We start from the raw sequence: 54,649 nt of genomic DNA on the forward strand, positions 1-54,649 counted from the left end.
ATGCCTCGATCAGACGCGCCGAGGCGTCGCCGACCTGGCCCAACGGTGTGGCTGCCAGCAGCAGTCGGCCATCTGTCACACCGCACAGCCTACGATCGCAAGCGTGACCGCCCCGCCCGTCGACCACGTGGCTACCCCACGCGCGGTGCCGGTGATCAGTCCCGCCCCGCTGATGCCGGTGCCGGACTTCGGCCCGCTGGACCGCATGCAGGGCTGGGTCATGACGGCCGTGATCACGGCACTGGCAGCCATCACTCGGTTCCTCAACCTCGGTTCGCCCACCGACGGCGGCACGCCGATCTTCGACGAGAAGCACTACGCGCCGCAGGCGTATCAGATTCTGGGCAACCACGGCGTCGAGGACAATCCCGGCTACGGCCTGGTGGTCCATCCGCCGGTCGGCAAGCTGCTCATGGCCGCAGGCGAGGCCATCTTCGGCTACAACGGGCTGGGCTGGCGGTTCAGCGGCGCGGTCTGCGGTGTCGTCATCGTGCTGCTCGTGGCGCGCATCGTGCGCCGCATGACGCGCTCCACACTCATCGGCGGCATCGCCGGGCTGCTGATCATCGCCGATGGCGTCAGCTTCGTGTCGGCACGGACCGCGCTGCTCGACGTGTTCCTGGTGGTCTTCGTGGTGGCGGCGTTCGGTGCGCTGATCGTCGACCGCGACCAGATGCGGGAGCGCATGCACATCGCGCTGCTGGAGGGCCGCATCGGCGAGACGGCATGGGGTCCGCGGCTGGGCGTGCGCTGGTGGCGCTTCGGTGCGGGCGTGCTGCTGGGCCTTGCCTTCGCGACCAAGTGGTCGGGGTTGTACTTCATCCTGTTCTTCGGCCTGATGACGCTGGCGTTCGATGTCGCGGCTCGACGCCAGTACCGGGTACCGCGGCCGTGGTTGGGGACGTTGCGCCGCGATCTCGGCCCGACGGTGTACGCGATGGGCCTCATCCCGCTGGGCGTGTACCTTGCGTCGTTCGCGGGATGGTTCGCCTCCGAGACCGGGGCCTATCGGCACGAGGAGGGCCGCACGATCGGTGACGACGGGTTGCTGCCCAACGCGATCCGGTCACTGTGGCACTACACGTACTCGGTGTACACCTTCCACTCCGGGCTGACCAACGCCGACGGCAACCACCATCCGTGGGAGTCCAAGCCGTGGACGTGGCCGATGTCGCTGCGGCCCGTGCTGTACGCGATCGATCAGGACAACATCGCGGGATGCGGCGCCCAGTCCTGCGTCAAGGCCGTCATGCTGGCAGGCACGCCGGCCATGTGGTTCATCGCAGTGCCGGTGCTGGGCTGGGCGATATGGCGGGCCTTCGTCAAGCGAGACTGGCGTTACGCCGCGGTCCTGGTGGGCTACTTCGCGGGTTTCCTGCCGTGGTTCGCCGACATCGACCGGCAGATGTACTTCTTCTACGCCGCGCCGATGGCCCCGTTCCTGGTGATGGCGATCGCGCTGATCCTCGGCGACATCCTGTACGCGCCAAGGCAAAATGCGGAGAGACACACCCTCGGCCTGTTCGTGGTGTGCTTCTACGTCGCGGCGGTCATCACAAACTTCGCCTGGATGTTCCCCATTCTCACCGGCCTGCCGATCTCCCAGGCGACGTGGCACATGCAGATCTGGTTACCGTCCTGGCGCTAGCCGCGGCGTGAAACTGCGCCCAGGGTCGTGATTTCGAGTTATCCACAGCCCTACTCGCAGTCTCACCGCGACGGCGGAGATTTGTCGCCCAGGCTGTCGAGTATGGCCGCATGCGGGAGATCTTCGTCGGCAGCGAGCGACTGGCGAGCGGACGCCTGACGAGGAGCCAGCTGCGCTGGAACTACGCCGCGATCTTCCCGGGCGCCTACCTGCCGAAGACCGCCGTCACCGATCTGCGATCGCGGATCGCCGGCGCGTGGTTGTGGTCGGGTCGCGACGGGATCATCGCCGGACGCGCGGCGGCGTCGTTGCACGGTGCGAAGTGGATCGACGATGTCACGCCGATCGAACTCATTGGGGGACGCGACCGCTCGCCGAACGGCATCATCATGCGCAACGAGAGGATCGACGCCGACGAGGTCGTCGAGATCGGCGGGATGCTGGTGACCTCACCCGCACGCACCGCACTCGACCTCGGCCGCCACCTTCCGCGCGATGACGCGGTTCGACATCTCGATGCTCTGGCGGGGGCCTGCAACGTCACCGCAGCCGAAGCGCTCTCGCTGACCTCCCGGCATCGTCGGGCGCGTGGACTCCGTCGCGCGGGAATCGCACTCGACCTGATGGACGCCGGCGGACAATCGCCAAGGGAGACCCGACTGCGACTGTGGTACATCGACGCCGGCTTTCCTCGACCCACCACGCAGATCCACGTCACCGATGGCTTCGCGAACGCGTTCCTCGACATGGGTTGGGAGGAGCCCATGGTCGGCGCCGACTACGACGGCGAAGAACACCGCAGTAGTCGCCCTCGCTACGTCCACGACATCGGCCGCAACGAACTCGTCAGGCGCCAGGGCTGGATCGACCTGCACGTCGTGGCCGAACACTCGCGGCGATTCGTCATCACGCGGACCGCAGATGCGTTCGCGCGACGCGGCCATCACGTGAAACTGCGCTGAGGGTCGCGCCTGCGCGCGGATCACGACCCTGGGCGCAGTCTCACGGCAGACGTGGGAGGGGGGTGGGCTAGAGCGGGTCGCGGGCGGCGGGGCACGCCATGCACCGCGGACCACCGCGGCCGGTGCCCAACTCCGAGGCGGCGATCGCCAGCACCTCGATACCCGAATCCGCCAGCCGCGCATTGGTCTCGGAGTTGCGCTCGTAGGCGACGACAACGCCGGGCGCCAGGGCCAACGTGTTGTTGCCGTCATCCCACTGCTCGCGCTCGGCGGTCACGGGATCGAGGCCGGTGTCGATGACGCGCAGCTCCTCGATGCCCATCGCCTCGGCAGCCGCCCTGACGAACGGCTGCGCGTCATCGATCCGCACGCCACCCGGGGCGCGGTGAATCGTGAACGCCGACAGGGAGTCGACGATGTTCGGGTACATCACCACGGTGTCGACGTCGACCATGGTGCAGACGGTGTCGAGGTGCATCTGGGCGCGTTCCTGGGCGATCGGCACCGCCAGCACGGTGTGCGCGAGATCGTCGTCGAACAGGCTGCGCGCCAGCGCCTCCGCACCCGCGGGCGTGGTGCGCTCCCCCACCCCGACGGCCACCACACCCTGCCCCAGCAGGAGGACGTCACCGCCCTCGACCGGCGCGGAGCGCGACTCATAGGCCCGGCGCACACCGAGGAATCGCGGATGGTGCGCGTACACCAGGTCGGTCAGCGAGGTCTCGCGGATGCGGGCGGGCAGGGCCAGCGAGGTGATCGCCACCCGCGGCCCGATCCAGAACGACGAGTCGCGGGTGAACAGCAGGTTGGGCAGCGGATCGATGACGAAGTCACCGCCGTGGTGCATGCGCCGCACGAGCGAGAGCTCACCGTGCGGCAGCTCGTTGAAGGTCATGCCGGCCATCAGCACGTGTGCAAGCGGGCCTGCCTCGAGCGAGCGCAGGTAGGCCGAGAGTTCCTGCGCCAGGGGCTGTCCCAGGCGACGCGCATCGACGGCCGCCGAGATGCCGTGCATGCGGGCCGCTCCACTGGACAGCGCCTCGGTCAGCAGGTCGCCCAGGAGCAGCACCTCGACGCCTCGGGCACGCAGCAGCGCGGTGAACGCGTCGTGTTCCTGCTGCGCCTTGGCCACCCACGGCAGGCCGTCGAAAAGCAGCCTGTCGTTGTTGCGCGGTGTCAGTCGCTGCAGTTCGGCACCCGGCCGGTGCACGATGACAGCGCGCAGCGTGCCGACCTCGGAATCGACGCCCAGCTGCGTTTCCGTCACGTCTAGCACCGTAACGCCAATCCACACCTCAACTATCGTTGAGGTCATGGAGACAATCGAACTGACACCGGGTGAGATGTCACACCGCAGCGGGGTGGCGGTCTCCGCGCTGCACTTCTACGAACGCGAGGGCCTGATCCACTGCAGGCGCACGTCGGGCAACCAGCGGCGTTACGCCCGCGAGACCCTGCGCCGCGTGGCGTTCATCCGGATGTCGCAGCGGCTCGGCATCCCGCTGGCCCGCATCCGCGAGGCCCTGGCGACGCTCCCGACGGACCGCGTCCCGACGAGCAAGGACTGGGCGCGCCTGTCCGCGACCTGGCGCGCCGATCTCGACGAGCGGATCCTGCACATGCAACGCCTGCGGGACAACCTCACCGGCTGCATCGGCTGCGGTTGCCTGAGCCTCAAGACATGCTCGCTGGCGAACCCGGGCGACGTCCTGGCCGCACAGGGTCCCGGGGCGGCCAACCTGTGAATTCGAACGCCTGTGCGATAGCATTCGGTCGTGTCCTTGTCGGTTCAGGGGTCTCTCTTCGACTGCGCCGAGCGGCGTAGCCTCGGCGACGGTGCGTGGATCGACGTCCGCGCCGGTTGGCTGGGCGACCACGACGAGCTCTTCGACGAGCTGATGGCGTCGATACCGTGGCGCGCCGAGCGTCGACAGATGTATGACCGCGTACTGGACGTCCCCCGTCTCGTCAGCTTCCACGACCTCACCGCCGAACCTCCCCCGCATCCGGGCCTCGCCAGGCTGCGCGTGCGTCTCAACGACATCTACGCGCGCGATATGGGCGAGCCCTTCACTACCGCCGGCATGTGCCTGTACCGCGACGAGACCGACAGCGTGGCGTGGCACGGTGACACCGTCGGCCGCAGCAGCACCGAGGACACCACGGTCGCCATCGTCAGCCTCGGCGCGACAAGGGTTTTCGCCATGCGGCCCCGCGCGGGTGGCCCCTCGCTTCGACTGCCCCAGGGGCACGGTGACCTGCTGGTCATGGGCGGCTCGTGTCAGCGCACGTGGGAGCACGCGGTGCCGAAGACCGCCCGGCCCAAAGGCCCCCGGATCAGCATCCAGTTCCGCGTACGCGACGTGCGCTAGGACCCGCGGATGGCGGCGACGGCCGACACCAACAGGTCGCGGGCCCGCTGAGTGTCCACCTGACCCACGGGCTTGTCGGGGAGCACCAGGGGGTTGGCGGTGACGATCACCAGGTACTGACCGAAGCCGGCAACGTAGTTGTAGAGCTCGCCCGCGGCGGGCTTGCCGTTCACCATCGTCTGCACGACGCGATGCGTGCCCAGGGTGTGGGCGTCGGAGATGGTCGGCGACTCGGCCACCTCGACGAGACCACGGGAGCCCTGCCCCGCGAAGGCGACCTTGTGGCAGCCCTCGCCCGGCTCGGGCAGCGGGATCTCCTCGGATGTCTCGAGGGCAATGGTGATGAACCGGTTTCCCGCACCCTCGGCCGTGACCGCGGCCATATTGCCCTTGAGACCCTCGGGTACCGCCAGACCCGTGGCGAACTTGGCGCAGTCGGCCGGATCGAATGTGACGCCCGGCGGAAGCGATTGCGGCGCAAGCAGACGCGGGTCAATGCCCGTCGGATCCACCTCTGTCACCTTGAACTCGGGGCCGAAGCTCGATGCCAGGTCGACGACCTTGGCGATATCGCCCGACGCCGCATCGGATCCGCTCGAGCATGCCGCGAGCAACACGACACTCATCAGGGCCACCCACGTCCTCGACATCGCCGCCAATCTACCCGCCGGAGGCCGGCGAACCGCGCAGCGCCGACACGGTCGAGGTCAGCAGCTCCGCGGCGAATCCCGGTCCGAGCGGCGCACCGGTGGACCCCGGGTCGGTGACGACGGTGACGTAGGTGATGACGTCGCCCAGATAGGCGGTGAAGGTGTCGGCGTGGGAATGGGTTTCGGTGCCACCCTCGACGACGGTGGCGGCCTCGGTGCGCAGGCCGAGCGTCGACGCGCCGTCGACGGCGGGCGCGTCGATTGTCTCGACCTTCGCGGTGGTGCGCCCCGTGACCACCGAGAACGTGCCGCACTGTTCGCGCAGCAACTCGTCCAGACCGCTGGCCACCGAGCCCGCCACGGCGTAGACGATGCCGCCCGGCCCCGACGCCGACCACCCACGGACGGTCGCCGCGTCCAGCGGCGGGTCGACCAGCGGGGTGCACTGCGGCGGCTCGACCGTCCACGGTTCGCCCAGACCCCAGAGCGCCACCGGAGCGGTGCGCCCGGCGAGGTCGCTGACCTCGTATCCCGGGGGCAGATCGCTGCGCGCCGCGCCGATCCTCGCCGGTTCGGCGACCGCGGCGTGCGCGGGGAGCCCCGTTGTTGCAGAGGACGGTTCGGGCGCAACGGATGAACCGCACGCCACGCAGAGGACTGCCGCCGAACAGAGGGCGGGTACGCGCACGTCGTCTTGATATCACAGCTACGCTGACCCGCACCGATGTCGGCTCAGGACACGCCGCCAGCGGAGACGCGAGGAGGATCTGAGCCACATGTGCACGCGAGTCTTGTGGAATACCAACCAGTTAGCAGTGCTATCAGGCCGAAGCATGGACTGGCCGGAGTCCACTGAGCCTCTGATCGTGGCGTTTCCGAGGGGCCGCGCCCGCGACGGCGGACTGCTGCTCACCGAGGTCGTGGTGCCCGACAACCCGCTGCGGTGGACGAGCACCCACGGCAGCCTCGTGACGACGGTCTACGGGCTCGGCACCGTCGACGGTCTCAACGAGCGTGGGCTGGCCGTCCACGCGCTGTACCTGAAGTCCACCGACGTCGGACAGCGCGACACCGCGCTGCCCGGTCTGCACACCGGCGTGTGGGCGCAGCACCTGCTCGATCAGGCCGCGACGGTGTCCGAGGCACTGGAGCTGATGGACGGCGTCCAGCTGGTGATGGTCGGCGCCAACGGTCACGACGCCACGCTGCACCTGGCCATCGAGGACGCCACCGGCGACAGTGCCATCCTCGAACTGGAGGCGGGCAAGCTCGTCGTGCACCACGGCCGCGAGTTCACGTTGATGACCAACGATCCCACCTACGACGAACAGCTCGCGCTGCTGTCCAAGCAGGACTTCTCCCACCCCAGCCGCGACATGCCGCTGCCCGGCAACGTCAATCCCGTCGACAGGTTTCAACGCGCCGCCTACTACAGCGCTCTGCTGCCTGAACCCACCAGCGAGCGTCAGGCCGTCGCGAGCGTGCTGGCCGTGATGCGCAACGTGTCGGTACCGTTCGGCGCGCCGTACGGCGAGTTCGGCGTCTACAACACCGAGTACCGCACCGTGTGCGATACGACGAACCGCCTCTATGTGTTCGAACTGAGCACCAGCCCAAGCACGATCTGGGTTCAGATCTCCGGGCTGGACCTGAGCGAGGGCGCCCCGACACTGGCGGTCGATCCCCACGACGAATCACTGTCAGGCGATGTCACGGGGCGGTTCACGGCCTACGACATCGGTTTCTGACACCGCGGGCTCGTTCTGCGTGCTTTTTCGGTTTGCTGACCGTAGGCTCAGGCTGTTTTTCCACGACAGGAGACTGCATATGCACACGTTCACCAAGGCCGGCGGTGCTGCGGTCGCCGCCGTCGCGTTGACCCTGACGCTCTCGGGCTGCGGATCGGACTCCAAGACGGAGGCCACGTCGTCGTCCCCGTCGTCGACCAGCGAGACCAGCGAGACCAGTGCTGCCGCGCCCACCTCGGCGGCACCGTCCACCGCCAACGAGACCATCGCCGACTACATCAAGAAGAGCGGCATCACCGAAACTCCTGTCAAGCGTGGAGATCCCGGTTCGCCGACCCTCGAGCTGCCGATTCCAGCGGGCTGGGAGGACGCCGGCCAGCGGACCCCGCCGTACGCGTGGAGCGCAATCCTGTTCACGGGCGACCCAGCGATGGCCACCGACCCGCCGACGATTGTCACGCTGATGTCGAAGCTGACCGGTGACGTCGACCCCGCACAGATCATCGAGTACGCGCCGGGCGAACTGAAGAACCTGCCCGGATTCGAGGGCGGCGACGGTAAGACCGGCACCCTGAGCGGATTCGACACCTACCAGATCGGCGGCACCTACGTCCGCGACGGCATAAAGCGCATGATCGCCCAGAAGACCATCGTGATCCCCGGAGCGGACGGCCTGTTCGTCGTCCAGCTCAACGCCGACGGCCTCGAGGACCAGATCAATCCGCTGATGACCGCCACTGCTGAGATCGACGAGAAGACCGTCATCACGCCATGACCGCGGCACAGCCACCGCGACCGCACCATCCCGAGAAGTACGCGGAGTCGCAGAGGAAGACGTAGTGAGCCTCTTCGACCACGCGGGTGGCCTGCATGTTGCGGTGGTACCGGACGCGGTTCGGCCGCGCCAGTCAGTCACCGCGACCGTCACCAATGACAGGCCCCTCGACAGGGTCGACTCGGTGCGGTTGGAGTGGGGTTATGACAACTTCTACCGGTACCACGGTGGTGAGCGCGATGCCGAGGACTGGGTCTGCGTCAGCCGCCTCGACGTTCCGGTGATCGCGGGCGAGTTCGCCGGAACGACATCGACTTTCACGGTGCCGTCGTGGGCGCCCGGATCGTCCGAACAGATCGCCCGGTGGTCGTGCCGGGTGGCGATCGAACGCGGTGGGCGTGATATCGGCACCCGCGGGGACTTCACGGTCTTGATCGGGGTCGAGGACGTCGACCCCGTGGAGGCGCTCGAGGCGCCGATGGAGCGGGTGTCGGGTGTCGCGGAGACCGATGTCGAGATCGTGCTGGCCGCATCGGTGTTCAGGGCAGGCGACACGGTGTCGGGTCACGTGGTTCTCACCCCTGCCGCCGACCTGCCCGACGGTGATCTCGCGGTGCACTGGCAGCGCCACCGCGAGTCTCATCCCCTGGTCCGCCAGCCCGGCCAGTTAAGTGCATTGGACGGGCCAATCATCAATCTGGGCAATGCAATTGCACTAAAGGCCGGATCCCCGCTGACGCTGCCGTTTCAACTCGCGCTGCCCGACGACGCATCCCCCACGGCCGACGCAGTGCATTCGTCGCTGTCGTGGTTCATCGCGGCGAGGATGCTTTACGCGGATTCCAGTGGCCACATTCCGGAAGAGGTACGCCGAGGAATCATCCTGGCGAACGCTTGACGCCGCAGCGTCACGCCCGCGAGATCGCCGACGCCTCAGCCACCTGCTCCGCCGTCGGCCGCACCCCGGTGTAGCGCTCGAACTGTTCGGCTGCCTGCAGAGCGATCACCTCGGCCCCGGTGATGACATGGGCGCCCGCCGCGCGGGCCGCGGCGATCAGCGGTGTCTCCGACGGGAGCACCACCACGTCAAACACCGTGTTCGCCTGGGCGATGGTCCATTCGTCGAAGGCCCGTTCGGTGGACTCCGGTCCGCCCGCCATCCCGATCGGCGTGACGTTGACGATGATCGCGGCAACACGGTCTGCCACCTCAGGGCTGTACTCGTAGCCGAGTCGCGCCGCCAGTTCGCGTCCCGCGTCGGCGTTGCGGGCGACGACGGTGCCGGTGTCGAAACCGTAGTCGTGGAAGGCCGCGCCAACGGCACTGGCCATTCCACCGCTGCCGCGGATCAGCACCGTCGACGACGGATCCAGCCGATGGTCGTCTATCAGGCGTTGCACGGCAAGGTAATCGGTGTTCGAGGCCACCAGGTGTCCGTCATCGTTGACGATCGTGTTGACCGAGTTGATGGCCCGCGCCGATGCCTCGACCTCGTCGACGAGGTCGATGACGTCCTCCTTGAACGGCATCGACACCGAGCATCCGCGGATCCCCAGTGCGCGCACCCCGCCGATCGCCGCCGCGATGTCGGTGGTGGTGAACGCCTTGTAGATGAAGTCGAGTCCCAGCACGTCGTACAGGTGGTTGTGGAATCGGGTGCCGATATTGCTCGGCCGTGCTGCCAGCGAGATGCACAGCCGCGTGTCCTTGTTCAACAGCGGTCTGTTGCCGGCCGCGCTCGCCATCAGCCCAACGCCCGCATAACTTGTCGCGCCAGGGATCTGATCTCGCGGTAGACCGTGGGCGGCAGGGACAACTCGCGCAGAGTGGGCACGTCGATCACCGTAGTCACCACCCCGAGGTCATCGCGATGCCACAGGGCGCCGTAGCGCTCCAGGATCGCGCGCATGGCGTAGTTGTCGGCCAGCACCCGGGCGGTGAACTGATGTACGCCGTCGCTGCGGGCCGCCACGGCCAGGGCGGCCATGAGGAATGTGCCGATCCCCCTGCCCTGATAGTCATCGCCGACGATGAAGGCCACCTCGGCCACGCTGGAGTCGGCCCCCTCCCGGACGAATCGCGCGTCGGCGACCACCGGTCCATCCGGCCCATCGGTCATCACCCAGACGAAGTGATCGACGTAGTCGACCTCGAACAGGTAACTCATCAGCGTCGGAGTCGGTTTCTGCATGCTCTGAAAGCGTCGGTACAGCGTCTCGCTGGAGAACTGCACCGGTCCATGCACCGTGCGCTCGTTATCGCCGGGCAGCACCGGCCGCAGGTACATCTGGCTCCTGTCGCGCAGCGTGACGGGAATCGGCTTGGCGTGGGCCGCCAGCCGTTGGCGCGCCGTGCGCACCAGGTGCGTCATCATGCACGGCACGTCGAGCATGGTCGCGAAGGCCTCGCGGCCCCCGATCCACCCACTGAGCGGTTCGGCGGCCTTCACCGTCGCCGAACGAGGCGTATCGCGCATCAGAGCGATCTCACCGACGATCAGACCGGGGCCGACAGTGCCGACGGTGGTCACGCCCTCGGCATCCGAATGCGAGACCTCGGCGTGGCCGGAGGCGATCAGCAGAAATGAGACGGCGTCCTCGCCCTGACGCATCAACACCTCGCCGGGCACGGCGGACAGCGGTCGCAGTTGAGCCGCCAGCGGCCCCAACGATTCAATCGGGCAGCCGGCGAAGAACCCCATGTCAGCCAGTTCGTCGGGGCTGACAGTGTCGGAAGCCGCCACGTCCCGAGGCTACGGCGGGTCCGTCGCTACCGGCAAGGAAGTGGCGAAACCCGTCAGCCGGGCAGGCCCTGCTCCTCAAGCGGCAACGGGGCCGGGCCCGTTATCGCGGGCGCCGCCGCGGGGATCGGCGCCTCGCTCGGCGCAGTGGTCGCGGTCACGGTCACCCCGGTGCTCATATCACCGGCAAAGGTCTCCGAGTTCGCAGATCCCTGTAGTACGCCGACGGTGATGGCGGCCGCCGCGACGGCGACACTGCCGACGATCACCGCGATTGATTTTGGTTCTCTTGCAGTCACGTTCACGTTTCGTATCTCCTGGTGTCCGGGATCCCTTGCGGGTGACATCCCACTCGGACCAACCCGGATCACGGCGCCCGTCATTCCCAGCCGCGAGAGAAATTTTGATCGCGGTCACCGATGTGAGACGCGAATCACCACCGGCACGACCACCCAGAACACCGCAAAGGCCGCCATCGCAACGCTGCCCGCGATGTAGGCGGTCTGATGGCCCGCCACCGCGTCGAAGACGATGACGGTCATCCCCACCAGCGCCGCGCCCAGAAGCAGCAGTCCCGCGTAGGCGAGGCGATGCGCCGCCGCCACCAGGGATGCGAGCCGGCGCTGCCGGAACAACACCCGATGCATTCCGACCGGCGCGACCAGCAGGACGGTGGCCGCCACCGCACAGCCCACACTGACCAGGTACACAATCCTCATGCCCTCGTCGAGCAGGTCGAATCGGGGCTGAAATGGAAGGGTCAGCATGAACCCGGTGAGCAACTGGACACCGGTCTGCACTACCCGAAGCTCCTGCAGGAGACTCGACCAGTTGCGGTCCAGTCGCTGGACTTCCGTCTCACCACGGGCATCGCGATCCCAGGCCTGATTGGCCCGCGGATGGTCGACGTCCATGACCAACCTCCGGACGGTTCTTCGTGTCTCAGTGATTCCGGAGTTTTGCGACCAGGCGGTCCTTCGTCAGATCCGAGTAGCCCGATAAGCCGAGTTCCCTCGCGCGCTTCTTGAGCTCGGGGACAGTCCAGTCGTCATACGATCCGGACTCGCCACCCTTGCGCCCGACGGCCGACTTACCGCGCGCGGCGGCGGCATTCGAGATGCGCGCGGACTTCTCCTTCGAGTTGCCCTGCTTGCGCAGTTCCTCGTACATGTCCTCGTTCTTGAGCGACGGATTGGGCATCGTCCTCACACCTCCATACCTCGGATTGGAGAGGGATTCCCGCTGCCGCCGTAGGCAAACAGCGGAATCCGTCGTGCGCCGGTACCAAACCGGGGTTCACCCAGAGGCGTCGGGTGCGGCTGAAAACGCGCTGATCAGGGACTATTAGAAGCCACTAAGGGCCATTGTCCCGCCACCGATTTCGCACTACGCTCAACTGGAGGTTGAGACCCCAGCCCCGCACACAACGACATCGGACCCGCAATTCACACTGCGGCAGTGGCCCACAGCGGGCCGACACTCTTGCACGTCATCGCGGATGGATTTCTGGACATGTCACTTGCACATCACCGTAGCCGGGGCACATCCCGGCGCCGCGGCACGCACTTCACCGCGCGGCCCATCGGTTCCTATATCTCGCTGCACACCGTCGAGGGCGAGATCGACGCCTCGAATGCGACCACCCTGTCGGACTTCGTCGAGCACAACCTCGGCGCGGCCAAGCGACTGATCCTCGATCTGCGCGGGCTGACCTTCTTCGGCACCGCTGGGTTCTCGGTCCTGCACCGAATCAACGTCTCGTGCTCGCAACGCGGTGTGAACCTCGTGGTGCTGCCGAGCGACGAGGTCAACCGGCTGCTGCGGATCTGTGACCCGGCCGGCGCACTACCCGTGGCGCGCTCACTGCAGGGCGCGATCCACACCGCGGTGCGGCCGCCCCGGACACATCTCAGACTCGTTGCGCACCAGACAACTACCGGCTAGAACGACCGTCAGCGCCCGGACCGCCTGATGCGGAACTCGGCGCGGTAGCGGCGGCGCTGCTCGGCATCCGCATGGGTCCTGAGCAGGCCTCTGTCATGCCGTCCGGAATGCATCATCAGCATCAGGCCCCCGCCGAGCAGAAGCGCTGCCGCGCCCGTCAGGATCAACGCCGGGCTCGCGTAGCCTCCGCCCGCAGCAACCAGCAGTGCGCCGACCGACGCGATGCCGACGATGACGAGGACGAGCCCCACAAGGGGCTCCCAGAAGTCGGTGGGATGCGGCCCACTTCTCGCCATGGCACCATCCTCAACTGGCTGGAGGCGGAGCCTCGGCGTGCGGATGTCCGGCGGCCCACCTCAGCTCCTGTTGCCGGACGCGTCGGTGCGTGACGAAGAGCCAGGCACCGCCCACGACGTAGGCGCAGACGGCGATGATCGCAGCGACCGAACCCGCGGTGGCGGCGCCAGAGGCGAAGGCCGCAAGTCCGAAGACCATCGCCATCACGCCGAGTGCCAAGATGACCAGACCAGGGGCGTTGGTGCCGTTCTTCATCGTCTCGCCCGCGTGCTGCCGCGTCGTCCTGGCGTGATCGATCGGATCCTTGGAATCATCACCCATGTCGGACTCCCTCCTGCGCACCCGTCGCGCGCGCACTCCGTCGGATACCCGGTGCCGATCACGTGAAACGCCGAGCGAGCGACGTCAGGCCGCGATGAGCTTGCGGGCCTTGTTGCGGCACTTCCTCGCCTGCTGGCGCGCGCGCTCGGCAGTGTTCTGATGATCTCCGAGTACAGATTGAATTCGCTTGTAGGCCTTGATCTTGCGAATACCGGGTGGTGTGGATGGTCGCGACGTCGACGAGATCCGTGCCGGTGGTCAGGCCGCGCAGTAACACGCTGAAACGCAGAACGACGCCGGGTTTCGGTGCGGAGGGTACGGGGGTAGCCATCTCCCACCGAATTCACCCGATCCCGGAGGCGACTCAATGGCCGCGTCATCCACCGCACGGAACGTCGGAGACACGTCACAGGACTCCTCCTCGCCAGAGGGTCATCGCCGGCGGACCATCCTGAACTGGGTGCTCGCCGCGTTGCTGATCCCCGGCGCGCTGGCCGTCGTCGGGTACGCCTACCTACAGGTGCTCGGTACGGCGAGATGCACCAGCAACACGTGCACCGAACTGGGACCGAACGAGACCACCTTCGGCCTGATCCTCTACGGCACGCCCGCGGTCGCGGTGCTCGCCGTGGCGGTCTCGGTGTTCACGGCCCGTCGCCGTTGGGGCATCGTCGTGCCGGCGTTCGGCTGGGCGCTGCTCGCCGCCGCGGCACTGGTGTTGGCCACGACCTTCTAGCGGCTGACAGATGCGACGGCTTGGCGGTGCTTGACCGTCTCCGAGCGCACGGTGGCGTCACCATCGTCGCCGGCCGCAAGTCCAACCCGCCGTACGCAGGGACTTCGGAAATTCAGTCGAAGGGGAACGACATGGTGACGGTGGTCCCCGCCGCGGTGCCATCGACCGACATTCCACCGCTCACCGCCCGCATCAGCGGAACCCCACGGCCACGCACTCGCGGGTTCGGATCGGGTGTCTTCCAGGAGCCGGAATCTGTTATCTCAATACAGATCTCGCGGCCGTTTACCTCTGCGCTCACCGACATCGGGCCTGCCGGCCTGCCGCGGTACCCGTGTTCGATGCTGTTGGTGCAGGCCTCGTTGACGACGAGGGTGATGTCGGCGGCGAGTTCCTCGGGGATGCTGACGGCCCGCAGCCAGTCGGCCAGGCGGGCACGGATGTCGGCCAACTGATCCGGTGTCGCCACCACCTCGAGCCGCAGCGCAGTGGGCGGCCGCCGATACACCACGATGGCCACGTCATCGTCGAATCCACCAGGGGGCGTCTGACTTCCGAGCATCGCGTCGGCGACGTCCTCCGCCGAGCAGCCGAGGGTGTCGACCAGGATGTCACCGGCACTGCGGATTCCGTCATCGATCACCAGGCCGCGGCGCTCGACGAGACCGTCGGTGTAGAGCATCAGCGTGGCACCGGGCTGCAGCCTCGTCGATGCCTGCGGACGGGTGATGGGATGCTGCACCGCCAATGGCACCGCACTTGCCTCGGTCAACATCTCGATGGCGGCGTCGGGTGCGGCCAGCAGTGCGGGCGGGTGCCCAGCGCTGCTGTAGGTCAGATCGCCCGTCGCCGTGTTGAGCGTGCCGACGAACACCGTGGTGAAGTAGGCACCGGGTATGACCATGGCCGCGGAGTCCAGTTCCTCGATCAGCCGGGCGGGTTCAGCGCCGTTGACCAACAGTGCGCGCGCCGAACTCCGGAGCTGGCCCATGACCGCGGCGGCGCCCAGCCCACTGCCCACGCAGTCCCCCACGATGATGCCGATCCGATCGTCACCGATCACCAGCACGTCGTACCAGTCGCCACCGACCTCCAGCGGCGACACCGCAGGTTCGTAGCGCACCGCGAATCCGACCGGCGGTCTGGTGGTCGGCATCATGGCGCGCTGCAGCGTCAGGGATGCCTCGCGGGCCGCCTCGAACTGACGCACGTGCTGCACGGCGAGGCTCAGATGGCCGACCAGCGCCGCGACCAGGAGCCTGTCCTCGTCGCTGGTCAGCCGTGGCTGCGCGTACTCCAGCCACAGCGCCGTGTCGTCCGCGCCGGACAACACCGTCATCATGCCCGTCGACAGCGGGCTTGCCTCCGACGCTCCGACCGGTTCGACCGACAACGGCGGCCACCGCCGGGCACCGTCGAACGCGACCTGCAGCGCGGCATCGAGGTCACGCCACGCGGTGCTGCGATCGGTGGCCTGGACGATGGGCTCCGCGCCGGCCCGCGTCCACCGCACCACCACGATGCGCGTCACGTCGATCGCGCGGCACTCGTCGAGCAGGATGTCGAGCACCTCGGTGACGCTGGTGGCCACGCCGATGTCCGTTGCGAAGCGGACCACCGCACTTCTGCGCGCCTCCGCCGCACGCGCTGCGGTGATATCGCGGATGGTCCCGACGTAGGCGCCACGGTCATCCCCGTCCGAGGTCACCGCGTTCATGCTCACCGCGGCCCACGTGATGCGCCCGTTGCGGTGCTGGATCGGGGTCTCGGACTGCAGGGTCCCCTCAGCGACGAGCTGACGAAGCCGCTGTGCGGCCACCTGTTCGTCGACCAGCCACGGGTAGGGCCAGCGGTAGGGCAGACCGTCGGCCCCGCACCCGGTGATGTTGGCGAAGGCCTCGTTGACCTCGGTGACGGTGCCGTCGCGCTCCACGACGAAGAACCCCTCCTGGAGCGAGTTCACCAGCGCGGTGCGGAACGCATCACGGTCGGCGAGGTCATCGGCCCGGGCACGCTGCTGCGCGTAGCGCTCGGCACCGTCCAGATAGCCGCCGGTCGCGACGTCGAAGGTGGCGAGCGTCTGGAGCAGAAACGGCAGCGCCGCAGCCGGGGACGCCGGCTGCTGCTCGACCACCCGGGAGTGTTCCTCGATGATCTCGAGCAGGCTGACCTTCTCCTTCAGCGCCCGTCGGCCCAGTTCGTGGCCAACGGCCAGGCTCGCCTCCTCACCATCGCTGAGATACCGCCGCAAGGCCCGCCCGTAGCTTTGGAAGAAGTCGCCACCCTGCATCAGAGAGTGCCTCGGTGCCTGGCAACGAGGACGAGCGCGTCATCGGTCACGCGGCAGTGTTCCCGCAGAATCCGTTCCGCAATCGTCTCGGCGGGTGCACCGAAGTCGACCGCGTCGAGATGGTCATCGGTGATGCCGTCGCTGGTCATCACCAGCAGGTGGCCCGGGCGCATCTCGACCGAATCTGACGAGTGGACGCGCAGCGACTCAGAACCCACAATTCCGCCGGCCAGAAGTGCCGAGGAGCTCGTCGCCAACCCGCTCGGTGCACGGGCGACGAGATTCGCGGCGACGTTTCCCACGCCCACCCACCTCACAGTGCTGGTCGTGAAGTCGATGCGGGCCAGAGTCATCGCCGCGCCACGGGTGCTCGCCAGCTCGCGGTGACAGTGCGTCACCATCGCCTCGAGGGACTCACCCCGGTGCTCGCCGACAACGGCGGCCGCGCGTCGTGCCGCCACCGCCGCGGCGGGGCCGTGACCGAGTCCGTCGATCACGCCGAAGACGGCGGCCCCCGAGCCGGCCGCGACGGCGATGGCCTGATCACCGGACGCGTCCTGCCCAGGCAGTGGGCGCGCGGCGACTGCCCACTCGATGGGTCCGATGCGTCCGCTGTCGTTCACCGCTCCGGCGTCCATTTCCACATCTCGATGACGGTGCCGCGGCCGGGCACCGAGTCCACGGTCAGCCTGTCCATCAGGCGTCGAGCACCGGGCAGCCCCAGCCCGAGGCCACGACCCGTCGAATAGCCCTCCTCCATGGCGCGATCGACGTCGTGGATTCCCGGGCCCTCGTCCTCGGCGCGCACCACCAGCGCACGGCGCCCGTCACGGACCTGCACGTCGATGCGGATGGCGCCTCTGCCTGCGTAACTCGTGATGTTGCGGGCTATCTCGGAGATGGCGGTGGCGATCATCGTGACGTCGGTCAGCGAGAAGCCGAGGTCCCGTGCGAGCTGGTTACCCGCCTGTCGCGCGGTGACGATGTCGTCCGAGTCGTTCACGTCGACGACGGTGACGGCGGGCTGTTCAGTCGTCAATGTCTCGGCCGATCACCGGTTCTCGACTCGATGCCAGTTGCCGGTGCAGCAGCGCCAGCCCCTCCTCGAGATCGAGCGCGGTGTGCATCCCGTCAAAGACGAGTCCGAGCTGCACCATCGCGAAGGCGACCTCGGGCTGTAGACCCACGATCACGGTGTCCGCGCCACGCAGTCGAGTCATGTGCGCGATGGTGCGCAACGACCGCGCCGCATAGGAGTCCATGACATCGATCGCCGTGACGTCCACGATGATGCCGCGCGCGCGGAACCGGCTGACCCGCTCCATCAGGTCCTGGCGCAGCCGCTCGGTATCGGAGTCGGTCAGGGCCGCCTGCACTGTCGCGATGAGGATGGCGCCCTGCTTGAGGATGGGTACTGGCATGAGATTCCGTGACCGTCTGGCGAGCTACTCGCCGGCGCGAGTGACCTCGTAGCCGAGAAGGCGTTCGGCCTCCTCGATACCACCCTGCAGATCGCCGACCGCGTTCATCTTCGACAGGTCCAGGCCGATCGTCACCAGGGTGAGCGCGATGTCAGAGGACAGGCCCGTGATGATGACGTTGGCGCCCATGAGACCCGACGCGTCGACCGTCTGCACCAGGTGGTTGGCCACCGTCGAGTCGATGGTCGGCACACCCGTGATGTCGATGACGACGACCTTGGCGCGGTTGGCGCGAATCGCCCGCAACAACTGTTCCGTGAGCTGGCGGGCGCGGGGGCTGTCGAGCACGCCGATGATCGGCAGAATCAGCAGTTGCTCGCGCACTTGGAGCACCGGGGTGGACAGCTCGCGGATGGCTTCCTGCTGCTGACGGATGATGCGCTCGCGCTCCTGAACGAAGCTGACACCCACGGTGTTTGCGATGCGGTTGGCGGCTGGCTCGTAGGCGTCGAGCACGCGGTTGAGCAGGTCGAAGTCGGTCTGGTACTTCTCGAACAGCGAGCGCGCGAGGACGTCGCGCAACAGCAGCACGATGCCGAGCACCTCGTCGGTCTCGACACCTCGGGGAATGATGCGCTCGGACAGGTCGCGGGCGTAGGCCTGCAGCGCCTCAACGCTGCCCGTCTCGAGCACCTCAACGTAGTTGTCGTAGACCGCGGTGGCCTCGCCGAAGAGTTCCTCGGGTGTCATCGCGGTCAGCAATTGCGCCTCGGTGATGCGGCGAGCCCACTCCTCGCGGAGCACGGTGCGGTTCTGCCTGAGGTGTTTGACCAGTTGAGGTAGCAAACCCTCACCGGATACCGCATCGATCGACAATTCCTCAGACATTCCGCTCTCCCACCGGGCCGTGCACGACTCTGCGCATCGCCGAATTCGACATTAGCCTGACGACACCCGGCGAGCCGAGGACTCGAATTATCTCAGCGGGTGTCGGCGGGCACTAGGCTCGCGCAGGGAATGGTGTTGTGATGCGCCACGGGAGAGGGAGGGATGGCCGTTGTCATCAGATGATGGGATCTCGACCTCTGTTGAGCGACGGGACGATGTCACCGTACTGACGGTCGACGGTGTGGTGGATCTCGCCACCGCGCCAGCCCTGGAGAACCTCTTGACTGAATTGCTCGACGACGGTCCTGGCGGCGTGGTCATCGATCTCACCGCCGTGACGTTCCTGGCGTCCGTCGGGCTGCGGATCCTTGCCGAGACGCACGAACGACTGGGCGGTTCGCGCAGATTCGCCGTGGTGGCCACCGGCCCGGTGACGGCACGGCCGATTCAACTGACCCGCCTCGACGAGTTCCTCGCCCTCTACCCGTCGGTCGAGGCCGCTCTGACAGGTCTGCGCGACGCTGCGCAGTAGGGACGCACTGGGTTACGGGAGCGCGTAGTCCATCGGCGGTCCGTTCAGGTTCGAAACCGAACGGTGAGCGACGGCCGTCGCGACGGGCGTGCCGTCCACCATGACGCCGACGATGGACACCTCGTCGTTGACAGCGAAAGCCGAACCGGCACTGTCGACCTGACCGCTGGTACCGGTGATCGCCGTGGTGTCGGCGTTGACGAGGTAGGTGCGGTCCCGGCCGTCCACGCCGCGTGCGGTCACCGAATCTGCCGATACGGCAACTATCGTGCCCTCCAGGCCGACGGTCTGCGGAGGCGGAGCGACGGAATCAGCGGCGTCACCCGCGTAGGACACCGTGGACCCGATGAAGTACACGACAGCCGCGGAGACCACCGCGGCGAACACGACGGCCGCTGAGATTGCCGCAATCGTGAAATTCGCCCCGCTGAGTCCCCGTTCCCGCACTCGGTGTCGTGAGGCCATGTCCTTCTCCGCTGGTTCGCGTCGTCCCGGTGACGACGTCTCTTCGTTGCATGTGTCAATACCCGGGTGACCGAGTGCGGAAACCCTAGTGATCCTCCGGCGGGTTGAACGCGCCGGGAATCTCGGTGCTGGCGGCCACCGACGGCGTCGCACCGACGCTGAACAGGCCGATGACGACGTCATCGTCGAGGTAGCGTGCCTGCAGGTGTAATCCGGGTGTGTGCGCCACGATGTCGGTGGTCTCGTCACCTGTGAGCGGATAGTCATCGACCCGATGGCGCCAGTGCGCCGCGATCAGCGTGGCCCCGCGCGGCAGTCGAGGACACTCTCGGGCCAGCACGGCGCGCAGCGAGGGGGCGTCAAGGTAGTAGCCCACCTCGGACAGCACGACCAGATCGACGTCGGCGGGCCAGGGCGCGTCGAGGGAGGACTGGAGCAGCGTGACGCCGTCGAACCGGTCACCATGAGACAGCCGCTCGCGGGCACTCTCCAGCGCCACCCTCGCGACGTCGGTGGCCGTCACCCGGTCACACCGTTGACTCAGCATCTCGGTGAGCACGCCCACTGAGCAGCCCGGCTCGAACGCGTGCCGGAAGCGCCGCCGCGGCAGCATCGCCATGGTGATCGCGTACTTGCGCGCCTCGTACCACCGTTCTGCGAGTTGCCAGGGGTCGGGCGACGCCGCATACATATCGTCGAAGTAGCTGTCGGAAAGCCGCCCTGTCACAGGAACACCATCTCGCCGACCGCCATAAGTCTCTGCACGACGAACGGCGGCAAGATGGGGTCACCACCGGGTTCGAACGGCGCGAGTTGTGTGCGAAAGACGTTGACGGCGTGTCGCTTCCGGACTGAACAGCCGCCGTCCACAACAGGGCGGCGCATCCGCTGCCACGGCACGTCGGCATCGTTCGGCTCGGCCCAGTGCCACATCCAGACCGGGTACTCCAGCAGTGTCGACGACGTGGCGGCGCACGCCGCCGCAGCGGACCGGCCGACTGCCTCGTGGTCGGGGTGGCCGTCACCCCGCCACGTTGCCGCACACCAGGATCCCGGCGCGGCGGCCGATAGGAACTCGGTCAGCACGTCGGTGAGAGCATCCTCGTGACGATCCAGTTCACCGTCCGGCAGACCCAACCAGATCGGGGGGTCCAGACCCAGCATCCTGGTCGCCAGTTCGGTCTCCGCACGGCGGTCGCGTTCCAACCAGCGCCGCTCCAGAGGAGACAGGCCGGGGTAGGCGCCGCCACCGTCGCTGGCGGCGACAACCGTGACGTCCACGCCGCGCATCCGCAGGGAAGCCGCGGTCGCGCCGAAACCCAGTGTCTCGTCATCGGGGTGGGGCGCGACGACGATCAACGCTGGGCACTCGTCGAGGTCCAGCGATTCGACGTCGCGACGCCACCCGAGCCACGCACTGCTCGGCGTGCCGCCCCCGGCGATGGACCGCTCGGCGAACCGGGCGCAGTTGCTGATCCGCGCCGTCGTCATCGCGCCGCCAACCGGCCCAGCGTTGCGAGGTCACGTTCGGCGTGGCTCTGGCGCACGTACATCGTCAGGTCCGCGACCCGTTGGGCATGCCGACCGTCCAGCGCCAGCGGTGCTGGGCCCAATGCCCGGCCAGTGCGGGTTATCGCCTCGTCCACAGCGTGTTCGACCACGGCGCGGACTCGGCGCGCGATCAGTTCGGCGCGAACTCCATTGGGCGAGGAGTCCACCACGCACGCGGCGGATACCAGCATGGCCTCGGCGGCGGCCAGTGCCGCGTCGATCGCACCCAGGTGCGCGTGGGCGTGAGCGTCGGCCGATGCGGGACTGTGCTCGTCGGCCACGGCGCGGTAGAGCGGGCCCGCGACGGCTCGCGCGCCACCCAGCCAGCAGGCCGCGACGCCGATGGCGCCGTACCAGAATCCGGGTCGGCTCAGGTACTCCCCCGGGCCGCCGACGGGAACCGCGGGCACGTCGGTGAACTGCACCGACCGGGTATCGCTGTCACGCATACCGGCGTTGCGCCAACTCGCCGCCATTGGTTGCACACCGTCGGAGCGAAGATCGACGGCGTACAGGCCACGGTGGTCGTCGTCGCGTCGGGCGGTGACCAGTGCGTGCGTGCACAACCCGGCTCCCGAACACCACGCCTTACTTCCATTGAGCATCACGCCGTCGTGAGCGTCGGAGGCGACCACCACACTGTCCGGTACCTCCGCAGCCCACACACCCCAGAGCTGGTCACGCTCGGGCGTCGGGCCGTCCAGTTCGGTCAGGATCGCCGCGGCGTCGGTGTGAGCCTCGGCCAATCGTCCTGCCACGACGTCGTTCTCGGTCATCGCGGCCAGCTTCCACCAGCGGGCGGCGGTCTGTCCCGACGCGGGTACCGGCAGGTCGAGGTGTCCCGCCTGGAGCCAGCGCCAGAGCAGTTCGACACTGCTGCCCTCCGGGCTCACACCTGGTCCTGCCGAGCGAGCTGCACCGAGCGCAGATGCGCCGCGAATCCCCTTGGCGCCCGACCGATCTGCCGCGCCGAGGTCACCACCGAGAGCCGTGCGTCACGGTCGATGCGGTAGCCGTGCTCCTCGAACCGCCTGACCAGGTCAACGTCCTCATCGTTGGGCAGGTTCGCGAAACCGCCCACACGCCAGTACGCCTCGGCCCGAAAGCCCATATTGGCTCCGTGCACATGTCCGTGGCCGTCGGGCCGCCGCTTGGCCCGGTAGGCGGCGAGATAGCGACGGATCGCCGCGGCAGGATAGCGCCGCCAATCGGCGACGCGGACCACACCAAGCACCATGTCGGCACCCGATGCCGTCTGGCGGATGAGCCAGTCCGGATCCACCACGCTGTCGGCGTCGGTGGTGGCGAACCAGACGGAGGACTGATCCGAGTCCATGCCGCATGTCGACCGGGCGTACGAGAAGCCCGCGGCACGGGCCGCACCGACGTTGCCCGCCTCGATCTCGACGAAGTGCACGTCTGAGCCGAAACGCCCCGACAGCTGCTTCGAATCGTCGGTGCAGGAGTCCAGCACCACCACCACGAGGACCGGGACCGGCAGACACGCCGCCGCGGTCACGACGGACTTCAGACACAGCGGTAGGTGCTGCACCTCATCATGCGCCGGAACGACGACGACAGCCTGCTGGTAGGTCATCTGTTGGAGAGGCACGGGTTGTATCTACCCCGCGAGAATGCTCCGAAAACCGCCCCCGATCAGTGGTTGCACGCGTCGGACTGAGCGGTCTGGCTGTCAACCGCCGGCGAACTGGCTGACGATGGCCTTGCAGAACGCCGGCAGGTCATCGGGTGATCTGCTCGACACCAGGTTTCCGTCGATCGCGACCTCCTCATCGACCGGATTCGCCCCCGCGTTGCGCAGGTCGGTGCGAATGCTCGGATACGACGTCAGGGTGCGGCCCTTGACGACACCGGCCTCCACCAGAGCCCACGGACCGTGGCAGATGACGCCGACGGGCTTGCCGGACTGCACGAAGTCGCGAACGAAGTCGACCGCGGAACTGTCGAGTCGAAGTTTGTCCGCGTTGACGGTGCCGCCGGGGATCAGCAGCGCGTCATACTCGTCCACGGCCGCATCACTGACCTTGCGGTCGACGTCGAACTCGCCCGCCGGCTCGAGGTCGTGGTCGCGGGCGCTGATCTGTCCGGTCTGCAGCGACAGCAGATCGGTCTGACCGCCGGCACCCTGCAGCGCGCTGCGCGGCTCCGCGAGTTCGCGACGCTCGACACCGTCGGTGGCGAGAATGGCAATCCGCTTGCCATCCAGGACATTGCTCACGGTGAACCCCTTCCATTTCGGGTGGACCTCACCCCTCCAGATGGAGCTTCCCGGCAATCAGCCCAATGAAACGCGTCAGCTTCTCGCGACGCGCGAATAACCACTGTCACAGGCAGTCCGCTGCCGACACCAGATCAGCTGACATGTTCCGCCGCATCATCGTGAGTGCGGCGTCGCCGAGTTCGGGAAAGATGGGCGCGACGGCATCGGTCGGTACCACCACGTCGAGGTGCCGGATGTATCCGTCGAGCGCCGAGTAGAGGATGCACTGCTCGGTGACCTGGCCAGTGAGGACGATGCGCTGTGCCCCTGTCCGGCCGAGCAGGTAGTCGAGCGGGGTTGCGTAGAAGGCGCTGTGGCGCACCTTGGTCAAGAACATGCACCCTTCGCCGGGCGCGATCGGCTCGACCAGATCGGCTCGTTCGCCGTGCAGCGCGGCCCGTACCAGGTCCCGCTTGTCGGCACCGAAGTCGCCGCGGTTGTCGTTGACGTAGACGAGGTCGACGTCGTCTCGCGATCGGGCGCGCGCGATGAGATCGGCGAGTGGGTCGATGATCTCGGCCACGTTCGCCGCGAGCTGCTCGGCGTCGGGGTGGTCGTAGGTGTTGAGCATGTCGATCACCAGCACCGCGGTTCTAGTCACCGAACCGGGATACCCACCGATTCCGCCGCCATGCGTGGCGTCGGCTAAGTGCGGAACCCCGAGGAGTCGGCCACGGATTCGGCAGTGCTCGTGATGAACTCGTCAATGAGGTCGACCACCTCGGTGGGCGCCTCGACATGCGCGAAATGGCCCACACCGGACAGCACTTCGACGCGGCAGTCCGGCCGTGCATCGAGCGCGGCGTACGCGTGATCGACCGGGATGATGGTGTCGTCCTCACCCCAGATGGCCAGAGTCGGCATCTCGGCGCGCAACTGCAGCCGGTTCAGCGCGCTGACCGCCTGGCCTCGATAGTCCACGACCGACCGCAGCGTACGCAGGAACGCCCCGCGCGTCGCGGGGTCGGAGAACGACGAGTACGCGTTCCAGATCTCGGCGCCCCGCGGTGACCGCAGCCCCATCGAGGTCAGCCAGCCACGCACCGAATTGCCCACGCGCAGCACGGGTCCGGGAGCAATGACGGGCATGACGAGTTCGGCGCCCGGCGCCGACAGCAGGCGCAGAATCAGGCCGACGTCCTGGCCGAGCCCACCGCTGCTGATCAGCACGAGCCGACTGCAGTACTCGGGATGCTGGTAGAGGAACTGCATCGCGATACCACCGCCCAGCGAGTGACCGACGACGGTCGCCGAGTCGACTCCGAGTTCGTCGAGCAGGTCGCGTAGACCCACGGCAAACGCCCCCAGCGAGTAGTCGGTCCTCGGCTTTGCCGACTGACCGTGCCCCAGCAGATCGGGCGCGATGACCCGATATCTCTTCGCCAGCTGCGGCAGGATCGCACGCCAGGTCTCCGAACTCCCGGCCATGCCGTGGATCAGGAGCAGCGCCTCGCCCTCGCCCTCGTCGTGGAAGGCAAACCGCTCACCATGGATGTCGACGAACTTTAGTTCTGTCACCGCGGTCTCCGATCCTTTCGGACTTCCAGCCTACCGACGGGTAACGTTTCGCAGGTGAAGTTGATCTCTCCCACGGACTCGATATTCCTCGTGGGTGAGTCACGTGAGCATCCCATGCACGTCGCCGGCCTGCAATTGTTCGAGCCACCCGCCGACGCGGGACCCGACTACTTGCGGGACCTCTACGAGGTGATGGTCAAGAGCGACGACATCCAGCCGACATTCCGTAAACACCCGGGCAGCTTGCTGGGCGGTATCTCCAACGTGGCGTGGGCGTTCGACGACGATATCGACATCGATTACCACGTGCGCAGATCGGCATTGCCACGCCCCGGTCGGGTACGAGACCTGCTGGAGATGACGTCGCGAATGCACAGCACGCTGCTCGATCGACACCGGCCGCTGTGGGAGGCACACCTCATCGAGGGTCTGGCCGACGGACGCTTCGCGGTCTACGTGAAGTTCCACCACTCGCTCATCGACGGCGTCTCCGCCCAGCGCCTGTTGATTCGCTCGCTCACACCGGACTCCGATGACCGCGACCCCCTGGTGCCGTGGACGATCGGGCCGAAGAAGCGCACCGCGGTCGAGCGGTCGAAGTCACCGTTGAAGTCGCTCCTCGACAACGCGGGTTCCCTGGCCCTGCTCGCTCCGTCGGGGCTGTCCCTGGCCAGGGCGGCGCTCCTCGAACAGCAACTGACGCTGCCATTCCGGGCACCCAGGACAATGTTCAACGTACCGATCGGCGGCGCCCGTCGGGTGGCTGCACAGTCGTGGCAGCTGGCACGGATTCGGGACATCACGTCCGCGACGGGTGCGACGGTCAACGACGTCGTACTGGCCATGTGCGCCGGCGCATTGCGCGCCTACCTCATCGACCATGCGGCGCTGCCGGACGCCCCGCTGATCGCGATGGTTCCGGTGAGCCTGCGAGCCGAGGACGAGCAGGACGCCGGGGGCAACATGGTCGGCACGATCCTGTGCAACCTCGCCACCGATATCGAGGACCCCGCGAAACGCCTCGAGGCGATCAACAGATCGATGCGCGAGAACAAGCAGGTGTTCGCCGAATTACCGCGTACCCAGGCTCTGGCGCTATCCGCATTCCTGATGTCCGGAATCGCACTCGGACTGGTGCCCGGCGTCGTCTCATCGACACCTCCACCGTTCAACGTCGTCATCTCCAACGTGCCCGGTGCGCGTGAGCCGATGTACTGGAACGGCGCCCGGCTCGACGGCAACTATCCTTTCTCCATCGCACTCAACGGTCAGGCGCTCAACATCTCACTCACAAACAACGCCGACAACCTCGACTTCGGTCTGGTCGGTTGTCGACGCAGCGTGCCGCACCTGCAGCATCTCCTGGGCCACCTCGATGACTCCCTGGCCCAGCTCGAGAAGGCTGTCGGCATTTGACCGCCCTCGCTACACGGGATCCGGTTCGATGAGTCACGGAATCTACGACCGCTGCCTGTGCGGACATCGCCACCCCGAACACACGATGTTCGGGAGGTGCCGTGGCTGCCTGAACTGCACCGACGATATCGTCGACGAGGATGACGACCATCCCTACCAGCAGTGCGACTGCCGTGCGTACGTCCTCGGTGAGCGCGGCGAGCCCTCAGCGCCAGCCGACGGGTCAGTACCGCCCGAAGACTATTGACACGTTGTTGCCGCCGAAGCCGAAACTGTTGCTGACGGCATACCGGTAGTCACCGTGGCTGGCCTCCCCCGCCACGACATCGAGGTCCATCCGCTCGTCGAGGTGGTGCAGGTTCAGTGTCGGCGGCACGATGCCGTCGCGCAGCGTGAGCACGGTCAGAGCGCACTCGACGGCGCCGGCAGCCCCGAACGAGTGCCCGAGCGCGGCCTTCGACGCGTACACCGCGGGGCGGTGCTCGCCGAACACCTTCTGCAGCGCGGTCGCCTCCGCGAGGTCACCGGACACCACACCTGCTGCGTGAGCGTTGACGTGGTCGATATCGGTCGGAGCGAGCCCCGCGAGCTCGATCGCCCGTTCCATCGCATACGCCTGCTGCTCGGCGCCGGGATCGGCGAAGAACGTGTCATAGCCGTCGGATGACATTCCGACACCCATGACGCGGGCCAGGATGCGGGCACCTCGTGCCTTGGCGTGCTCCTCGGTCTCCATGACGAGCATGGCGCCGGCCTCCGCGAAAACCGTGCCCGTCCGATCGCGGTCAAAAGGGCGGCACGCACCCTGCGGATCGTCGTTGTCGGTGGACAGCACGCCCTCTATCTGGGAGTACGCGGCGATCGGAACAGCCTCGATGTGTGACTCGACCCCACCGCAGATGACGATGTCGGCGTCGCCGAACAAGATGCTTCGCCACGCCTCCGCGACCGCGGCCGCGCCGGACGCATCGCCCCGCAGCGGTGTGGTGACACCAGCCTGGGCGCCGCGGTCCAACCCGACCGTCGCCGCAGGCCCGTTGGGCATGAACATCTGCACCACCAACGGCGAGACCGCCTTGAGCCCCTTGCTGCGCATCGCCTCGTAGGCGTGGATGACCTCCTCGGTGGTGCCCAGCCCGGTGCCGACAGAGACTCCGAGCCGTGTGGTGTCGACCTCGGGCGAGCCGCAGTCCTCCCACACGCGTCGGCTCAACACCAGCGCGTTCTTCTGCAGATAGGACAGACGCCGAAGCTCGACGCGGGACAACTCGGCGTCGAAGTCCTCCAGGAGCTTCCCGCCGATCTTGGCCGGCAGGTCCAGGCCCTCCAGATTGGGTGCCGACAGCGGGCCGATGCCGCTACGGCCTTCGACCAGCGCAGACCAAGTGCCCTCGGTGCTCGCTGCCAGCGACGTGGTGAGCGCGACACCGGTGATGACGACGTCGGGAAGTGGACTCTGCATGGTTATCCGCCTCTCTGATAGCCGACGCTAGAACGTCACCGCGCCAGATACCCCAAAACGCCAGGAAACATGCCGCCGTTTGCTCTGCAGAGGTAGCCACCGACGGATACTCCCAAAACTTGTTGCCACCGTTTTTATCGCCACCTCGGCGAAACTCAAAATGCCCACGCCTGCGCTGTCACGAAGGCCACACCGGCCACGAGGGAAATCACCTCGGGTGCGTGGGGCCCGTCACAGTCGGCAGCACGTCGTTTCACTGGGAGGCTGACGGGCATCCTCCTCTTGGTGACGGGCGTTCGGCGCCCGCCTGACGCGAGAGAGGACAGGTGTCGCTGTGCCACGCGGAACGGGACTGTACGACAACGCCGACGAACCGGACGAGGACGACCGCGGCCGGCCCATGCAGTCGGCCGATGACGTGGACACCGACAAGCCCACTCCCGACGTGATCGAGGCAGACGACGAGGACGAACCCAGCGGGTGACGATCCCGGTCGGTCGCCGTGGCGTCAGGATCGCAGGAATGCGAGCAGGTCGGCGTTGATCACGTCAGCCTGCACGGTGGGCATGCCGTGCGGGAATCCCTGGTAGGTCTTGAGAATTCCGTTCGGCAGCAGCTCGGCGGACTTCGGGCCGGCCGCGACGTAGGGCACGATCTGATCGTCCTCGCTGTGCATCACCAGCACTGGGATGGTGATCCTCTTGAGGTCCTCGGTGAAGTCGGTCTGGGAGAACGCGACAATGCCGTCGTAGTGCGCCTTGGCCCCGCCCATCATGCCCTGCCGCCACCAGTTGGCGATGACGGCTTCGACGGGCTCCACGCCCGGCCGGTTGAAACCGTAGAACGGCCCCGACGGCAGGTCGCGGTAGAACTTCGACCGGTTGGCCGCCAGTTGCGCCTGCAGGTCGTCGAAGACCGCTTTCGGCAGGCCCTCGGGATTGGCGTCGGTCTGCACCATCAACGGGGGCACCGCGCTGATGAGCGCTGCCTTCACGGCCCGGTCCTGGCCGTGGCGCGCGAGGTAGTGGGCCACCTCGCCGCCACCGGTGGAGTGCCCGACGTGGATCACGTCGTGCAGATCGAGATGTTCGACCACCGCTGCGAGATCGTCGGCGTAGTGGTCCATATCGTGGCCGTCACCGGTCTGGGTGGAGCGGCCGTGGCCGCGCCGGTCGTGGGCGATGACGCGGTAGCCCTGTGCCAGGAAGAACAGCATCTGATTGTCCCAGTCGTCGGCCGACAGCGGCCAACCATGGCTGAAGACGATGGGTTGCCCAGTCCCCCAGTCCTTGTAGAAGATCTCGGTACCGTCGGACGTGGTGATCGTTGGCATCATGACCTCTCTGTCTAGCGGAGTCTGCGAAACGATCGTCGCACGCTCAATGCCAGTGAGCACCGCAAAGACCAGCGACTACGGCTAGCCGGTAGTGACCATGCGCGGTAGCGGTAATGACACCGGCGAGACAACGCGGCGGGCGCGATGGGCCGCGGCACACTCGCCGCGACCCATCACACCCGCCGTGACAACTATTTGAGAACCGCCAGGGTGGTTTTGGCCGCGTCGAGTCCGCTCGAGTGGGCCTTGGCCACCGAGCTCATGATCGCACCCGCCCAGAAAACGGTGTCCTTCATCGGCTTGTAGATGACCTCGGGATGCCTTTCGCCAGTGGCGTACGCGCCGTAGGCGAACTTGTCGTTGCGCCAGTCGTAGTTCGAGGCGTTGATGTACCGCAGTCCCCTGTCGCCCGTCAGTTTGTGGACACCCTCAAGCGCCGCCGCGAACCGCTGTTCCTCAGGCAGAGCCAGCAATTCACGAGCCCGGTCACCGGTGTCCCACGCAACAATGAGCTGCCCGTCGTAACCAGGCATTCCCGTTGACTCGTCCCAGAACTGGCACGGACCCACGTCATGCTGGTTCACCATGTCAAAGCCCTCGGGCCGCACCGGGTGATCGAACTCGAGGATCGTCTTGAACGCCACCGTCTGCTGGATGCCGTCGATGGTCTTACGTCGGTCCGACTCCAACGGGGGATCGAATGTGATGTCATCGTGCTGCAGCACCCCGATGGGCACCGCAACAACGCACTTGGACGCCTCGAATGTCTCAGGACCGGCCTGTACCGTGACTCCGTTTTCGGAATACTGAATGGTGTTGACAACTGTGTTGTAGCGAATGTCGACACCCTCGGCAACAGCCGTGGGAATCTCATCGTATGGCGCCAGCAGCTTGAAGTCGCCTGCGTAACCGTCGGGTTCAATCTTGCCCGTCTTCGACACATCGAAGCAGGACGTGAGGGTTTCGACAATCTCGGCGGCCGGATACGCGTCGAACTGTTCGTGGTCGACTTGAATTCCCAGCAGGGCCAACGGGTAGTTGGTCTTGTCGATGCCGAGGCGCTGCAGATACTGTGTCGCTGTTTCAGAGCCCTTGGGCTCGGGCAGTGGCATCGCGATCTTGGGCGTTCCCTCGGGGAACTCGTAGAACTCTGGACTGTCCCATCTCACCCAGGGAGTACTCGGGGTGTACCGAGACATGTTCTGCACAAACTTGCGGTCTTTGATGCCCAACTTCTGTGCCCACGGCCAGGTGGCCGTGTCGGGTCCGCCGTGACACAGAGAGGCCCCGCGCTCGTGCGGGATGGTCATGATGGTGCGGTCGGTCCACATTCGCCCGCCGATCCGATCACGCGCCTCAAGAACTACGACGTTCTTGCCGGCATCCCTGAGTTCTCGCGCTGCGGCGACTCCCGCTGAGCCAGCGCCGATCACGATGACGTCGATGCCCGACTTGCCGTTGCCCGCAGAGTTGGTCTCCGGGGGGGAACCCTTGGCGCAGCCGACGATCCCCAGCGCGGCAAGGCCAACGGCACCGCCAAGAAAGGCCCGCCGCCTGAAGGCGGTCGTACTGAGATCAGGTTTAGTCATGGTGTTCTCCTTTGAACGATGGTGAGGATCCAACGAGTTCAGCGGTCATGGAGTGTGCGGGGAGCTCTTCGTTCGATAGCTCAAATTGTCAGCGTCACTTCACATCGGAGGATGACTGCGCTCGCTGCGAGAAGTAGACGGGAATCAGTGACATCAGAATCATCACCGTCGCAACAACATTCACCTGATTGACCTCGTTCGGGCGGGCCATCTGGTTCATGATCCACAGCGGCAGCGTTTCGACGCCGGGCGGTGCCGTGAAGATGGTCACCACGATCTCGTCGAATGACAGTGCAAACGCAAGCAATGCGCCGGCGATGAATGCGCTTCGAAACTGCGGGAAGGTGATCAGCCTGAAGGTCTGGCCGATACCCGCACCGAGATCCATCGAGGCCTCCTCGAAGTTCGGGTTCATACGGCGCAGACGCGCGATGACGTTGTTGAACACCATGACGATGCAGAACGTGGCGTGGGCGATGATCATGCCCCAGTACCCAACGTTGATGCCCATCGGCTTGAGGACAGAATGGAACGTGTTCGACAGCGCCACACCCGTGACGATGCCGGGCAGTGTGATCGGCAGCACCAGTAGCAGATTGACGGTGTTCTGACCGAAGAAGCGGAACCGCTGCAGGGCGAACGCAGCCAGTGTGCCCAGTACCAGCGCAATTCCGGTCGCCACGAGGGCGACAATCACCGAGTTGAGAAACGCCGCGTGCACCGCCGGATTGGTCAGGGCCGCGCCCCACCACTGCAGCGAGAACCCCGGGATGGGCCAACCGGCGACACGGCCCGCGTTGAAGGAGTTCATGACTATCACGAACAGCGGGATGTACATGAAGGCGAACACAACGGCGGCTATGGCAGCCAGCGCGATCTTCGTACCACGCCTGAGGCGAAGCATATCGGGCTCCTTTACAGGTTGTTCAGGGCGCCGGAGCGACGCACCGCGGCCAGGTAGAGCAGCACCATCACGATTGGCACTACTGAGAAGGCCGCCGCCAGTGGAGGATTGAGATTGATGTTCGACGCGATGATGCTGCCGATCATCTGAGTGGAGCCGCCCACGTACATCGCTGCGATGTAGTCGCCGAAGCTCAACGAGAACGTGAAGATGGATCCGGAGAACACTGCCGGGATGAGCAGCGGCGCGACAACCGTTCGGATAGTGGCGAAACCGTTGGCGCCCAGGTCCGCTGATGCGTCGAACAGGTTGTCAGGAATCTGCGAGACAGCCGAGTACACCGGAATGGCCATGTACGGGAACCAGAGGTAGACGAGGGTGAGGATCACCGTGACCGTGCCGAGCGCAGGACCAGTGATCCCCAGCGGCGACAGCGCCCAGTTGAAGAAGCCGTTCTCCGTCCAGACCAGGCGCATGCCGATGATCTTCACCAGGTATCCGGCCCACAGGGGCAGCGTGACCCCGATGGCGAGCAGCGCGCGATAGCCGGGGCGGGCAACCTTCGCGATGAAGACTGCCAGCGGGACTGCAAAGACAGCGCAGATCACGGTCACCGCGACGGCGATGCCGAGCGTGCGCAACGCGGTGGCCAGGTAGGCCGGCACCGTCACCAGGCTCACGAAGTTGTCCAACGTGAATCCCGGCCGCACACGCGAGGTGAACGGATCCGTGGTCCAGAACGCCGTGATCAGCAGCCCCACAAGCGACAGCAGGTAGACACCGACGAGCCAGATCATTGGCGCCGCCAGCAGGGCGGCAAGACGCCCCCGCGGGTGGCGGAACAGTGCGGTCGACACCGGTTTGGACCGGCGCACGAGTACGGTCTTGGTGCTCACGGCGACCCTCGCTGACTAAGTGAAACCAATTGAGTGAGAAGAAGATGCAGACCCGCAGAGCATGAGGATGCCCTGGTTGGGGCGGACCCTGATCCGCCCCAACCCGTTTAGCGGACTATCCCTTGACCGTCGGCCAGGCGGCCGTCCAGTCCTGATAGCTGGTGCACTTCACGTCCTTGCGGCCGTCAAGGCACGGCTCGATCGGAGTCGTCCAGAACCAGACCTTCGAGTAGTAGTCCTCGTCGGTGGCGCTGTAGTCGTCGCAGTGCGCCTTCGCCTCGGCGCTCAGATCACAGAACGCACCATTGGCCGGGGCCATCCCGAAGTTCATCGCAATCTGACCGTTCACCTGCGGTGAACTCGTGTAGTCCATCCACGCGTAGGCGCAGTTGGGGTTCTTGGCCTCTGCCGCGAGCATCCAGGCATCAGACCAACCCGTCGCGCCCTCCTTCGGCAGCACGGACTGGAACCTCTCGTCCTGGGTCGCCTTTCGCAACACCTCCCAGGAGGTGCCCACCACGGAGTTACCGCCAGTGAACGACGTGACATTGGTCGAAGGATTCCAGTACTCCGAGACCATCTTGTTCTGTTCCTTCAACAGATCGACCGCTGCGGCCAGCTGATCCTTGTCGAGCGCGTAGGGGTTCTTGATCCCCAGCTCGGGCTGGGTCGCCATGAGATAGACCGCTGCATCGGCAATGTAGATCGGACTGTCGTAAGCCGCGATCTTGCCGGCGTAGGGCGAGTCCTTCTCCCACACGACACTCCAGCTGTTGGGCTTTTCGGATACGACATCGGTGTTGTACTGCAAGATGTTTGCGCCACGACCGATCGGGATTCCGTACACGTTGCCGTTGAGGGTGTCGTAGAGCTGCCCCTTCATCCCCTCCACGATGTCATCGCCGAAGTTCGGGATCAGATCGGTGTTGAGCGGCTGTACATTGCCATCGACAATGAGTCGCAGGCTCGCATCGCCCGATGCGGACACGAGGTCGTACTCTCCCGTCCGCATGAGCTGCACCATCTCGTCGCTGGTCGCGGCGACCTTGCGGTTCACGGTGCAACCGGTCTCCGCGGTGAACTTGTCGGCCCATGCCGGTTCGACGAAGCCCGACCAGGCAACGATGTTCACCTGCTTCTCGTTGTCGCCAAGCGTTTCCATCTTCGGGATGTCGGGCACATCGATCTGTAGTCCGTCGGAACTCGCGCCTGTGCCGCCGGTCGAACAACCGGCCAGTGCCAGGCCAAGTGCCGCCGCGGCTGCTGGGATGGCGAGGTACTTTTTCATGTGGTCTTGCACTCCTTTTGGGTACGACGGATCCACGAAGACGTGGTCCTTGGATCAGACGATTCACCTGTGTCGAATCGGTGCTCTGTGTCCACCGGTGGTGTTGTGCGTCAGGCGGCCGTGGCGCTGCAGCCCTGTGTTTCGGGAATCGCGGTGGCATGGTCCTTCAGGAACTGCACGCTCACCGCATCGCCGCGGCTGACGCCGGTGGCAACCCGCGGCGCATGGCTGTTCTGTGTCTCGGCGGTCAGGCGCAGGCCGCCTTCAACCTCGATGAGGTAGCGAGTCTGTGGGCCCGCATAGACCTCTTCGAGCACCACCGCAGGCAGCGCCACGGTGTCGCTGTCGACCGCCGTGCCCGGCGCTGCCAGTTGCACGCGTTCGGGGCGCAGACTGTGCACGGCCGCCACTCCCAGCAGGTCACGTGAAAGAGCTTCGGGCAACAGATTTGTCACGCCGAGGAACTTCGCGACGAACACGGTCTGCGGGAACTCGTAGATCTCGCGAGGGCTTCCCACCTGCTCGATCCGGCCACCGTTGAACACAGCCACACGATCAGAGAGCGTCAGCGCCTCCTCCTGATCGTGCGTGACGAACACGAAGGTAATACCGGCGTCTCGCTGAATCTGCTTGAGTTCGAACTGCATCTGCTCGCGCAGCTGTTTGTCGAGAGCCCCCAATGGCTCGTCGAGAAGCAAGACCTTCGGCCGCAGGATCAACGCGCGGGCCAGTGCGATGCGCTGCCTTTGACCGCCGGAGAGCTGCGAGGGACGCCGCTCCGCCAGGTGACTCAGCTGCACCTGTTCGAGTGCTTCGCCCACCATCTTCGTGCGCAGATTGCGGTCGACCTTGCGGACCCTGAGCCCGTAGGCGACGTTCTCGGCGACGGACTGGTGCGGGAACAACGCGTAGTCCTGGAAGACGGTGTTGACCTCGCGGTCGAACGGCGCGGTGCGGGTCACATCTGCACCGTCCAACAGGATCTTGCCCGAGGTGACCTCTTCAAATCCGGCGATCATCCGCAGGACTGTGGTCTTGCCCGAGCCCGATGGCCCGAGCATCGAGAAGAACTCGCCCTGCCGAATGTCGATGTTGAGCTCGTTGACCGCGGTGAGATCGCCGAACATCTTGCTCACGCCCTGAACTGAGACTGCAGGTGCTACCGGCGCTCCCCCACCCCGAGAAGGCGACGTCTCCTGCTTGATGCCCTGCGACATGGTGCGTGGTCTCCCAGTTCTCTCGCCGATGCGCGTAGAACTATAACATCGGATATTAGATGTATATCACTCGAACGCATGCCAGGGAACGATTCGACGGCCCGCATGTCCGGCGGGGGCTCGCAACCCACATGGCAGACTTAAGGAAAGGAGACGGACAAGGGGGTGAGCGGTGAACGCGGTCGCGCCGCACCACCCGAGTCCGTCAAGTCGATTACGCACAGCGGCATTTGCGCCCATCGGCGAGGAGGGCCGTACCGCACTCGTCGAAACCCGGCTGGTGCAGGCGATCTCAGCCGGCGCCTTCGTCGAGGGAGAGCGCCTGCCAAGCGAGAATGAACTCGCGAATCTCTTCGGGGTCGCAGTCGTCACCGTGCGTGAGGCGTTGAGCGCTCTGCGGTATCGCGGGCTCATCGAAACGCGTCGCGGTCGAAATGGCGGCAGCTTCGTACGTCCCAGCCCTGGCGCCGTCGAGGCCGTCAACGCGCAGGTGCTCAAATCAATGCCGCGCGTCGCGCTTGCAGACCTTGGTCTGCACTATGAGGTCGTCTCGAGCGCCTGCGCGGAGTACGCGTGCCGCCGGGCCACCCCCGAAGAACTTGCAGTGGTGCACGAAGTCCTCACGCAGGCACGTGATTTACCACGCGAGCTGTGGCGGCGCAGAATCACCGATGTACAGCTCGAACTCGCCTCACTGAGTCAATCCGTGCGACTCACCACCGAGCATGTCCGGCTCCAGACGGAGTTCACCCCGTTGCTGGCGCTGCAGGACACTGACGTGGAAGCGCGTCACGCCACCCACGACGCCCTGGTCGAACAGATCGACGCGATACGCCGCCGCGACGTCGAGTTGGCCCGGCGCATTGTGCGCGAGAACGTACGGGACTCGGTGCGCTGGCTCGTGGCCTACCGCGCCAACCTCTAGCGCTCCCACCCGTTCGCTCAGCCCGCCTGGCACGGCCCGAAGGTCACGAACTCTCCGTGACGGCGGTGGCCGAGATCACAGGCAATGGGCATAGACTCTCACATCTCATTGGGAGGGCACGTGACAGTCACATCGGCAGACGTGTTGGATCGCGCGATTCAGCACATCGATGAGTTCTTCGACGGCGTCTTCGCGACCCTCGAGGAATGGCGGCCGAGACTTCAGCAGAAGCTGGGTGCCGCGATGCGGTTCGGCGCACTCGGTGGTACCCAACTCGCCAACCTGATCGAGGACGACGTCCGAAAGATCCTCAGCGGAGCATCACGACCCATCTACGGCGCGGGGTACTGCGCCAGCGGGGACATCGTGTCAACCGGCAACCCATTGGCCTGGTGGCAGGGACCCGATCGAGCACTGCTCGCGTCGTCCACGTTCGGACCGGGGCAGGCCGCAATCGACCTGGCCCGACTCGAGTGGTACCGCGTGCCGCACTCCAGCGGCCAGCAGCACGTCGCCGGTCCGTTTGTCGATTACCTCTGCTCGAACGAGATCACGGTCACCACGTCACTTCCCCTTGAACTCGACGGAGCGTTCTCGGGCGTCATGTGTGCCGACATACTCGTGTCCTCGCTCGAGGAAGTGCTTCTGCCCGGGCTGGCAGAGTTGCCGGGAGCCGTCGTGGTCAACAGCAGTGGCCGTGTCGCCGTCTCCACACTCGCGGACTACGAAACCGGAGACCGCTGGCCGGACTGGAACCCCGAGGCCGGTGAACACCACGACACCGGGGCGCACACGGCGAGGTCCAAACACCACCCGTTCGCCATCGTCATGCCGCACCCGTAGGGCCTCCTACAGGCGCGCGAAGCAGGGGTCCGCGTCCTCCTTGGGGATCGACGCGTTCTGACTGGAGAACTTCCCCACGACGCCGGTAGCGGTCACCTCGACACTGTCCGCGTGAATGCCGAGCGGGTAGTTGTCGTTGAGCTTCTTGGTGAGGTCATTCAGCGCTGACTGCACCGTGTCCTTCGGCAGCGGGCCATTGACGTCGAGAACCTGCAGATTGAGATCACCGTCGGCCACAACGGGTTTGGCCGTCACACTGTTGTCGCCGGCTTCGAGGATTATGGTGCCCGCGGCCGGGTCGGTGCGGGCACCCGTGATCAGACTGCCCACCCCGGGGAGATTCGCGGCCACCGTGTCCTTGATGCCTGCCGATTTCCAGGTGAGGGTGGCCTCCAACGATCCAATGGTGCCCTTGGAGTCGTCGGTCTCCTGCAGTCGCACGTCGGCCAGCGTCACGTCGGCCGTCATCCCGTCGGCGTCTTGCACCCGGTCTCCGGCGGTCTCGACGGAGATGTTCGTGTAGTGACCGGTGATGTGTTGCCACAGGAACGGCGGGTTCACGCCGAAGGAGATGGTGGCGCCGTCCTGGACGACGCACTTGGCGACCGCCACAAGGATGCTGTCCGCGCGGCTTCGCGCATAGAGTTCCCCGCCGGCCAGGCCACCCGTCAGGAGCGCGACGATGATGACCGCCACCAGGATGATCGACTGCCGGTTCCAGAACTGCGAGAACCTCTTCGGCTCTTCACCTTTGGATGGCGGAAGCGATGGAGTTGGCGGTGGCGGTGGAGCCTTTGACGGCGGCGGCTGCTGCATCACCCGCGGCGGAAGCGGTGGTGGTGGCACCGACCGCGGCGGAGGCGGCGGTGGTGGTGGCGCTGCCCGGCGTGGGGGCGGAGGTGGCGTTGCGCGCGGCGGCGGAGGTGGACCGCCGGGCGGCCGGTATCCCGGCGGCGGACCCCCAGCCGGCGGACGGCCCACGGGTGGCGGCGGTCTGCGCCGGATCTGCTCGGTCGGGGGTTCGGGCGGTGCGGGACGCGGAATCCGTCGCGTCGCAGGGTCAGGCGGCGGCTGAGTCCCCCTGTCGCGCCAACCAGGCTGGCCGGGGCCCCGCGGCGGCGTCGTCACCATTGCGATTCTGCCTGAAGAACATCACGGATCGCCGAAATCGCAGCTGACGACCCCCGAGCTATTCGGGCCAGGCCGAGTTCTTGACGAGGTCGACCATGTCGATCCGATGAAACCCCGGCACGAAGTGCTCGAGCACATCGGCGTTCATGGTGCCGAAGGTGGTCTCGGGCCGGTAGCCGAAGCCGTCGACGAACGCCTGCAGGATCCGGTTCTTGAAGTCCGGCCGCGGATGCACCGCGGTCACCGCGTCGATCTCACTGGCGCTGAGCGCGTCCAGGTGAAGGCCGACCACGTCGGTCTCCACCCCCGCGGTGGTCGCAGCGATCACCGGATCGAGCTTGTGGGGCACTTCCGGTGTGGTGTGCAGAGCAATCGCCGTCCAGACGATCTGGGCCTCCTGCTCAGAATGCCCACGCGAGATGAGGAACTCTCTCGCCGCGTCGGCGCCGTCCATCTCGAACCGCTGCGCGGTACCGCGGTAGGGCGCCACCAGCCCGGTGTCGTGGAACATGGCGGCGATGTAGAGCAGTTCGGGGTCGGGGGTCGCGCCCCGGCCGCGCGTCTGCAGACTTCCGAACAGAAACACTCGTCGCGAGTGATGGAAGATCAGCTCATTCGTGGTGTCCCGGATCAACCCGGTGGCCTCCCGAGCCAGAGCACTGTCTGGGATCCGCACTCCGGCAATGACTTCAGGGGTACTGGTCATGATGTTCCTCTCCTCTGTGCTGGGAGCGCCGATACAGCTCCCGGTTCCTCCAGCATCGGCCGCACGAGCGTGGAGCGGCAGCGTCCAGATGGACGCGAAACCCTCACATGTGGACATGGCCGCCACAACGGCGCAGATTGGCCACCATGGCACCAGGCCCTGTCCCCCATGCCGTCGTCGTACTGCTCTACGACGGCATCCAGTCGCTCGACGTGACCGGTCCAATCGACGCCCTCGCGGCGGCCAATGCCCTCGGCGCGCACTACCGGATCATCAACACCTCGCTCACCGGCCAGGACGTTGTCGCCAGCTCGGGGGTTCGGCTCGGCGTTGACGTGCCGGTGGACGCGCTGCCGCAGGCCATCGGCACCCTTCTGGTGCCCGGCGCACCGAACTGGCAGAGGAGTATCAGCGACCCCGCCCTCATCGACGCCGTCCGCACACTGGCGAAACGCAGCCGCCGGACGGTCTCCATCTGCGCCGGAGCGTTCCCCCTCGCCGCGACCGGATTGCTCGACGGGCGACGGGTCGCCACCCACTGGAAGCTCGCAAACCACCTCGCCGCCCGATTTCCCGAACTCACTGTGGACTCGGCCGCAATCTTCGTCACCGACGGTGACTACGTCACATCGGCAGGTGTCACCGCGGGCATCGACCTGAGCCTGTCGCTGATCGAGCATGACCACGGCGCGACACTGGCCCGCGAAGTCGCCAGGGAGCTGGTCGTCTTCATGGCCCGCCCCGGTGACCAATCACAGTTCAGCGTCCGTCTCGACGCGATGCCCACCGACAGCTCCATCGTGCGGAACGTCATGAACCTCATCACCAGCGATCCGAGTCACAACCACTCTCTGCGCTCGCTGTCCGAGGCCGCGGGGGTGAGCGCTCGCCACCTGTCCCGACTGTTCCTCGCCGAGACTGGCTACACGCCACAACGTTTCGTCGACCGGACCCGGCTCGAGGCGGCCTGCACCCTGCTCACCAGCGGTCACGACTCCCTCGATCACGTCGCGGAACGGACGGGGACCGGATCCGGCGAATCCCTGCGCCGACTGTTCAGGCGCGAACTGGGCATCACACCCGGCACGTACCGCAAGCGCTTCGAGACGGCGCGTCGGAGCGAGTCCCGGTAGCAGCGATCTCCGAGCCCGGTGCGCGGCATCGAGCCGCGCTACTTTGGAGACTGGAACGCACGACTTGTTTCAACCCCACGTCGCGCTGGCAATACTGCGACACGACAACCGGTCGAACGGCCAATACTTCGCGAAGGGGGCACATGTCCGAGGCGGCAGAGTCCGAACCCGACGATCAAGCCCGCGAACCCTCCGAACCCACCTTCGACGAACATCTGCACCCGGCGCGCCCGCGCTCGCTGCGGTTCCGCCCGCGTGTGCGCGCGCCGTTCAACCGGCGCTCCGTCGCCCAGGACGGGCCGGCGACCGCCGACAACCCGGCTTATGTGTCCTGGCTGCTCACGCAGTCGATGCTCGCCGACGCCAACGAGATCAGTCAGCAGTTCTCCGGCCAGGGTTCGATGTGGCAGAACCCGTACGCCACCCCGAGCCCCCGCCACGCGGTCGACACCGCCGCGGTCTGGTTCACCGCGTATCCGTTGTCGCTGATCACCCGTCCGAACGAGTCCTTCCTCAAGGCCATGGCCGATGAGGGCATGTGGAAGGCATTCGCCGAGATCGGCATCGAGGCCATCCACACCGGGCCGGTCAAGCGGGCCGGAGGTCTCTCCGGATGGGAGCAGACCCCCAGCGTCGATGGCCACTTCGACCGCATCAGCACCCAGATCGACCCGGCCTTCGGCACCGAGGACGAATTCCGCACCATGTGCGGCACCGCGAACTGGTACGGCGGCACCATCATCGACGACATCGTCCCAGGGCACACCGGCAAGGGCGCGGACTTCCGGCTGGCGGAGATGAAGTACGCCGACTACCCCGGCATCTATCACATGGTCGAGATCGACGAACGCGACTGGGAGAACCTGCCCGCTGTGCCGCCCGGGGCCGATTCGGTGAACATCGACGCCGAGACCGAGCAGTGGCTGGACAAGGCCGGTTACATCATCGGCCGGCTGCAGCGGGTGATCTTCTACGCCGAGGGCGTCAAGGAGACCAACTGGAGTGTCACCCGTTCGGTGCTGGGCACCGACGGTGTGCAGCGCCGATGGGTTTACCTGCACTACTTCAAGGACGGTCAGCCCTCGATCAACTGGCTGGACCCGTCCTTCGCGGGCATGCGCCTGGTCATCGGGGACGCCCTGCACTCGCTCACCGACCTGGGCACCGGTGGACTTCGACTGGACGCGAACGGATTCCTGGGCGCGGAGAAGACCGCCGCCGAGGACAGCACCGCATGGTCTGAGGGTCACCCGCTGTCGGAGGCCGCCAACCACCTGATCGCGAGCATGGTGCGGAAGGTCGGCGGCTTCACCTTCCAGGAGCTGAACCTCACCATCGACGACATACGGGACGTCGGCGCGGCCGGTGCGGACCTGTCCTATGACTTCATCAACCGACCTGCCTATCAACACGCGCTGGCCACCGCCGACACGGAGTTCCTCCGGCTGACGCTGCGCACCACGCTCGAACTCGGAGTCGACCCCGCCTCCCTGGTGCACGCGCTGCAGAACCACGACGAGCTGACCTACGAACTGGTGCACTGGTCGACCGGGCACCGGGATGACGTCTTCACCTACAAGGGCGAGGAGATCACCGGCGAGGCGCTCGGCGAGACGATCCGCGCCGACCTCACCCAGAAGCTCACGGGCGAGAACGGTCCCTACAACCTGGTGTTCACCACCAATGGAATCGCCTGCACCACCGCCACCGTCATCGCTGCCACCCTCGGCGTCACCGACCTGGACACCATCGACGATGTCGATCACATCAGGCGGGCTCACCTCCTGCTGGCGATGTTCAACGCCCTCCAGCCGGGTGTCTTCGCCCTGTCGGGATGGGACCTGTGCGGGATGCTGACGTTGCCACCCTCGAACATCCCGGAGTTACTGCGCGAGGGCGACACCCGCTGGATTCACCGATCGGCTCACGACCTGATGGGCGTCAACCCGTCGGCGACTCAATCGCTGGCCGGAATGCCCAGAGGCAGAAGCCTTTACGGTTCGATTCCAGAACAGATGGCCGACGACGCCAGTTTCCTGCGCCAGCTGCAGGCAATCCTGCGAGTTCGGTCCCACTACGGAATCGCCACCAGCCGCCAGATCGACATCCCCGAGGTGTCCCACCGGGGCATGCTGGTGCTGGTGCATCAACTGGCCGACGAGGGTCGGTATCAGCTGACTGTCCTGAACTTCGCCAATGAGGATGTCGCCGGCACCGTGCGGTCCGAGAAGCTGCCCCCCAGCGGGGTGGTGTCGGACATGTTCACCGGCAAGTCCTTTGCCACAGTGGATGATCTGCACAGCTTCACCGTCGAGATGCCGGCCCATCACGGCATGTCACTTCTCGTCGAGATGCCCGCTGAGGAGTCGGACGCCGCTGAGTCGAGCAGTCCCTAGAGCCCTGAAGCACTGCGGCGCAGACCCGTTGGCTGAAAGTGGGCCCCTCCGTCAATATGACGGAGGGGCCCACTTGCCGCAGAGCCGTTAGGGCTTGGCGGCCCGCTTGGCCTGCCGATTCTGCTTCTCGACGTCGGCCAACTGCTCCACCCGATTCGCCTGCGCACGCTTGCTCTCAGCCTCATCACGCTTGGCTTGGGCATCTTTGAGCTTGGAATCGGCTGCCGCGGTGACCTTCTGCTCGGCCGCACGGATCTTCGCCTGCTCGTTGCGCTTGATCTCCTCGGCCGCATTGGTGCGCCGGGCAGCCACTTCGTCCACCTGCCGCTTCGTCGCGGCGGTGCGTTCCCGCGCCTCCTCCGCTGCGGCACGCTTGCGCTGCTCCGCCTCGGCGCGAGCTTCCTCGACACCCTGCTTCTTGGCCTCGTGGGCCTGGTCCCGGTCCTCTATGACCTTCTCGCGACTGGCCGCCAGCTCGGCATCGGCCTTCGCCTTCTTCTGGGTCGCGGTCTCCTCGAGTTGTGCTGCGCGGCTGAGCGCGTCGCTTCGGTCGACGAGCGCTGAGCCACGCCTCTCCAACCTCGGATCTCCGAGGGCGCTGCCAACGGTCGCGTCGAGCACGCCGAGCGAGCGCTCGTAGAACAGTCGCGCAGGCGCTTCCGCCCCCATCCGCGACACCACTCGGTCCTCGATCAGTTCCAGCGGAGTCCGTACGAGTTGATACTGAAAGCGTAGAACTGCGATCGGTAGTTCGGTGATTCTCATTGATATCTCCTAGGGCTACGGGTTGCTCAGGGCAGGTCGGCGTCGTTGGTCAGGCGGTCGGCGCGTGCTCGGATCCGATCGGCTTCGGCCTGCTCGGCGGAAGCCTCCTGCACCGCGGCTTGGTGCTCGCCGACGGCATCCACGAACTCACCGCTGGCGGCACTGATCTCCTGGCGCTCCTCGGCCTTGGCCTGCTCAACACCGCGTCGGGCATCGATCTCAGCCTGGGTCATCCCACGGGCAGCTTCCTGCGCCCCGGCCTGCTCGACCGCACGCTTCTGCGCGTCCTGCTGACTCTTGATGGACTTCTCCGCGGCCGCCGTCTCGGCGTCCACCGCCATGCGCTCCTTGACGCCCTCCAGCCTGGCGTCCGCGGCCTGTGCTCGGGCCTGCTTGGCCTCGGCGTCGGCGACGGCCTCGACGGCGTTCGCCTCCTTACGCTCTTTGGCCTGGGTCTGCTCAAGCTGGCCCTCGGCGGTCAACGAGTCGTTTCGGGTCACGGCGCCGGCGAATTCCTTTACCTTGCCCTTGATCGAGTCGAAGAGTCCCTTGCGGGCTTCGTCAGCCTTGTCGTGCTCTGTCATGTCTCTCCTAGAGATCGTTGTGAGGTCTTAGGGCCGCGAAGTCACTGCTGATGGCCCTGAATTGGTCAGTCACGGACTCGCGGGCCAGCGTGCGGCCGACGGCAAGGCCCGACCCCGTTGCCACTGCACTGGGGATACACCGTTTCAACAACTTGAAACCTCGCATCGTGGCGGTTGCCTCGCGACTCGCGTCACACGGTCGTGTGCACCACGTGATTCAGGAGGGGGCGACACCGGTGTTTGCGCGGAAAACACCTGGGTATCAAGCCTGAACCGCATGCTTCCAGAAACCTGAGCATCGCCGGCGAATCACGAAGAAGGCGCCCTATCCGATACGTCGACCGATTCGGTCGGCACGTGCGCCGCCCACTGATCGAAGACCGACTAGCGCGACGCTGCCTCAAGCGCCGGTAGTCGACGAAGGAGAGTCATGTACCTGCACACTCAACAACTCATCAATGAGATCGCTGTCGACGAGCCCGATCCAGCCGCGGCCAATGCGCTGCAAGAGGGTCTTGGTGGCCAGTTCGGCGAGATGCGCACCATGATGCAGTACCTGTTCCAGAGCATGAACTTCCGGGGTGACGCGACGTCGAAGCCGTACAAGGACCTGCTCCAGGGCGTTGGGACCGAGGAGATCAGCCACGTGGAGCTCATCGGTACGACCATCGCGCGTCTGCTGGACGGGTCGCCGGAGTACAACGGCAAGAAGACGGACACGGTCGATCAGCCGGGAGCCAAGGGTGCAACACCTCTCAAGATCGCATTGGACACCAGCAACATTCACCACTACCTGGTCGGTGCCCAGGGCGCGCTACCAGTGGATGCCGCAGGCAATCCGTGGCTCGGGTCCTACGTCTACAACAGCGGGAACCTGGTGCTCGACCTGCTGTACAACCTGATGTTGGAGTCGACGGGACGGCTGCAGAAGTGCCGGATCTACCAGATGACCGACAACAAGGCAGCCCGTTCCACGATCGCCTACCTCATCGTTCGCGACCAGGCGCACGAGAACGCATTCGCCAAGGCACTTGAGAGCCTCGGCGTGAATTGGGGTGCGGCGCTGCCGATCCCCAAGACGAACGCCGCGAAGTTCCCTGAGGTCAAGAAGCTGCTCGATTTGGGACTGCAGAGCATTCAGTACACCTTCAGCTCCGACGACCAGAGCCAGGCGGCGAAGCTGTATCGAGGGGCGTCGCCGTCCAACGACGGCACCGAGCTGAGCACCGCGATCATGCCCGAGGGGTTCCCAATGACCATCGCACCGGAACGGCGCGAGGAGTTCGCTCCCGGTCTGGACAAAGAGCTGCTGGCACTCATCCAGGCGACCGCCGAGGTCGAGATCCAGTCCGCCGAGGATCTTTCCGACAAGTAGAGGCACGCGGAGTCGCGTGACCGCGTCGCTTCCACGGCGCCGCCCACACCTCACGACGAAGGGCGTGGGCCTCGCGACCCGCTGTCCTCGGCTGGTTGCGGCGATGGACTCCTCGCGACCGAAATCAGCAGCGAGATCGACAGGCCCGCACCGATCAGTACCAGCGTGCTGGCCCAGCCGCGGCGCCACCAGATCGCGGACTGGCACTGGTCGGTGTAGTCGCCTGCGCCTGCCGCGTGTGCATCAGCGGTGGCGGCCTGCTCGTAGTCAGCCGACAACGCCGACCCGCACGTGATCCGGAATCCCCACTTGTCGTAATCATCCAGTGCCGTCGGCAGATACAGCGCGAAGAGCCCCGTGACTAGGATCGCCACCGCCACCAGGGCGAGGACGACGCGGTCACGAAGGAGTGCAGCCCATTTCACCGGTCAGCTCATCCGACCGAGGATCGGCTCGGACTCGATGAGCCCTTCGTCGCTGGGCTCGATACCCTCACCGAAGACCCGCGCCGCCTGCCGCGCCCGCAACTCCTGGTGCGCCTCAGCGGGCCGATCCAAGCCGTACCGGGTCCGCGCCTCGGCCGGCGTCACGACCTCCGGGTTGACCGGTGCCACACCGAGTTTGATGGGTGCCACCACCGGGTGCGTCATCGGTGACAGAATCTTGAGCGCCATCAGCTCCGCACGGGGGCTGATGCGGATCGCGTGAAAGCTGGTCCACAGGATCGGCCGAACCAGCACATCGACGATGCTGGGCTGCCGCAGCCCGCTCATCTCCCGCATCCACCGTGGCATCGTCGCGATGGTGCCGGCCCGCAGCACTCGACTCACCAGCCACGCCGCGGGGCGCGCCGCCCGCGGCATGGGCGGCAGCATCACGTCGGCCTTGAGCAGATGGTCCATCGCCTGAACCGCGATGTCGCTGGCCTGCAACTGTGGTCGCATCGACTCGAAGTAGCGTCGCACCCCGTCGCGGGTACGCGGGACGTCATCCGGCGAGCACGTCTGCAGCTCGGCGGCGACCGCGCACTCCTCCCAGTACCGGGCCTCTTCCTGCGGCGAGAGCGGGCCGGGCCCGTACTTCTCGTAGGCGTAGAGAATCGAATGCCACGCGGTGAGGTGGATCCACAGCTGCGAGGCCGGGTCGTTCGCATCGTAGCGTCCGCCGCCGTAGGGCTCGGTGCCGATCGCCTTGGAGTGGATCTTGACCAGAACATCAGCGGCGGTGGCGGTTTCGCGTGAGCCTCCAAAAGCCACCATCGCGAAGTAGCGCAGCGTGCGGTCGTATCGAGTGCGCGGCCGCTTGTAGATATCGTGCGTCTTGTCGACCGCGGCGACCAGGTTGGGGTCGAGCTCCTCCACCACGACGGACCGCTGGAACCCCACGGTCAGCGACGTCGGGTAGCCCCACACCCTCCACGTCACCGAGTCCGGACCGAAGAATCCGTAGTCCTCGTGTGGCTGCGCCGCACTCCCCCGGGGCGGTTTAGCGGTACCTGTGATCGTCATCGATTACTCCCCTTGTCATCGGATGCTGTTGTCGGATGGATTACTTGGCGGCCTGAAGGGCGTGGCAGACCATGCGCCCGTACATCGCGCCGAGGTCATCGGCGGTCCAGGTGTTCGTGGTGTCGAGCAGTGTGCGCACCGCCGCCTCGCACGAGGAGATGAAGAACTCGATGAGCACGGGCAGCTTGGCGTCCAGGTCGGAGAAGCCCCACCAGGCGGTCAGGGCCGGGCCGATCCAGTGGGCGGCCTTGCTCGCCAACTCCGCGCGGACCCGTTTGAACCGGCCGAGAACCGCGGGATCGGGCCGGGCCGAGAAGACCACCCGCCACGAGTTGGGGTGGGCCGCGACGACATTCAACAGCGACACGAAACCACCGACGAAGACTGACTCCGGGTCGTCGCCGCGCGCCGAGCGCAGCGTCTCGACCAGTGCGTCACGCAGGTAGGCGGTCTCGCGCTCCAGCAGCGCGGTGATGATCTCGATCCGGTCGGCGAAGCAGGCGTAGATCACGGGCCGGGTGACGCCCAGCCGGTCGGCGATCGCACCGATCGTCACCTCGGCGACGCCCTGTTCGACCGTGATCTCCAACGCGGCGTCGAGCACCTGCGGACGGCGTCGTTCCGGGCCGAGATGTGCGGCCCGACCTCGCGGTTTCGCCTTCGCCAGCGTCGGCATGACACAAAGCTACCACCGGAAGCTTCACATGTGTAGGAATTTGCTACACATGTGTAGGTTCCCGCTGGTCACCGGCATCACCCCACGCCGAGACTGCGGGGAGATCGCGTTTCCAGTCGAAAGCGCGATCTCCCCGCAGTCTCGGCGTGCGTGGGTCGTGGTGTGAGCCGCTCAGGTGGCCGGTTCGTAGCGCAGCATGGTGACGTCGTGGTCGGGGTAGTCACAGAACACCGGCGCCACCCGCATGCCGACACTCAACTCCTCCGGTGCCACATTGACCATCTCGGTGGAGAACCTGGGCCCCTCATCCCATTCGACGACCGCCAGAAGCTGCGGGACGGCATCGACGAAGTGCGGGCCGACGGGGCGGCGGGCGATCGTGTACGAGTACAGCGTGCCCATACCGGATATCGTGCGCCACTCGAGGTCGTCGGCGAGCGTCCGTGGCGCGAGCACCCGCGGGTAGAAGACGTAGGTCTGCGCCGAGGGCGAGTACTGAATCGCTATCTCGTGACGTGCCAGCGCATCCCAGAAGGGGGCGCTGGTCGGCGTCTTGACCGGCATGGGCCGTTCGAAGCTGGGCATAGTCATGATGGCTCCGTTCAGTCGCCCTGCAGGATGAGGGTGGTCTGCTCGCTGAGGATGCCGCCGTTGCCCGAGACGAAGGCGCGGTCGCAGTCGGCCACCTGCGCGTCACCGGCACGGCCCATGATCTGACGGGTGGCGTCGCACACGTGGTGCATACCGCCAGCCAGCCCCGCCTGGCCGAAGCCGAGTTGACCACCGGCGGTGTTGAGCGGGAAGTCGCCCCGGAACGTGAGGTCGTGCTCGCTCACGAACTCCATGCCCTTGCCCTTCTCGCAGAATCCCGCGTCCTCGAGGCTGAGCAGCACCGTGATGGTGTAGCAGTCGTAGATCGACACCATGTCCATCTGGTCGCGGGTCAGGTCGGTCATCCCGAACGCGGTCTCGGCCGCCCGTCGTATCGGGGTGTCGAGAAGATCCTCGGCGTAGGTCGGCGTCTTGTAGGGCACGTGCTCGCCGAATCCCTTGATCCACACCGGGCGATTGCGCGCGCGCCGGGCGATATCGGCGTTGGCGACCACGACGGCGGCACCGCCGACACAGGGCATCACGATCTCCAGCATGTGCAGGGGGTCGGCGATGACGGGGCTCGCGAGCACGTCCTCGATGCTCAGCGGCTTGTCACGCCAGATCGCACCCTCGGTGTGGTTGGCGTTGACCCGCTGATCGACGACGATCTTGGCCATCGCCCGCTCGTCGTAGCCGTAGACCGATCCGTAGCGCTGGGCCACCTGCCCGTAGGGGCCGTTCTGGCCGAGGTTGCCGTAGGGGATCTCGAACTCGGCCTGCGGGGAACCGAATTGGTTGCTCGATGCGCCGAAGAACATGGCGTCCACGATCGGCTTCGGCTTCCTCTCCGACGTCGCGGTGATGTAGCGCGACGGCACGGTGCACAACACGACGTCACAGATGCCGAGTTCGATCGCGGCCGCCGCGCGCCACACCATTCCGGCGGCGCTGGCACCACCCAGGTCGACCATCTCCGCGAAATCCGCTCGGATCCCGAGGTATTCGGCCACCGTGGAGGGCACGAAGATCTCCGACTCCCCGAGGTGCGTGGTGACGATTCCGTTGACCCGCTCGGCCGAGACGCCCGCGTCGGCCAGGGCGGCGGCACTGAGCTGGGCCCACTGCTCGATCGTGAACGGCGCAGGCGCGGCGGACTGCATCCGCTCGGGCGGCAGCTCTACGTAGCCGACGATCGCGGCCTCACCACGTAAACCCATTACTACCCTCCGGCGTTCGAGTACTCACTTGTGGACGACCGTGATGCAGATTTCGGCGCATTCGCCGCGAGATCTGCACGACGGTTGTGCGGCCCGCTCATCATTTGCGGGGCAGCCCCATGATCATCTGGGCGATGATGTTGAGCTGAATCTCGTTGGTGCCACCGCCGAGAAGCTCGGCAGGCAGGCGCAGGTAGGGCTGCACAACGGCGGGATCGGAGTCCTCGATCATGGCCAGCGGACCGGTCAACTCCAGGATCGCCTTGTAGGTCTTGCGCAGCAGGATGTTCATGGCCACCTTGGCGATGCTGGAGGCTGTTCCAGCGGCCTGGCCGTCGAGCAGCCGGATGGTTTCGCGCACCCCCAATGCCTTGATCGCGTTGGTGTTGGCCTCGACATCCCCGATCGCGCGCAGGAGGTCCTGGCGGTCCACCTCGTCGGCGGAGGCGGCGAGTGCTCGCAGGGCACCCAAGCGGTCCCAGCTCACGTAACCCCCGATGGCGACCCGCTCCTGCGCCATGGTGGCGATCGCGAGATTCCACCCGTCGGTGGCCTCACCCAACAACATGTCGTCGGGGATGAAGACGTCGGTCAGGAAGACCTCGTTGAAGTCCGACTCGCCGCTGGCCTGCCTGATGGGCTGGATCTCGATGCCGTCGGCACGCATGTCGAGGATGAAGTACCCGATGCCACGGTGTTTGGCGGCCGCGGGGTCCGTGCGGGCCAGCAGTGCCCCGAAGTCGGCGACCTGCGCGCAGGACGTCCAGATCTTGTGCCCGTTGATGCGCCAGCCACCGTCGACCTTGGTCGCCCGGGTCGCAAGCGCCGCGAGGTCTGAGCCCGCACCGGGTTCACTGAACAGCTGGCACCACGCCAACTCCCCACGCTGTGTCGGTGGGATGAACCGCTCCTGCACATCGGGCGGGCCTGCGCTGATGATCGTGGGCAGAATCCACTCGGCGATACCCAGCGACGGCCGCACCAGGGCGGACCGCTTGTCGAACTCCTCGTTGATGATGATCTGCTGCAACGGATTCGCGTCGATTCCCCACGGCGACGGCCAGTGCGGCGCGATGAGACCCGCGTCGGCGATCAGATTGCGCTGGGGCCCGGTTTCGAAGTGCTCGTAGTCGCCCTGCCGGCCCGGCCCGTCATTGCGCAGGGCCAGTGCCTCATCCAGTGCGGCGGCCACCCGGTCGCGGAACTCCTTCTCGACATCGTCGAGGTTCAGGGAGGTGTCCCGCGCGTGGACGCCCGTGAGTTCACCCACCTGCCGAGCCCACCGGGCGACGGGGCCGATCGACGCGGCAAGGCTGGTGGTGCCACGCCAGTAGAGGTGCAGGTCGTGCTCCCAGGTGAAGCCGATCGCACCGAACATCGTGAGTGCATCGAGTACCAGCTCTGGTGCGGGCGACACGGCCATGACCGCGGCCCCCGCGGCAGCGAGCCGATGTTGGCTCAGCGGCTCATCGACGGCGCGCACCGCATCCCAGGCAGCCGACGTCGCCAGTTCGCTGTTGACCAGCAGGGTCGCCGCCTTGTGCTGGAGTGCCTGGAATGTGCCGATGAGCTTGCCGAACTGCTCGCGGTTCCTCAGGTGGTCTGACACCGCGTCGACCGCCCACTGGACCATGCCTGCGGTTGCGCAGGCGGTCAGACCGACGACAACGCATCGCACGCGCTCGACGTCGAGGCCGCGCAGTGCCGTCGACTCCGGCACGGGGTGGTCGCGGAGGTTCAGGACTCCGACGTCGGTGGTGAGGTCGGTTCCCCGCGCGGACGCCACGGTTGCGGTGTCAGTCGATGTGTCGACCACGAACCACACCAACGCATCATCGTCGGTTCGCGCGGCCACCAGGGCTCGCGCGGCCGAACAGACGCCGAGCGTCACACCCGAGGAGCCGGTGACCTGCCAGCCCTCCTTGGTCGCGGTGGCGCGGAAGGTGGCACGGTCGGGCAATACCACCGCCGCGGTGAGGCCACCTGCCAGCTCACCGAGAAGCGTTGCGGCTGTCCCGGTTTCGGCGAGCAGAGCAACGGCGCTGGCTGTGATCGTCGGCAGCAGGGGCCCGGGTAGCAGCGCTTTGCCCGCGGTCTCGATGACGCACGCGACGTCGGTGAGCCGGCCACCCTGCCCGCCGAAGCGTTCCGGGATGTGCACAGCGTGGAAGCCCTGGGCGACCAGATCGTCCCACCAGGTCGGAACCTCGCCCACGGCAAGGGTTTCGAGCGCGCTGCGGGTCTTGTCGACTGGCGCGTGGCGCGCCGCGAACCGGCCGACGGCATCGGCGAGCTGCGCCTGCTCTGCGGTGATGGCTATCGCCAACTGGCTTCGCCTTTCCTGATCCATACGAGACGAAACGTCTCGTCTTATGGCAGACTACGGGCAGGGTCCCACCCCTGTAAAGCGCACAGACCTCAGAGGAGCCGGGCGATGTCGAGCGAGTCGGCCACACCGCGGCGCCGCAACGAGAAGTCTCGGCTGGCGATCGTCACGGCCACCCGCGAACTCCTCGTTGAGCGCGGCTTCGACGGCCTGACCATTGAGGCGGTCGCCGCGCGCGCCGGGGTCGGCAAGCAGACGATCTACCGCTGGTGGCCCAGCCGCCCGGCACTGGTGGCCGATGTCCTGCTCTCGGATGCCGACAAGATCCTGCGGCCCGTCAAGCACACCGCGGACCTCAGTGCCGACCTCACCGCGTGGGCCCGCAACCTCGCGGCGACCCTCACCACCGAGCGCGGCGCGGCGATGCTGCGCATTCTGACCGCCGCCTCGCTGGAGCACGAGGACGTCGCGGCGCGGTTGCGCAGCGGGTTCAGCACGCCGCTTCAGGACTCGGTGAAGTCACGATTACTCGCCGCGCACATCGACGAGCCGACCGCGCAGGCCGCGGCCGACGCCATCGTCGGCGGCATCGTCTATCCGATCCTGAGTGAGGGACGCGCCTATTCGCGCGACCGTGCCGAGCTGACCACCCGCATGGTGGTCAACTCGCTGACCCCCGCCGTATAGCCCCCGTGGCGCTCGTTTGACGACGCCACCCACCGGTAATCCCGACACCATGATCGGACGGCTGCGCTCGATGGTGGTGGACTGCAAGAATCCGGAGGCGCTGGCGCAGTTCTACGCCAGCCTGGTCGGTGGCGAGCTGGACGTCTCCGACGCCAACTGGACCGTGCTGACCACTCCCCATGGCACCCGGCTGGCGTTTCAGCTCTCGCCAGAGCACCAGCCGCCGCGGTTCCCCGACCCCGCCGGGTCACAGCAGTTCCACCTGGACATCCAGGTCGACGACGTGGATACCGCCGAGCGAGACGTGCTGGCAGTCGGGGGCAACTCGCGTACCCGACGTCGGCAACGAGGGGCCTGGCGATGCCTTCCGCGTCTACCGCGACCCCGCCGGGCACACTTTCTGCCTCGTGTGGGGCATTCCACCCGAACCCGATCCGCCGGCCTAGGAGTTCGCCATGGATGACATCAGCAGCTTGATACTCGCCGACCACGCGTGGTTCCGCGAGCAGTTCGCACAGCTCGACGAGCTGCGGGCGCTGGCGTCGCCCAACAGAGATGCGCTCGAGAGGGTTTGGCGTCCTCTCGCCGACAAGCTGGATGTTCACGCATACGTCGAGGAGAAGATCTTCTACCCACAGCTTTTGAAGCGCGGCGCCGACGATCCGGAGGGTGAGACACTCGATGCGATAGGCGATCACAACGAAATTCGTGACGGTGTACGCGCAGCCGACGCAGCGAGCCTTGGGAGTACCAAGTGGTGGGACGCAGTCGATCGGACCCGCGAGGCGAACGACGACCACATGGGCGAGGAGGAACGCGAGGGTCTGTCAGACTTTCGCCGCCATGCGCCCATCGGGCTCCGTGAGGCGCTGGGCGAGCAGTACAGCGAGTTCATGGCGCGGCACCCCACGACGAAGGGCCTGCACATCGTCGACCGTGACCCGCAGGCCTATGTCTACAGATTCGAGGCGACACGTGCACCTCGGCCAGCTGACCACTCCCTGGGCATCGGCAGCCTGAAGGGCGAGTCGAATCGACCCGGATAGCCGCAGCCCATCAGGGGTTGGCCCACAATGGGTCAATCGACGGGCTACCCCACAAGGAGTCGCAGTGAGTATGGATGTCTCGACCGATAGCGCCGCTGTGCTGATCGAGCTTGAGGCGATCAAACAACTGAAGGCCCGCTACTGCCGCTACCTGGACACCAAGGACTGGACCGCCTGGCGGCAGCTCTTCGCCGATGACTTCATCAGCGACACCTCCGAGTCCGGCGGCAAGATCATCAACGGCGCCGACGAGTTCGTTGCGTTCACCCGGAAGGCCCTGCGCTCCCAGGCCACCGTGCATCAAGTGCATGCGCCCGAGATCGAACTGACCTCCCCGACGACCGCCCGCGGCGTGTGGGCGCTCGAGGACGTCGTCCGGTTCGGCCCTGGCGTGAACCTTCGCGGCTACGGCCACTACACCGAGACCTACGAGAAGGTCGGCGCCGAGTGGCTGATCGCGAGTTCCAAACTCACCCGGCTCCGCGAAGACGTGTTCAACGGGCTTGTCGCCGTGTATCTCTCGCCCCGGATCCACAGGGCCTTGAAGAAGGTCGCTCGCCGAGTCGTCAAGTAGACGCCTCGGTGTCGCGACGCACCCGCTGAGCCCGGCCATTTGCAGAGCGCAGAATCGTCGGCGAATTCGGTCAATTCACACTCGCCGGGAGGTCCGTTCGTCATCCTGATGGGACCGTTCCCCGCACTGGCCGGCGCCGGTATCCGCGACGACTGGGCGCACCAGGAGGAGACCCAGGATGTCCGCACCCAACAGGATCGACGTCCATCAACACATCGTGCCGCCGGGATACGCCGAATGGCTGAGGACCAAGGGCATCGCCGACGCGGGAGGCCGCGCCCTACCGAACTGGAGCGCCGAGTCAGCGCTGTCGATGATGGACGACATCGGCACGGCGACAGGCATCCTGTCGGTGTCCACACCCGGCACCGGCCCCGCCGCCGACGAGGGTGAAGCGGTGCGGATCGCCCGCGAGGTCAACGATTACAGTGCCGAGCTGGCCAAGGACCGACCCGACAGGTTCGGCTTCTTCGCGACCCCGCCAATGCCCTACCTCGGGCAGGCCGTCGCCGAGATCGCACGCGCACTGGACGACCTCGGCGCCGACGGTGTGGTGCTGCTCGCCAACACCAACGGCACCTACCTCGGCCAGCCCGGACAGGATGAGTTGTTCGCTGAACTGGACCGACGCGCCGCGGTGGTGTTCATCCACCCCGCCGAACTCCCCGGGCCCACCGTCCCCGGCATCGCCCCGTTCGCCGCGGACTTCCTGCTCGACACCACCCGTGCCGCGTACCTTCTGGTGCGCAACGAGGTCCGTCGCCGCTACCCCAACATCAGGTTCATCCTCAGCCACGCAGGCGGTTTCGTGCCCTACGCCGCGCACCGAATGGCCGTGGGAATGGTCGCCGACACTGGCCGCAGTCCGATGGACAGCCTCGAGGATTTCGCCGGGTTCTACTTCGACACCGCGCTG

64 protein-coding genes (2 of these 64 running past the window's edge) are annotated in these 54,649 nt (G+C 66.4%); 23 read left to right on the top strand and 41 right to left on the bottom strand.

Features of this window, described 5'->3' with window-relative positions; genetic code table 11:
• On the bottom strand, positions 1 to 79 hold the start of the coding sequence (gene rsmI / locus ABIA65_RS09950; protein WP_241403485.1) for a 16S rRNA (cytidine(1402)-2'-O)-methyltransferase. Its footprint begins 758 nt before the window's first position; 79 of the gene's 837 nt are visible here — the first part of the coding sequence; the start codon lies at positions 77 to 79; its stop codon lies off the left edge, out of view.
• A gap of 93 nt (positions 80 to 172) precedes the next feature.
• Here rsmI and ABIA65_RS09955 point away from each other — a divergent pair, with 93 nt between their 5' ends.
• The gene (locus tag ABIA65_RS09955) at positions 173 to 1,648 is read left to right on the top strand and encodes a dolichyl-phosphate-mannose--protein mannosyltransferase (RefSeq protein ID WP_354523752.1); all 1,476 of its coding nucleotides are present in this window, start codon (positions 173 to 175) and stop codon (positions 1,646 to 1,648) included.
• Positions 1,649 to 1,758: 110 nt separating this feature from the next.
• Positions 1,759 to 2,610: a hypothetical protein gene (locus tag ABIA65_RS09960; protein ID WP_354523421.1), complete on the top strand. Its 852-nt coding sequence runs from the start codon at positions 1,759 to 1,761 to the stop codon at positions 2,608 to 2,610.
• A 67-nt stretch (positions 2,611 to 2,677) separates the two neighbouring features.
• Here ABIA65_RS09960 and arcA read toward each other — a convergent pair whose 3' ends face one another.
• Complete coding sequence (arcA, locus tag ABIA65_RS09965) at positions 2,678 to 3,925, bottom strand: arginine deiminase (RefSeq protein WP_502919542.1); 1,248 nt, start codon at positions 3,923 to 3,925, stop codon at positions 2,678 to 2,680.
• Between arcA and soxR the strand changes: the two genes are divergently transcribed.
• The gene (gene soxR / locus ABIA65_RS09970) at positions 3,924 to 4,355 is read left to right on the top strand and encodes a redox-sensitive transcriptional activator SoxR (protein ID WP_354523423.1); all 432 of its coding nucleotides are present in this window, start codon (positions 3,924 to 3,926) and stop codon (positions 4,353 to 4,355) included. The two genes, arcA and soxR, sit on opposite strands and share 2 nt — an antisense overlap.
• A 30-nt stretch (positions 4,356 to 4,385) precedes the next feature.
• A complete protein-coding gene (locus tag ABIA65_RS09975; RefSeq protein ID WP_354523424.1) occupies positions 4,386 to 4,982 on the top strand; it encodes an alpha-ketoglutarate-dependent dioxygenase AlkB in 597 nt (198 codons plus the stop codon).
• Here the strand turns inward: ABIA65_RS09975 and ABIA65_RS09980 are convergent.
• Both ABIA65_RS09980 and ABIA65_RS09985 read right to left on the bottom strand, forming a co-directional pair.
• A complete protein-coding gene (locus ABIA65_RS09980) occupies positions 4,979 to 5,632 on the bottom strand; it encodes a DUF5642 family protein (protein WP_354523425.1) in 654 nt (217 codons plus the stop codon). The two genes, ABIA65_RS09975 and ABIA65_RS09980, sit on opposite strands and share 4 nt — an antisense overlap.
• A 10-nt stretch (positions 5,633 to 5,642) precedes the next feature.
• On the bottom strand, positions 5,643 to 6,320 hold the full coding sequence (locus ABIA65_RS09985) for a DUF5642 family protein (RefSeq protein ID WP_354523427.1): 678 nt from the start codon (positions 6,318 to 6,320) through the stop codon (positions 5,643 to 5,645).
• 88 nt (positions 6,321 to 6,408) lie between these two features.
• Between ABIA65_RS09985 and ABIA65_RS09990 the strand changes: the two genes are divergently transcribed.
• From ABIA65_RS09990 to ABIA65_RS10000, 3 genes are all read left to right on the top strand, one after another.
• Positions 6,409 to 7,380 carry a bile salt hydrolase gene (locus tag ABIA65_RS09990; RefSeq protein ID WP_354523428.1) on the top strand — a complete coding sequence of 324 codons (972 nt, stop codon included), beginning with the start codon at positions 6,409 to 6,411 and terminating at the stop codon, positions 7,378 to 7,380.
• A gap of 79 nt (positions 7,381 to 7,459) precedes the next feature.
• Positions 7,460 to 8,155: an envelope biogenesis lipoprotein LpqN gene (gene lpqN / locus ABIA65_RS09995; protein WP_241403476.1), complete on the top strand. Its 696-nt coding sequence runs from the start codon at positions 7,460 to 7,462 to the stop codon at positions 8,153 to 8,155.
• A 64-nt stretch (positions 8,156 to 8,219) separates the two neighbouring features.
• Entirely contained in the window at positions 8,220 to 9,053 is an 834-nt protein-coding gene (locus tag ABIA65_RS10000; protein WP_354523429.1) for a hypothetical protein, read from the top strand.
• A gap of 10 nt (positions 9,054 to 9,063) precedes the next feature.
• Here ABIA65_RS10000 and ABIA65_RS10005 read toward each other — a convergent pair whose 3' ends face one another.
• The 5 genes from ABIA65_RS10005 to ABIA65_RS10025 all read right to left on the bottom strand — a co-directional run bounded on the left by ABIA65_RS10005 (position 9,064) and on the right by ABIA65_RS10025 (position 12,095).
• On the bottom strand, positions 9,064 to 9,900 hold the full coding sequence (locus ABIA65_RS10005) for a shikimate 5-dehydrogenase (protein WP_354523430.1): 837 nt from the start codon (positions 9,898 to 9,900) through the stop codon (positions 9,064 to 9,066).
• On the bottom strand, positions 9,900 to 10,898 hold the full coding sequence (pat, locus tag ABIA65_RS10010; protein ID WP_371746976.1) for an acetyltransferase Pat: 999 nt from the start codon (positions 10,896 to 10,898) through the stop codon (positions 9,900 to 9,902). The genes ABIA65_RS10005 and pat overlap by 1 nt, the downstream gene beginning before the upstream one ends.
• A gap of 53 nt (positions 10,899 to 10,951) precedes the next feature.
• Positions 10,952 to 11,194: a hypothetical protein gene (locus tag ABIA65_RS10015; protein WP_354523431.1), complete on the bottom strand. Its 243-nt coding sequence runs from the start codon at positions 11,192 to 11,194 to the stop codon at positions 10,952 to 10,954.
• 114 nt (positions 11,195 to 11,308) lie between these two features.
• On the bottom strand, positions 11,309 to 11,809 hold the full coding sequence (locus tag ABIA65_RS10020) for a DUF6328 family protein (protein ID WP_241403472.1): 501 nt from the start codon (positions 11,807 to 11,809) through the stop codon (positions 11,309 to 11,311).
• A 28-nt stretch (positions 11,810 to 11,837) separates the two neighbouring features.
• Positions 11,838 to 12,095, bottom strand: a complete 258-nt coding sequence (locus ABIA65_RS10025) for a DUF7218 family protein (RefSeq protein WP_241403471.1) — start codon at positions 12,093 to 12,095, stop codon at positions 11,838 to 11,840.
• A gap of 312 nt (positions 12,096 to 12,407) precedes the next feature.
• On the opposite strand from ABIA65_RS10025, the gene ABIA65_RS10030 reads away from it, so the two are divergent.
• Positions 12,408 to 12,839, top strand: a complete 432-nt coding sequence (locus ABIA65_RS10030) for an STAS domain-containing protein (RefSeq protein WP_241403470.1) — start codon at positions 12,408 to 12,410, stop codon at positions 12,837 to 12,839.
• An 8-nt stretch (positions 12,840 to 12,847) separates the two neighbouring features.
• Here ABIA65_RS10030 and ABIA65_RS10035 read toward each other — a convergent pair whose 3' ends face one another.
• Complete coding sequence (locus tag ABIA65_RS10035; RefSeq protein WP_241403469.1) at positions 12,848 to 13,135, bottom strand: hypothetical protein; 288 nt, start codon at positions 13,133 to 13,135, stop codon at positions 12,848 to 12,850.
• A gap of 10 nt (positions 13,136 to 13,145) precedes the next feature.
• Positions 13,146 to 13,457, bottom strand: coding sequence for a protein UsfY (gene usfY, locus ABIA65_RS10040; RefSeq protein ID WP_241403468.1), 312 nt, complete (start codon positions 13,455 to 13,457; stop codon positions 13,146 to 13,148).
• A 367-nt stretch (positions 13,458 to 13,824) separates the two neighbouring features.
• Here usfY and ABIA65_RS10045 point away from each other — a divergent pair, with 367 nt between their 5' ends.
• Positions 13,825 to 14,193: a hypothetical protein gene (locus tag ABIA65_RS10045; protein WP_354523432.1), complete on the top strand. Its 369-nt coding sequence runs from the start codon at positions 13,825 to 13,827 to the stop codon at positions 14,191 to 14,193.
• Between the two features lie 112 nt (positions 14,194 to 14,305).
• On the opposite strand, the gene ABIA65_RS10050 is transcribed toward ABIA65_RS10045, so the two are convergent.
• The 5 genes from ABIA65_RS10050 to ABIA65_RS10070 are packed head-to-tail and all read right to left on the bottom strand — an operon-like array spanning position 14,306 to position 18,792.
• Positions 14,306 to 16,483: a SpoIIE family protein phosphatase gene (locus tag ABIA65_RS10050; RefSeq protein WP_241403466.1), complete on the bottom strand. Its 2,178-nt coding sequence runs from the start codon at positions 16,481 to 16,483 to the stop codon at positions 14,306 to 14,308.
• Positions 16,483 to 17,106: a SpoIIE family protein phosphatase gene (locus ABIA65_RS10055; protein WP_354523753.1), complete on the bottom strand. Its 624-nt coding sequence runs from the start codon at positions 17,104 to 17,106 to the stop codon at positions 16,483 to 16,485. Before ABIA65_RS10055 ends, ABIA65_RS10050 begins: the two co-directional genes overlap by 1 nt.
• Entirely contained in the window at positions 17,103 to 17,486 is a 384-nt protein-coding gene (locus ABIA65_RS10060; RefSeq protein ID WP_371746975.1) for an anti-sigma regulatory factor, read from the bottom strand. Before ABIA65_RS10060 ends, ABIA65_RS10055 begins: the two co-directional genes overlap by 4 nt.
• 25 nt (positions 17,487 to 17,511) lie before the next feature.
• Entirely contained in the window at positions 17,512 to 17,904 is a 393-nt protein-coding gene (locus ABIA65_RS10065; protein WP_241403464.1) for an STAS domain-containing protein, read from the bottom strand.
• Between the two features lie 24 nt (positions 17,905 to 17,928).
• Complete coding sequence (locus tag ABIA65_RS10070; RefSeq protein WP_241403463.1) at positions 17,929 to 18,792, bottom strand: STAS domain-containing protein; 864 nt, start codon at positions 18,790 to 18,792, stop codon at positions 17,929 to 17,931.
• Between the two features lie 169 nt (positions 18,793 to 18,961).
• On the opposite strand from ABIA65_RS10070, the gene ABIA65_RS10075 reads away from it, so the two are divergent.
• Positions 18,962 to 19,324: an STAS domain-containing protein gene (locus ABIA65_RS10075; protein ID WP_241403462.1), complete on the top strand. Its 363-nt coding sequence runs from the start codon at positions 18,962 to 18,964 to the stop codon at positions 19,322 to 19,324.
• A 12-nt stretch (positions 19,325 to 19,336) separates the two neighbouring features.
• On the opposite strand, the gene ABIA65_RS10080 is transcribed toward ABIA65_RS10075, so the two are convergent.
• From ABIA65_RS10080 to ABIA65_RS10115, 8 genes are all read right to left on the bottom strand, one after another.
• Positions 19,337 to 19,789 carry a hypothetical protein gene (locus ABIA65_RS10080; protein WP_241403461.1) on the bottom strand — a complete coding sequence of 151 codons (453 nt, stop codon included), beginning with the start codon at positions 19,787 to 19,789 and terminating at the stop codon, positions 19,337 to 19,339.
• 85 nt (positions 19,790 to 19,874) lie between these two features.
• Positions 19,875 to 20,516, bottom strand: coding sequence for an SAM-dependent methyltransferase (locus tag ABIA65_RS10085; RefSeq protein ID WP_354523433.1), 642 nt, complete (start codon positions 20,514 to 20,516; stop codon positions 19,875 to 19,877).
• Positions 20,513 to 21,280, bottom strand: coding sequence for a PIG-L deacetylase family protein (locus tag ABIA65_RS10090; protein ID WP_354523434.1), 768 nt, complete (start codon positions 21,278 to 21,280; stop codon positions 20,513 to 20,515). The genes ABIA65_RS10085 and ABIA65_RS10090 overlap by 4 nt, the downstream gene beginning before the upstream one ends.
• Positions 21,277 to 22,233, bottom strand: a complete 957-nt coding sequence (locus tag ABIA65_RS10095; protein WP_241403458.1) for an acyl-CoA dehydrogenase family protein — start codon at positions 22,231 to 22,233, stop codon at positions 21,277 to 21,279. Before ABIA65_RS10095 ends, ABIA65_RS10090 begins: the two co-directional genes overlap by 4 nt.
• Positions 22,230 to 22,937 (bottom strand): glycosyltransferase family 2 protein, encoded by a 708-nt coding sequence (locus tag ABIA65_RS10100; protein ID WP_354523754.1) that lies wholly within the window; start codon positions 22,935 to 22,937, stop codon positions 22,230 to 22,232. The genes ABIA65_RS10095 and ABIA65_RS10100 overlap by 4 nt, the downstream gene beginning before the upstream one ends.
• Positions 22,938 to 23,033: 96 nt before the next feature.
• A complete protein-coding gene (locus tag ABIA65_RS10105) occupies positions 23,034 to 23,579 on the bottom strand; it encodes a type 1 glutamine amidotransferase domain-containing protein (protein ID WP_241403457.1) in 546 nt (181 codons plus the stop codon).
• 106 nt (positions 23,580 to 23,685) lie between these two features.
• Positions 23,686 to 24,222 carry a cysteine hydrolase family protein gene (locus tag ABIA65_RS10110; protein ID WP_241403456.1) on the bottom strand — a complete coding sequence of 179 codons (537 nt, stop codon included), beginning with the start codon at positions 24,220 to 24,222 and terminating at the stop codon, positions 23,686 to 23,688.
• Between the two features lie 44 nt (positions 24,223 to 24,266).
• Positions 24,267 to 25,139 carry an alpha/beta fold hydrolase gene (locus ABIA65_RS10115; RefSeq protein WP_241403455.1) on the bottom strand — a complete coding sequence of 291 codons (873 nt, stop codon included), beginning with the start codon at positions 25,137 to 25,139 and terminating at the stop codon, positions 24,267 to 24,269.
• A 54-nt stretch (positions 25,140 to 25,193) separates the two neighbouring features.
• Between ABIA65_RS10115 and ABIA65_RS10120 the strand changes: the two genes are divergently transcribed.
• Positions 25,194 to 26,555: a WS/DGAT/MGAT family O-acyltransferase gene (locus tag ABIA65_RS10120; RefSeq protein WP_241403454.1), complete on the top strand. Its 1,362-nt coding sequence runs from the start codon at positions 25,194 to 25,196 to the stop codon at positions 26,553 to 26,555.
• 223 nt (positions 26,556 to 26,778) lie between these two features.
• On the opposite strand, the gene ABIA65_RS10125 is transcribed toward ABIA65_RS10120, so the two are convergent.
• Positions 26,779 to 28,017, bottom strand: coding sequence for a KasA/KasB family beta-ketoacyl-ACP synthase (locus tag ABIA65_RS10125; protein WP_241403453.1), 1,239 nt, complete (start codon positions 28,015 to 28,017; stop codon positions 26,779 to 26,781).
• A 334-nt stretch (positions 28,018 to 28,351) separates the two neighbouring features.
• Here ABIA65_RS10125 and ABIA65_RS10130 point away from each other — a divergent pair, with 334 nt between their 5' ends.
• The gene (locus tag ABIA65_RS10130) at positions 28,352 to 28,501 is read left to right on the top strand and encodes a hypothetical protein (RefSeq protein WP_241403452.1); all 150 of its coding nucleotides are present in this window, start codon (positions 28,352 to 28,354) and stop codon (positions 28,499 to 28,501) included.
• 24 nt (positions 28,502 to 28,525) lie between these two features.
• Here the strand turns inward: ABIA65_RS10130 and ABIA65_RS10135 are convergent, their stop codons facing one another.
• The 6 genes from ABIA65_RS10135 to ABIA65_RS10160 all read right to left on the bottom strand — a co-directional run bounded on the left by ABIA65_RS10135 (position 28,526) and on the right by ABIA65_RS10160 (position 35,157).
• Entirely contained in the window at positions 28,526 to 29,350 is an 825-nt protein-coding gene (locus ABIA65_RS10135; protein WP_241403451.1) for an alpha/beta fold hydrolase, read from the bottom strand.
• Between the two features lie 194 nt (positions 29,351 to 29,544).
• A complete protein-coding gene (locus ABIA65_RS10140) occupies positions 29,545 to 30,942 on the bottom strand; it encodes a flavin monoamine oxidase family protein (RefSeq protein WP_241403450.1) in 1,398 nt (465 codons plus the stop codon).
• Between the two features lie 94 nt (positions 30,943 to 31,036).
• A complete protein-coding gene (locus ABIA65_RS10145; protein ID WP_241403449.1) occupies positions 31,037 to 31,846 on the bottom strand; it encodes an ABC transporter permease in 810 nt (269 codons plus the stop codon).
• A gap of 11 nt (positions 31,847 to 31,857) precedes the next feature.
• Positions 31,858 to 32,742 carry an ABC transporter permease gene (locus ABIA65_RS10150; protein WP_241403448.1) on the bottom strand — a complete coding sequence of 295 codons (885 nt, stop codon included), beginning with the start codon at positions 32,740 to 32,742 and terminating at the stop codon, positions 31,858 to 31,860.
• Positions 32,743 to 32,857: 115 nt separating this feature from the next.
• The gene (locus ABIA65_RS10155) at positions 32,858 to 34,030 is read right to left on the bottom strand and encodes an extracellular solute-binding protein (protein WP_354523435.1); all 1,173 of its coding nucleotides are present in this window, start codon (positions 34,028 to 34,030) and stop codon (positions 32,858 to 32,860) included.
• 110 nt (positions 34,031 to 34,140) lie between these two features.
• Positions 34,141 to 35,157 (bottom strand): ABC transporter ATP-binding protein, encoded by a 1,017-nt coding sequence (locus ABIA65_RS10160; RefSeq protein WP_354523755.1) that lies wholly within the window; start codon positions 35,155 to 35,157, stop codon positions 34,141 to 34,143.
• A 262-nt stretch (positions 35,158 to 35,419) separates the two neighbouring features.
• Here ABIA65_RS10160 and ABIA65_RS10165 point away from each other — a divergent pair, with 262 nt between their 5' ends.
• Positions 35,420 to 36,172 carry a FadR/GntR family transcriptional regulator gene (locus tag ABIA65_RS10165; protein WP_241403446.1) on the top strand — a complete coding sequence of 251 codons (753 nt, stop codon included), beginning with the start codon at positions 35,420 to 35,422 and terminating at the stop codon, positions 36,170 to 36,172.
• 120 nt (positions 36,173 to 36,292) lie between these two features.
• Entirely contained in the window at positions 36,293 to 37,015 is a 723-nt protein-coding gene (locus tag ABIA65_RS10170; protein ID WP_241403445.1) for a PDC sensor domain-containing protein, read from the top strand.
• Between the two features lie 6 nt (positions 37,016 to 37,021).
• On the opposite strand, the gene ABIA65_RS10175 is transcribed toward ABIA65_RS10170, so the two are convergent.
• On the bottom strand, positions 37,022 to 37,711 hold the full coding sequence (locus tag ABIA65_RS10175) for an LmeA family phospholipid-binding protein (protein WP_354523436.1): 690 nt from the start codon (positions 37,709 to 37,711) through the stop codon (positions 37,022 to 37,024).
• A gap of 59 nt (positions 37,712 to 37,770) precedes the next feature.
• Here ABIA65_RS10175 and ABIA65_RS10180 point away from each other — a divergent pair, with 59 nt between their 5' ends.
• Positions 37,771 to 38,193, top strand: coding sequence for a hypothetical protein (locus tag ABIA65_RS10180; RefSeq protein WP_354523437.1), 423 nt, complete (start codon positions 37,771 to 37,773; stop codon positions 38,191 to 38,193).
• An 11-nt stretch (positions 38,194 to 38,204) separates the two neighbouring features.
• Here the strand turns inward: ABIA65_RS10180 and ABIA65_RS10185 are convergent, their stop codons facing one another.
• On the bottom strand, positions 38,205 to 38,852 hold the full coding sequence (locus ABIA65_RS10185) for an HD domain-containing protein (protein WP_354523438.1): 648 nt from the start codon (positions 38,850 to 38,852) through the stop codon (positions 38,205 to 38,207).
• Between the two features lie 146 nt (positions 38,853 to 38,998).
• Here ABIA65_RS10185 and ABIA65_RS10190 point away from each other — a divergent pair, with 146 nt between their 5' ends.
• The gene (locus ABIA65_RS10190; RefSeq protein ID WP_354523439.1) at positions 38,999 to 39,985 is read left to right on the top strand and encodes a GlxA family transcriptional regulator; all 987 of its coding nucleotides are present in this window, start codon (positions 38,999 to 39,001) and stop codon (positions 39,983 to 39,985) included.
• Positions 39,986 to 40,128: 143 nt separating this feature from the next.
• On the top strand, positions 40,129 to 42,381 hold the full coding sequence (treS, locus tag ABIA65_RS10195; protein ID WP_241403441.1) for a maltose alpha-D-glucosyltransferase: 2,253 nt from the start codon (positions 40,129 to 40,131) through the stop codon (positions 42,379 to 42,381).
• Between the two features lie 87 nt (positions 42,382 to 42,468).
• Here treS and ABIA65_RS10200 read toward each other — a convergent pair whose 3' ends face one another.
• Both ABIA65_RS10200 and ABIA65_RS10205 read right to left on the bottom strand, forming a co-directional pair.
• Positions 42,469 to 43,146 (bottom strand): IF2 family translation initiation factor, encoded by a 678-nt coding sequence (locus ABIA65_RS10200; protein ID WP_354523440.1) that lies wholly within the window; start codon positions 43,144 to 43,146, stop codon positions 42,469 to 42,471.
• 26 nt (positions 43,147 to 43,172) lie between these two features.
• On the bottom strand, positions 43,173 to 43,730 hold the full coding sequence (locus tag ABIA65_RS10205) for a CsbD family protein (protein ID WP_241403439.1): 558 nt from the start codon (positions 43,728 to 43,730) through the stop codon (positions 43,173 to 43,175).
• A 430-nt stretch (positions 43,731 to 44,160) separates the two neighbouring features.
• Between ABIA65_RS10205 and ABIA65_RS10210 the strand changes: the two genes are divergently transcribed.
• Positions 44,161 to 45,105 carry a manganese catalase family protein gene (locus ABIA65_RS10210; RefSeq protein WP_241403438.1) on the top strand — a complete coding sequence of 315 codons (945 nt, stop codon included), beginning with the start codon at positions 44,161 to 44,163 and terminating at the stop codon, positions 45,103 to 45,105.
• 50 nt (positions 45,106 to 45,155) lie between these two features.
• Here ABIA65_RS10210 and ABIA65_RS10215 read toward each other — a convergent pair whose 3' ends face one another.
• From ABIA65_RS10215 to ABIA65_RS10240, 6 genes are all read right to left on the bottom strand, one after another.
• Positions 45,156 to 45,530, bottom strand: a complete 375-nt coding sequence (locus ABIA65_RS10215) for a hypothetical protein (protein WP_241403437.1) — start codon at positions 45,528 to 45,530, stop codon at positions 45,156 to 45,158.
• A gap of 3 nt (positions 45,531 to 45,533) precedes the next feature.
• The gene (locus tag ABIA65_RS10220; protein WP_354523441.1) at positions 45,534 to 46,613 is read right to left on the bottom strand and encodes an oxygenase MpaB family protein; all 1,080 of its coding nucleotides are present in this window, start codon (positions 46,611 to 46,613) and stop codon (positions 45,534 to 45,536) included.
• A 40-nt stretch (positions 46,614 to 46,653) separates the two neighbouring features.
• Positions 46,654 to 47,289 (bottom strand): TetR/AcrR family transcriptional regulator, encoded by a 636-nt coding sequence (locus tag ABIA65_RS10225; RefSeq protein ID WP_354523442.1) that lies wholly within the window; start codon positions 47,287 to 47,289, stop codon positions 46,654 to 46,656.
• A 171-nt stretch (positions 47,290 to 47,460) separates the two neighbouring features.
• Positions 47,461 to 47,874: a Zn-ribbon domain-containing OB-fold protein gene (locus tag ABIA65_RS10230; RefSeq protein WP_354523756.1), complete on the bottom strand. Its 414-nt coding sequence runs from the start codon at positions 47,872 to 47,874 to the stop codon at positions 47,461 to 47,463.
• 17 nt (positions 47,875 to 47,891) lie between these two features.
• The gene (locus ABIA65_RS10235; protein WP_241403433.1) at positions 47,892 to 49,100 is read right to left on the bottom strand and encodes a thiolase family protein; all 1,209 of its coding nucleotides are present in this window, start codon (positions 49,098 to 49,100) and stop codon (positions 47,892 to 47,894) included.
• Positions 49,101 to 49,200: 100 nt separating this feature from the next.
• Positions 49,201 to 51,426, bottom strand: coding sequence for an acyl-CoA dehydrogenase family protein (locus tag ABIA65_RS10240; protein ID WP_354523443.1), 2,226 nt, complete (start codon positions 51,424 to 51,426; stop codon positions 49,201 to 49,203).
• A gap of 108 nt (positions 51,427 to 51,534) precedes the next feature.
• On the opposite strand from ABIA65_RS10240, the gene ABIA65_RS10245 reads away from it, so the two are divergent.
• The 5 genes from ABIA65_RS10245 to ABIA65_RS10265 all read left to right on the top strand — a co-directional run.
• Entirely contained in the window at positions 51,535 to 52,113 is a 579-nt protein-coding gene (locus ABIA65_RS10245) for a TetR/AcrR family transcriptional regulator (RefSeq protein WP_354523444.1), read from the top strand.
• 16 nt (positions 52,114 to 52,129) lie between these two features.
• Positions 52,130 to 52,576 (top strand): VOC family protein, encoded by a 447-nt coding sequence (locus tag ABIA65_RS10250; RefSeq protein WP_354523445.1) that lies wholly within the window; start codon positions 52,130 to 52,132, stop codon positions 52,574 to 52,576.
• A complete protein-coding gene (locus ABIA65_RS10255) occupies positions 52,569 to 53,159 on the top strand; it encodes a hemerythrin domain-containing protein (RefSeq protein ID WP_354523446.1) in 591 nt (196 codons plus the stop codon). The genes ABIA65_RS10250 and ABIA65_RS10255 overlap by 8 nt, the downstream gene beginning before the upstream one ends.
• A gap of 70 nt (positions 53,160 to 53,229) precedes the next feature.
• Positions 53,230 to 53,733: a nuclear transport factor 2 family protein gene (locus ABIA65_RS10260; RefSeq protein WP_354523757.1), complete on the top strand. Its 504-nt coding sequence runs from the start codon at positions 53,230 to 53,232 to the stop codon at positions 53,731 to 53,733.
• Between the two features lie 178 nt (positions 53,734 to 53,911).
• Positions 53,912 to 54,649, top strand: the 5' portion of a protein-coding gene (locus tag ABIA65_RS10265; protein ID WP_241403428.1) for an amidohydrolase family protein. It continues 204 nt past the right edge of the window; the window shows 738 of its 942 coding nt (coding positions 1-738); the start codon lies at positions 53,912 to 53,914; the stop codon falls past the right edge of the window.

The sequence above is a fragment of the Mycolicibacterium sp. 624 genome (genome assembly GCF_040548615.1).
Taxonomy (GTDB): domain Bacteria; phylum Actinomycetota; class Actinomycetes; order Mycobacteriales; family Mycobacteriaceae; genus Mycobacterium.

Excerpts from the sequence above, each read along its gene's own strand:
- ABIA65_RS10235 (WP_241403433.1), bottom strand. The coding sequence starts at position 49,100 with ATGGGTTTACGTGGTGAGGCCGCGATCGTCGGCTACGTAGAGCTGCCG.
- ABIA65_RS09990 (WP_354523428.1), top strand. The coding sequence starts at position 6,409 with ATGTGCACGCGAGTCTTGTGGAATACCAACCAGTTAGCAGTGCTATCA.
- ABIA65_RS09960 (WP_354523421.1), top strand. The coding sequence starts at position 1,759 with ATGCGGGAGATCTTCGTCGGCAGCGAGCGACTGGCGAGCGGACGCCTG.
- ABIA65_RS10155 (WP_354523435.1), bottom strand. The coding sequence starts at position 34,030 with ATGAAAAAGTACCTCGCCATCCCAGCAGCCGCGGCGGCACTTGGCCTG.
- ABIA65_RS10125 (WP_241403453.1), bottom strand. The coding sequence starts at position 28,017 with ATGCAGAGTCCACTTCCCGACGTCGTCATCACCGGTGTCGCGCTCACC.
- ABIA65_RS10220 (WP_354523441.1), bottom strand. The coding sequence starts at position 46,613 with ATGACGATCACAGGTACCGCTAAACCGCCCCGGGGGAGTGCGGCGCAG.
- ABIA65_RS10030 (WP_241403470.1), top strand. The coding sequence starts at position 12,408 with ATGTCACTTGCACATCACCGTAGCCGGGGCACATCCCGGCGCCGCGGC.
- ABIA65_RS10050 (WP_241403466.1), bottom strand. The coding sequence starts at position 16,483 with ATGCAGGGTGGCGACTTCTTCCAAAGCTACGGGCGGGCCTTGCGGCGG.
- treS (WP_241403441.1), top strand. The coding sequence starts at position 40,129 with ATGTCCGAGGCGGCAGAGTCCGAACCCGACGATCAAGCCCGCGAACCC.
- ABIA65_RS10005 (WP_354523430.1), bottom strand. The coding sequence starts at position 9,900 with ATGGCGAGCGCGGCCGGCAACAGACCGCTGTTGAACAAGGACACGCGG.
- ABIA65_RS10090 (WP_354523434.1), bottom strand. The coding sequence starts at position 21,280 with ATGACGACGGCGCGGATCAGCAACTGCGCCCGGTTCGCCGAGCGGTCC.
- arcA (WP_502919542.1), bottom strand. The coding sequence starts at position 3,925 with ATGACCTCAACGATAGTTGAGGTGTGGATTGGCGTTACGGTGCTAGAC.
- ABIA65_RS09980 (WP_354523425.1), bottom strand. The coding sequence starts at position 5,632 with ATGTCGAGGACGTGGGTGGCCCTGATGAGTGTCGTGTTGCTCGCGGCA.
- ABIA65_RS10035 (WP_241403469.1), bottom strand. The coding sequence starts at position 13,135 with ATGGCGAGAAGTGGGCCGCATCCCACCGACTTCTGGGAGCCCCTTGTG.
- ABIA65_RS10025 (WP_241403471.1), bottom strand. The coding sequence starts at position 12,095 with ATGCCCAATCCGTCGCTCAAGAACGAGGACATGTACGAGGAACTGCGC.
- ABIA65_RS10185 (WP_354523438.1), bottom strand. The coding sequence starts at position 38,852 with ATGACCAGTACCCCTGAAGTCATTGCCGGAGTGCGGATCCCAGACAGT.
- soxR (WP_354523423.1), top strand. The coding sequence starts at position 3,924 with ATGGAGACAATCGAACTGACACCGGGTGAGATGTCACACCGCAGCGGG.
- ABIA65_RS10020 (WP_241403472.1), bottom strand. The coding sequence starts at position 11,809 with ATGGACGTCGACCATCCGCGGGCCAATCAGGCCTGGGATCGCGATGCC.
- ABIA65_RS10245 (WP_354523444.1), top strand. The coding sequence starts at position 51,535 with ATGTCGAGCGAGTCGGCCACACCGCGGCGCCGCAACGAGAAGTCTCGG.
- ABIA65_RS10205 (WP_241403439.1), bottom strand. The coding sequence starts at position 43,730 with ATGACAGAGCACGACAAGGCTGACGAAGCCCGCAAGGGACTCTTCGAC.
- ABIA65_RS10070 (WP_241403463.1), bottom strand. The coding sequence starts at position 18,792 with ATGTCTGAGGAATTGTCGATCGATGCGGTATCCGGTGAGGGTTTGCTA.
- ABIA65_RS10100 (WP_354523754.1), bottom strand. The coding sequence starts at position 22,937 with ATGACCTACCAGCAGGCTGTCGTCGTCGTTCCGGCGCATGATGAGGTG.
- usfY (WP_241403468.1), bottom strand. The coding sequence starts at position 13,457 with ATGGGTGATGATTCCAAGGATCCGATCGATCACGCCAGGACGACGCGG.
- ABIA65_RS10230 (WP_354523756.1), bottom strand. The coding sequence starts at position 47,874 with ATGCCCAGCTTCGAACGGCCCATGCCGGTCAAGACGCCGACCAGCGCC.
- ABIA65_RS10225 (WP_354523442.1), bottom strand. The coding sequence starts at position 47,289 with ATGCCGACGCTGGCGAAGGCGAAACCGCGAGGTCGGGCCGCACATCTC.
- ABIA65_RS10065 (WP_241403464.1), bottom strand. The coding sequence starts at position 17,904 with ATGCCAGTACCCATCCTCAAGCAGGGCGCCATCCTCATCGCGACAGTG.
- ABIA65_RS10160 (WP_354523755.1), bottom strand. The coding sequence starts at position 35,157 with ATGTTCGGCGATCTCACCGCGGTCAACGAGCTCAACATCGACATTCGG.
- ABIA65_RS10180 (WP_354523437.1), top strand. The coding sequence starts at position 37,771 with ATGGCGGAAGCGATGGAGTTGGCGGTGGCGGTGGAGCCTTTGACGGCG.
- ABIA65_RS10200 (WP_354523440.1), bottom strand. The coding sequence starts at position 43,146 with ATGAGAATCACCGAACTACCGATCGCAGTTCTACGCTTTCAGTATCAA.
- ABIA65_RS10255 (WP_354523446.1), top strand. The coding sequence starts at position 52,569 with ATGGATGACATCAGCAGCTTGATACTCGCCGACCACGCGTGGTTCCGC.
- ABIA65_RS10135 (WP_241403451.1), bottom strand. The coding sequence starts at position 29,350 with ATGCCAACGATCACCACGTCCGACGGTACCGAGATCTTCTACAAGGAC.
- lpqN (WP_241403476.1), top strand. The coding sequence starts at position 7,460 with ATGCACACGTTCACCAAGGCCGGCGGTGCTGCGGTCGCCGCCGTCGCG.
- ABIA65_RS10260 (WP_354523757.1), top strand. The coding sequence starts at position 53,230 with ATGGATGTCTCGACCGATAGCGCCGCTGTGCTGATCGAGCTTGAGGCG.
- ABIA65_RS09955 (WP_354523752.1), top strand. The coding sequence starts at position 173 with ATGCCGGTGCCGGACTTCGGCCCGCTGGACCGCATGCAGGGCTGGGTC.
- ABIA65_RS10080 (WP_241403461.1), bottom strand. The coding sequence starts at position 19,789 with ATGGCCTCACGACACCGAGTGCGGGAACGGGGACTCAGCGGGGCGAAT.
- ABIA65_RS10140 (WP_241403450.1), bottom strand. The coding sequence starts at position 30,942 with ATGACTAAACCTGATCTCAGTACGACCGCCTTCAGGCGGCGGGCCTTT.
- ABIA65_RS10145 (WP_241403449.1), bottom strand. The coding sequence starts at position 31,846 with ATGCTTCGCCTCAGGCGTGGTACGAAGATCGCGCTGGCTGCCATAGCC.
- ABIA65_RS10045 (WP_354523432.1), top strand. The coding sequence starts at position 13,825 with ATGGCCGCGTCATCCACCGCACGGAACGTCGGAGACACGTCACAGGAC.
- ABIA65_RS10190 (WP_354523439.1), top strand. The coding sequence starts at position 38,999 with ATGGCACCAGGCCCTGTCCCCCATGCCGTCGTCGTACTGCTCTACGAC.
- ABIA65_RS10210 (WP_241403438.1), top strand. The coding sequence starts at position 44,161 with ATGTACCTGCACACTCAACAACTCATCAATGAGATCGCTGTCGACGAG.